This window comes from Sphingorhabdus sp. (genome assembly GCF_044338195.1).
GTDB lineage: Bacteria > Pseudomonadota > Alphaproteobacteria > Sphingomonadales > Sphingomonadaceae > Sphingorhabdus_B.
On sequence record NZ_JBIIMC010000004.1, the window covers coordinates 56,167 to 101,174 of the forward strand.

At 57.4% G+C, this 45,008-nt stretch carries 43 protein-coding genes and 1 tRNA gene (1 of these 44 running past the window's edge); 26 read left to right on the forward strand and 18 right to left on the reverse strand.

All coding sequences use genetic code 11. The features are described 5' to 3' along the window. The 4 genes in view from gpmA to ACIQZK_RS02295 are tightly spaced (at most 42 nt apart) and all read right to left on the reverse strand, a layout consistent with a single transcriptional unit that may run on beyond the window. On the reverse strand, window positions 1-474 hold the 5' portion of the coding sequence (gene gpmA, locus ACIQZK_RS02280) for a 2,3-diphosphoglycerate-dependent phosphoglycerate mutase (protein WP_397574726.1). The gene continues 210 nt to the left of window position 1, outside the view; the window shows 474 of its 684 coding nt (coding positions 1-474); it begins with the start codon at window positions 472-474; its stop codon lies beyond the left edge, outside the window. A 42-nt stretch (window positions 475-516) separates the two neighbouring features. Further along, window positions 517-972: a GNAT family N-acetyltransferase gene (locus tag ACIQZK_RS02285; protein ID WP_397574727.1), complete on the reverse strand. Its 456-nt coding sequence runs from the start codon at window positions 970-972 to the stop codon at window positions 517-519. Between the two features lie 9 nt (window positions 973-981). Then, window positions 982-2,118, reverse strand: a complete 1,137-nt coding sequence (locus ACIQZK_RS02290; RefSeq protein ID WP_397574728.1) for a M14-type cytosolic carboxypeptidase — start codon at window positions 2,116-2,118, stop codon at window positions 982-984. Between the two features lie 25 nt (window positions 2,119-2,143). Continuing rightward, the gene (locus ACIQZK_RS02295; protein ID WP_397574729.1) at window positions 2,144-2,737 is read right to left on the reverse strand and encodes a hypothetical protein; all 594 of its coding nucleotides are present in this window, start codon (window positions 2,735-2,737) and stop codon (window positions 2,144-2,146) included. A gap of 153 nt (window positions 2,738-2,890) precedes the next feature. On the opposite strand from ACIQZK_RS02295, the gene ykgO reads away from it, so the two are divergent. From ykgO to ACIQZK_RS02320, 5 genes are all read left to right on the forward strand, one after another. Then, window positions 2,891-3,016 (forward strand): type B 50S ribosomal protein L36, encoded by a 126-nt coding sequence (ykgO, locus tag ACIQZK_RS02300; protein WP_125229386.1) that lies wholly within the window; start codon window positions 2,891-2,893, stop codon window positions 3,014-3,016. Window positions 3,017-3,118: 102 nt separating this feature from the next. Further along, window positions 3,119-3,730 carry an HAD family hydrolase gene (locus tag ACIQZK_RS02305; protein WP_397574730.1) on the forward strand — a complete coding sequence of 204 codons (612 nt, stop codon included), beginning with the start codon at window positions 3,119-3,121 and terminating at the stop codon, window positions 3,728-3,730. Between the two features lie 156 nt (window positions 3,731-3,886). Further along, window positions 3,887-5,095, forward strand: a complete 1,209-nt coding sequence (gene sucC, locus ACIQZK_RS02310; RefSeq protein WP_397574731.1) for an ADP-forming succinate--CoA ligase subunit beta — start codon at window positions 3,887-3,889, stop codon at window positions 5,093-5,095. A 99-nt stretch (window positions 5,096-5,194) separates the two neighbouring features. Further along, entirely contained in the window at window positions 5,195-5,941 is a 747-nt protein-coding gene (locus tag ACIQZK_RS02315) for an electron transfer flavoprotein subunit beta/FixA family protein (RefSeq protein WP_395636618.1), read from the forward strand. After that, window positions 5,938-6,867 (forward strand): electron transfer flavoprotein subunit alpha/FixB family protein, encoded by a 930-nt coding sequence (locus tag ACIQZK_RS02320; protein ID WP_397574732.1) that lies wholly within the window; start codon window positions 5,938-5,940, stop codon window positions 6,865-6,867. Before ACIQZK_RS02315 ends, ACIQZK_RS02320 begins: the two co-directional genes overlap by 4 nt. A 76-nt stretch (window positions 6,868-6,943) precedes the next feature. Here ACIQZK_RS02320 and ACIQZK_RS02325 read toward each other — a convergent pair whose 3' ends face one another. After that, the gene (locus ACIQZK_RS02325; protein ID WP_397574733.1) at window positions 6,944-7,948 is read right to left on the reverse strand and encodes a histone deacetylase family protein; all 1,005 of its coding nucleotides are present in this window, start codon (window positions 7,946-7,948) and stop codon (window positions 6,944-6,946) included. Between the two features lie 192 nt (window positions 7,949-8,140). Here ACIQZK_RS02325 and ACIQZK_RS02330 point away from each other — a divergent pair, with 192 nt between their 5' ends. Together ACIQZK_RS02330 and ACIQZK_RS02335 are read left to right on the forward strand one after the other, a co-directional pair. After that, window positions 8,141-8,368: an AbrB/MazE/SpoVT family DNA-binding domain-containing protein gene (locus ACIQZK_RS02330; RefSeq protein ID WP_397574734.1), complete on the forward strand. Its 228-nt coding sequence runs from the start codon at window positions 8,141-8,143 to the stop codon at window positions 8,366-8,368. A 9-nt stretch (window positions 8,369-8,377) separates the two neighbouring features. After that, window positions 8,378-8,773: a type II toxin-antitoxin system death-on-curing family toxin gene (locus ACIQZK_RS02335; RefSeq protein WP_397574735.1), complete on the forward strand. Its 396-nt coding sequence runs from the start codon at window positions 8,378-8,380 to the stop codon at window positions 8,771-8,773. Window positions 8,774-8,782: 9 nt separating this feature from the next. Here ACIQZK_RS02335 and ACIQZK_RS02340 read toward each other — a convergent pair whose 3' ends face one another. Together ACIQZK_RS02340 and nhaA are read right to left on the reverse strand one after the other, a co-directional pair. Next, window positions 8,783-10,096 (reverse strand): hypothetical protein, encoded by a 1,314-nt coding sequence (locus ACIQZK_RS02340; protein WP_397574736.1) that lies wholly within the window; start codon window positions 10,094-10,096, stop codon window positions 8,783-8,785. After that, window positions 10,093-11,313 (reverse strand): Na+/H+ antiporter NhaA, encoded by a 1,221-nt coding sequence (gene nhaA, locus ACIQZK_RS02345; RefSeq protein WP_397574737.1) that lies wholly within the window; start codon window positions 11,311-11,313, stop codon window positions 10,093-10,095. Before nhaA ends, ACIQZK_RS02340 begins: the two co-directional genes overlap by 4 nt. A 124-nt stretch (window positions 11,314-11,437) precedes the next feature. Here nhaA and ACIQZK_RS02350 point away from each other — a divergent pair, with 124 nt between their 5' ends. The 8 genes from ACIQZK_RS02350 (at window position 11,438) to ACIQZK_RS02385 (ending at window position 18,817) form a co-directional block, all read left to right on the forward strand. After that, window positions 11,438-11,950, forward strand: coding sequence for a helix-turn-helix transcriptional regulator (locus ACIQZK_RS02350; protein ID WP_397574738.1), 513 nt, complete (start codon window positions 11,438-11,440; stop codon window positions 11,948-11,950). A 49-nt stretch (window positions 11,951-11,999) separates the two neighbouring features. Beyond that, window positions 12,000-12,338 (forward strand): hypothetical protein, encoded by a 339-nt coding sequence (locus tag ACIQZK_RS02355; RefSeq protein ID WP_397574739.1) that lies wholly within the window; start codon window positions 12,000-12,002, stop codon window positions 12,336-12,338. A 51-nt stretch (window positions 12,339-12,389) separates the two neighbouring features. Next, entirely contained in the window at window positions 12,390-12,818 is a 429-nt protein-coding gene (locus ACIQZK_RS02360) for a hypothetical protein (RefSeq protein WP_397574740.1), read from the forward strand. A gap of 73 nt (window positions 12,819-12,891) precedes the next feature. Beyond that, window positions 12,892-14,292, forward strand: a complete 1,401-nt coding sequence (locus ACIQZK_RS02365; RefSeq protein WP_397574741.1) for a glycosyl transferase family protein — start codon at window positions 12,892-12,894, stop codon at window positions 14,290-14,292. Between the two features lie 281 nt (window positions 14,293-14,573). Further along, window positions 14,574-15,323, forward strand: a complete 750-nt coding sequence (locus ACIQZK_RS02370; protein WP_397574742.1) for a hypothetical protein — start codon at window positions 14,574-14,576, stop codon at window positions 15,321-15,323. Window positions 15,324-15,374: 51 nt separating this feature from the next. Next, window positions 15,375-16,289 carry a sulfite exporter TauE/SafE family protein gene (locus ACIQZK_RS02375; protein ID WP_397574743.1) on the forward strand — a complete coding sequence of 305 codons (915 nt, stop codon included), beginning with the start codon at window positions 15,375-15,377 and terminating at the stop codon, window positions 16,287-16,289. Next, a complete protein-coding gene (locus ACIQZK_RS02380) occupies window positions 16,289-17,050 on the forward strand; it encodes a TIGR02186 family protein (protein ID WP_397574767.1) in 762 nt (253 codons plus the stop codon). Before ACIQZK_RS02375 ends, ACIQZK_RS02380 begins: the two co-directional genes overlap by 1 nt. 102 nt (window positions 17,051-17,152) lie before the next feature. Further along, window positions 17,153-18,817, forward strand: coding sequence for an ATP-binding protein (locus ACIQZK_RS02385; protein ID WP_397574744.1), 1,665 nt, complete (start codon window positions 17,153-17,155; stop codon window positions 18,815-18,817). 268 nt (window positions 18,818-19,085) lie between these two features. On the opposite strand, the gene metH is transcribed toward ACIQZK_RS02385, so the two are convergent. The 4 genes from metH to ACIQZK_RS02405 are packed head-to-tail and all read right to left on the reverse strand — an operon-like array spanning window position 19,086 to window position 24,689. Then, the gene (gene metH / locus ACIQZK_RS02390; protein WP_397574745.1) at window positions 19,086-21,704 is read right to left on the reverse strand and encodes a methionine synthase; all 2,619 of its coding nucleotides are present in this window, start codon (window positions 21,702-21,704) and stop codon (window positions 19,086-19,088) included. A gap of 23 nt (window positions 21,705-21,727) precedes the next feature. Next, window positions 21,728-22,774 carry a homocysteine S-methyltransferase family protein gene (locus ACIQZK_RS02395; RefSeq protein ID WP_397574746.1) on the reverse strand — a complete coding sequence of 349 codons (1,047 nt, stop codon included), beginning with the start codon at window positions 22,772-22,774 and terminating at the stop codon, window positions 21,728-21,730. Continuing rightward, window positions 22,771-23,712, reverse strand: a complete 942-nt coding sequence (gene metF / locus ACIQZK_RS02400; protein WP_397574747.1) for a methylenetetrahydrofolate reductase [NAD(P)H] — start codon at window positions 23,710-23,712, stop codon at window positions 22,771-22,773. The genes ACIQZK_RS02395 and metF overlap by 4 nt, the downstream gene beginning before the upstream one ends. Then, the gene (locus tag ACIQZK_RS02405; RefSeq protein ID WP_397574748.1) at window positions 23,709-24,689 is read right to left on the reverse strand and encodes an ArsR/SmtB family transcription factor; all 981 of its coding nucleotides are present in this window, start codon (window positions 24,687-24,689) and stop codon (window positions 23,709-23,711) included. The genes metF and ACIQZK_RS02405 overlap by 4 nt, the downstream gene beginning before the upstream one ends. Window positions 24,690-24,919: 230 nt before the next feature. Here ACIQZK_RS02405 and ACIQZK_RS02410 point away from each other — a divergent pair, with 230 nt between their 5' ends. After that, a complete protein-coding gene (locus tag ACIQZK_RS02410) occupies window positions 24,920-25,171 on the forward strand; it encodes a hypothetical protein (RefSeq protein WP_397574749.1) in 252 nt (83 codons plus the stop codon). 128 nt (window positions 25,172-25,299) lie between these two features. Here ACIQZK_RS02410 and bla read toward each other — a convergent pair whose 3' ends face one another. Both bla and queF read right to left on the reverse strand, forming a co-directional pair. Beyond that, on the reverse strand, window positions 25,300-26,409 hold the full coding sequence (gene bla, locus ACIQZK_RS02415) for a class A beta-lactamase (protein WP_397574750.1): 1,110 nt from the start codon (window positions 26,407-26,409) through the stop codon (window positions 25,300-25,302). Window positions 26,410-26,577: 168 nt separating this feature from the next. Next, window positions 26,578-27,036: a preQ(1) synthase gene (queF, locus tag ACIQZK_RS02420; protein WP_397574751.1), complete on the reverse strand. Its 459-nt coding sequence runs from the start codon at window positions 27,034-27,036 to the stop codon at window positions 26,578-26,580. A gap of 164 nt (window positions 27,037-27,200) precedes the next feature. Here queF and ACIQZK_RS02425 point away from each other — a divergent pair, with 164 nt between their 5' ends. The 3 genes from ACIQZK_RS02425 to metC all read left to right on the forward strand — a co-directional run bounded on the left by ACIQZK_RS02425 (window position 27,201) and on the right by metC (window position 30,811). Beyond that, window positions 27,201-28,724: a cryptochrome/photolyase family protein gene (locus tag ACIQZK_RS02425; protein ID WP_397574752.1), complete on the forward strand. Its 1,524-nt coding sequence runs from the start codon at window positions 27,201-27,203 to the stop codon at window positions 28,722-28,724. Window positions 28,725-28,787: 63 nt separating this feature from the next. After that, window positions 28,788-29,630: a 3-mercaptopyruvate sulfurtransferase gene (gene sseA / locus ACIQZK_RS02430; RefSeq protein ID WP_397574753.1), complete on the forward strand. Its 843-nt coding sequence runs from the start codon at window positions 28,788-28,790 to the stop codon at window positions 29,628-29,630. Further along, window positions 29,585-30,811 (forward strand): cystathionine beta-lyase, encoded by a 1,227-nt coding sequence (metC, locus tag ACIQZK_RS02435; protein ID WP_397574754.1) that lies wholly within the window; start codon window positions 29,585-29,587, stop codon window positions 30,809-30,811. Before sseA ends, metC begins: the two co-directional genes overlap by 46 nt. 3 nt (window positions 30,812-30,814) lie before the next feature. Here metC and ACIQZK_RS02440 read toward each other — a convergent pair whose 3' ends face one another. Continuing rightward, complete coding sequence (locus tag ACIQZK_RS02440; RefSeq protein ID WP_397574755.1) at window positions 30,815-31,684, reverse strand: 3-hydroxyacyl-CoA dehydrogenase NAD-binding domain-containing protein; 870 nt, start codon at window positions 31,682-31,684, stop codon at window positions 30,815-30,817. 222 nt (window positions 31,685-31,906) lie between these two features. Here ACIQZK_RS02440 and ACIQZK_RS02445 point away from each other — a divergent pair, with 222 nt between their 5' ends. Further along, on the forward strand, window positions 31,907-33,226 hold the full coding sequence (locus tag ACIQZK_RS02445) for a homoserine dehydrogenase (protein ID WP_395634788.1): 1,320 nt from the start codon (window positions 31,907-31,909) through the stop codon (window positions 33,224-33,226). A 164-nt stretch (window positions 33,227-33,390) separates the two neighbouring features. Beyond that, window positions 33,391-34,374 carry a class II fructose-bisphosphatase gene (gene glpX, locus ACIQZK_RS02450; protein WP_397574756.1) on the forward strand — a complete coding sequence of 328 codons (984 nt, stop codon included), beginning with the start codon at window positions 33,391-33,393 and terminating at the stop codon, window positions 34,372-34,374. A 40-nt stretch (window positions 34,375-34,414) separates the two neighbouring features. Here the strand turns inward: glpX and ACIQZK_RS02455 are convergent, their stop codons facing one another. Then, a complete protein-coding gene (locus ACIQZK_RS02455; RefSeq protein ID WP_397574757.1) occupies window positions 34,415-34,876 on the reverse strand; it encodes a flavodoxin family protein in 462 nt (153 codons plus the stop codon). 71 nt (window positions 34,877-34,947) lie between these two features. Between ACIQZK_RS02455 and recJ the strand changes: the two genes are divergently transcribed. The 4 genes from recJ to ACIQZK_RS02475 all read left to right on the forward strand — a co-directional run bounded on the left by recJ (window position 34,948) and on the right by ACIQZK_RS02475 (window position 39,305). After that, window positions 34,948-36,714: a single-stranded-DNA-specific exonuclease RecJ gene (recJ, locus tag ACIQZK_RS02460; protein ID WP_397574758.1), complete on the forward strand. Its 1,767-nt coding sequence runs from the start codon at window positions 34,948-34,950 to the stop codon at window positions 36,712-36,714. A 66-nt stretch (window positions 36,715-36,780) separates the two neighbouring features. Continuing rightward, a tRNA-Glu gene (locus ACIQZK_RS02465) sits at window positions 36,781-36,855 on the forward strand. A gap of 209 nt (window positions 36,856-37,064) precedes the next feature. Beyond that, the gene (locus tag ACIQZK_RS02470) at window positions 37,065-38,432 is read left to right on the forward strand and encodes a cytochrome P450 (RefSeq protein WP_397574759.1); all 1,368 of its coding nucleotides are present in this window, start codon (window positions 37,065-37,067) and stop codon (window positions 38,430-38,432) included. 75 nt (window positions 38,433-38,507) lie between these two features. After that, on the forward strand, window positions 38,508-39,305 hold the full coding sequence (locus ACIQZK_RS02475) for a hypothetical protein (RefSeq protein WP_397574760.1): 798 nt from the start codon (window positions 38,508-38,510) through the stop codon (window positions 39,303-39,305). A gap of 19 nt (window positions 39,306-39,324) precedes the next feature. On the opposite strand, the gene ACIQZK_RS02480 is transcribed toward ACIQZK_RS02475, so the two are convergent. The 3 genes from ACIQZK_RS02480 to ACIQZK_RS02490 all read right to left on the reverse strand — a co-directional run bounded on the left by ACIQZK_RS02480 (window position 39,325) and on the right by ACIQZK_RS02490 (window position 44,538). After that, a complete protein-coding gene (locus ACIQZK_RS02480) occupies window positions 39,325-41,160 on the reverse strand; it encodes a DUF885 domain-containing protein (RefSeq protein WP_397574761.1) in 1,836 nt (611 codons plus the stop codon). Window positions 41,161-41,278: 118 nt separating this feature from the next. Continuing rightward, window positions 41,279-43,966: a phosphoenolpyruvate carboxylase gene (ppc, locus tag ACIQZK_RS02485; protein ID WP_397574762.1), complete on the reverse strand. Its 2,688-nt coding sequence runs from the start codon at window positions 43,964-43,966 to the stop codon at window positions 41,279-41,281. Between the two features lie 65 nt (window positions 43,967-44,031). Beyond that, window positions 44,032-44,538 (reverse strand): hypothetical protein, encoded by a 507-nt coding sequence (locus tag ACIQZK_RS02490; protein WP_397574763.1) that lies wholly within the window; start codon window positions 44,536-44,538, stop codon window positions 44,032-44,034. Window positions 44,539-44,744: 206 nt separating this feature from the next. Here ACIQZK_RS02490 and rplU point away from each other — a divergent pair. Next, window positions 44,745-45,008, forward strand: a 264-nt coding sequence (gene rplU / locus ACIQZK_RS02495) for a 50S ribosomal protein L21 (protein ID WP_397574764.1), incomplete at its 3' end; no start/stop codon positions are given.

The following is a 45,008-nucleotide window of genomic DNA, read 5'->3' on the forward strand; positions in this document are numbered from 1 at the left end:
GGGCAGAACGCGCAGTATCGTATCCTTCAGGCTTTCGGACGCGGGAATTTTGATGCCCGCATAACGCGGATCAGACGACAGGTCATAAGGCGATCCCACCTCCAATGGCGGCGGCGGAATATCAAAACTCCGGCGCCAAATTTTGACCTGTTCGTCGCCATGCTTGGCCGCGGTCTCGGCCTTATCAAGGCCGGTCAGGCCGCCATAATGCCGTTCGTTCAATTGCCAGTTCTTGGTCACCGGAACCCAAAGCCGACCCATCGCCTCAAGCGCGAGGTTCAACGTCTTGATCGCGCGCGTCTGCACGCTGGTAAAGGCGACATCAGGGGCAATGCCCTTGACCTTCATCAATTCGCCCGCGGCCCACGCTTCGGCTGCGCCTTTTTCGGTCACATCAACATCCCACCAACCGGTGAACCGGTTTTCCAGATTCCATTGGGATTGTCCGTGGCGAATGAGGATAAGCTTGGGCATGGGAGTTCCTTCGTTGTTTGACCGCGCCCTAACGCAAGTTGCTCAAATCGCCAAGGTCATGAAACGGCTAAACGGGTCTTCGACATAATCGCCAAAGGGTGGGCAATATTCAAACCCATGCGCTTCATACAGCGCCAACGCCGGCGCGAAGTCTGCGCTCGATCCTGTCTCAAGGCTCAAACGGTGATACCCACGGTCGCGTGCTTGCGAAATGATATGCGTCAGCATTTTGGCACCGACACCTTTGCGCAGATGGTCGGCGTGCGTCCGCATCGATTTGACCTCACCATGTTCGGGCGTCAGCTCTTTCAACGCCCCGCATCCCGCAAGCGCGTCCCCGTCCCAGATCGACCAGAACGTGACATCGGGCGCATTCAGCCCGTCGAAATCGAGAAAATGACAGCTTTCCGGTGGCGAGCTTGCCAGCATCCCGGCGAAATGCGTTTCCAGCAAGGCGCGGATTTCGTTGCCGGAAAGATCATCCACGATGATGCGCATAAGGGCTGCCTACACCATCTCCGCCAGCGTCGCGAGGCACTCGCGGGCCAGCAGGCGGCAACGTTCGGGCGACCATCCCTGATAGGGATCATTGCCGTGCACCGTGTCTTTGTATGGCATTTCGAGCGTCATCGACACGCATCTATGCGACGGGCCAAAACGCTCGGCGAGCTGGTTTGTCGACATGGTCAAATTGGCCTTTCCCGGTCCCGCCTTGGTGTATCCCAACTCGGTCTGGAAATCGGGCGTGCGCGCGGCGAGGCGATTGATGAAATTATTGTACCGCGCACCTTGATCATCGGTCCATGACGGGATGCCTTCAAACCCGGCCATGAATGCAGCGGGAATGGCCTCATCCCCATGAACATCTATCGCCCAATGCACGCCGGTTTCATCCATGGCGTTGCGAATTCCCAGAACCTCTGGACTACGCTCCAAGCTTGGCTCGGCCCATTCGCGGTTCAGGTTTACGCCCGCAAAATTGGTACGCAAATGTCCGCGGCAGCTGCCGTCGGGATTACAATTGGGCACGATATGCAACCGGCATTTTTCCAGCAACACGCGGGTGTGCGGATCGCTCAGGTCGGTGAGCATATCCAGCGCACCTTCCATCCAATATTCAGCCTGCGTTTCGCCCGGATGCTGGCGCGCGTATAGCCAGACCTGAGTGTCGCCATCGCCCATCGACAGGCAATCAATGGGCTGCCCTTCAAGGCTGTGGCCCAAGCAACGGTAGGCAACGCCTTCGCATGTTGCGGCGTCGGCGACCAAATCATGGTGGCGTTCCATGCTAAACGGCGCGAAATAGGCGAACCAGACAATGTCGCTGGCGGGCGTGTAGCGAATGGTCAGAGTGCCGCCGTCCGCGGCTTTGTCATAAATGGTATCGGCGCGGCCCCAGTAATCGCGGTCTTCCGAAACGCAGGCGCGATAATCTGGCCAACCGCCGGGATAGGCGCTGCCTTCCAAGCCCGTAATGCGCAGTTCCAGTTCCTCACCCGCTGCACACGCAACGCGGAAGTGGAACCATTGCGCAAACTCCGAATCCTTATCTTTGCGGATGCCAAGGGTGGCGCTGTTGCCATCGATGGCGTGCACTAGGATGTTACCGCTGTCGAATGCAGCATTGATATCGGTGATCGGCATTTTTGGTTCGCTCTCGCAATGAAGTTTATGGAACGCGAATAGTCTCGCCAGACACGCCGGGGAAGTCCTTAAACAAAGCTTCCGCCAATTTAGAGGCCGCAATAGCGGGCTGCGCGGCAGGCGAGCCCGCTTTGGCAGATTGCACCGCCCTCCCTTCCCATATCACCAGCTGGTCACTGCGCCGGATGATGCGCACCGCCATACTGGTCTGCAATAATGCTGCCGAACCGCCACCAAGATTGATGCCAACGCCCAAGCCAATGCTCGACCCATAGCTGCCGGTTGATCCGCCGACGCCCACGGAAACCGGTGACCGGCGCTCCGGGTGTATCATAGTCGCGCCAAAGCGTATCTCGGCAACAACGTCGCTTATGCCCGCTTGATTGCCATAGCCGACCCGCTGCATTTCACGCGTCACCGCCGCAACATAAGGCGAAGCCGATAAAGATCGGTCCGCCGCCGATTCGCCCGCAAGCTCAACCACGAAACTGCCATTGCCATAAGGCACGCCTTCGGCCGCGCGGTTAAAGCGCGTGACCTCTACAGGGCCAGTGGGAGCGACACAGGCCGACAACAGTGAAAGCGCGAGAAGTGGCAAGATTCGTGGAGTTTTCATCATGGTCCCATCCTTAAGCACGTCATATATCATGGCAAGCTATGTATGGGGGCTGAATCGCATAATAGCGCCGAACGCGCTTGACTTTACGCCGGCCCACCCATAGGAGCGCGCCTTCAATTCAAGCTTTATGCATCAAAAAGACGGGTAAATCCGATGAAAGTCGTTAATTCTCTCAAGTCGCTCAAAGGCCGCCATCGTGACAACCGCGTGATTCGTCGTCGTGGCCGGACCTATGTCATCAACAAGACTCAGCCACGCTTTAAGGCGCGCCAGGGTTAATTGGCCGCTGCCTGCGCAACGCGGGCAGATGGTTTTATCAAAAGACCGCTCCGAATCTGATTCGCGGGCGGTTTTTTTGCGTCTGCACTCTAGGATTGACCCATGAGCAAGATCACCACTGTCGTGTTTGATGTCGGCAAAGTGCTGTTCGAATGGGATTTGCGGCATCTTTTTGCAAAGTTGATCGCCGACAAGGCGGAGCTGGAATATTTCGTCACGCATGTCGTCACGCCCGAATGGCATTTTCAGCATGATGCCGGCCGGCCCTTGGCAGAAATGACCGCTGAACGGACCGCGCTATATCCAAAATATAAAAACGAGATCGACGCCTACCGGACACGTTTTAACGAGACGATCCCCGGCCCTGTCACAGGATCGCTGGAAATCGTACGCGAACTGGCCGAGCGCGCCGTCCCGCTTTTTGCCATTACCAATTTTGGTGCGGAGTTTTGGGAGAGGTTCCGCCCGACCCAACCGATTTTTGATCATTTCGGAGATGTTGTCGTCTCGGGCGTCGAGAAAATGGTTAAGCCAGACCCCGATATCTATGCGCTGGCGCTGCGGCGCTTTGGGCTGAAGCCCGGCGAGGCGATATTCATCGATGACAATCACGACAATGTCGTCAGCGCCCGCGCCAATGGCTTTGCTGCGCATCATTTTACCGATGCAGAAAAGCTGCGCCGCGAATTGGTGGCACTTGATTTACTGGTTTAAGTTTTTGCACGAAGCGGCGCGGAGATTAGGACATATTCTCGGCGTCCTTGGCGCCTCGACATCAACCAAAAAACATCAGCGCAAGGCCTTCCATTCAGCGCCCGTCTGTGCTTAAGCGACCGGCGAAACTCTTTATTGTCGAGGATGTAATCTCCCATGAATATCCATGAATATCAGGCCAAAGAACTGCTTGCGAAATTTGGTGTGGCTTGTCCCGCTGGTATCGCGGCGCTCAGCGTTGAAGAAGCGGTTGCGGCTGCGAAGCAATTGCCTGGTCCGCTTTATGTCGTGAAGTCGCAAATCCACGCAGGCGGACGCGGTAAGGGCAAGTTCAAGGAATTGGGTCCCGATGCAAAGGGCGGTGTTCGCTTGGCCTTCAACTTGGACGAAGTTGAATCGCATGCGAAAGAAATGCTGGGCAACACGCTGGTGACCATCCAGACCGGAGCCGAAGGCAAGCAAGTCAACCGTCTGTACATCACCGATGGCGCCGACATTAAGCAGGAATTCTACCTCGCATTGTTGGTCGATCGCGCGACCAGCCGGATTGCTATCGTTGCCTCAACCGAAGGCGGCATGAACATTGAAGACGTGGCACATGACAGCCCCGAGAAGATTCACACCATCGTTGTTGATCCAGCAACCGGACTTCAGCCGCACCATGGCCGCAGCGTTGCAAAGGCGCTTGGCCTGACGGGTGATTTGGCAAAGCAAGCACAGACCGTGGTTACTGGCCTTTATGCCGCGTTCCTGGGCACCGATGCCGAACAGATTGAAATCAACCCGCTCGCTGTGTGCGAAGGCAAGAATGGCGACGAGCTGTTGGTGCTGGATGCCAAGGTTGCATTTGATGGCAATGCGATGTTCCGCCACAAGGATCTCGCCGAGCTGCGCGACCTGACCGAAGAAGATCCAGCTGAAGTCGAAGCATCCGAATATGACCTTGCGTATATCAAGCTCGACGGCAACATCGGCTGCATGGTCAACGGCGCTGGTCTTGCGATGGCGACGATGGACATCATCAAGCTGAACGGCGAATTCCCCGCGAACTTCTTGGACGTAGGTGGCGGCGCTTCGAAGGAAAAGGTGACGGCGGCATTCAAGATCATTCTGAAGGACCCTGCCGTAAAGGGCATTTTGGTCAACATCTTCGGCGGCATCATGAAATGCGACATCATCGCGGACGGCATCGTTGCTGCGGCAAAGGAAGTGAACCTGTCGGTGCCGCTCGTTGTCCGCCTCGAAGGCACCAATGTGCAGCAGGGCAAGGACATCCTCGCCAATAGCGGCCTGCCCATCGTATCGGCCAACGACCTTGGCGATGCAGCCGAGAAAATCGTCGCGGAAGTACGCAAGGCAGCTTAATGTATCGAACGCTTGACGTTCACGTTAACGTTAAGCATAGGCGCACCAGTTTAGGCGGGCATTCACTCGCCATTTGAGTCGGTATGGAAGGATGAGCAGATGAAGATCATCGTCCCCGTTAAGCGGGTCATCGATTATAATGTTAAGCCGCGGGTTAAGCCCGATGGTTCGGGTGTTGATTTGGCGAATGTCAAAATGAGCATGAACCCGTTTGACGAAATCGCAGTCGAAGAAGCGCTGCGTTTGCGTGAAAAGGGCGTTGCGACCGAAGTCATCGCGGTGTCGATCGGGCCGGACAAGGCACAAGAAACATTGCGCACGGCGCTCGCCATGGGTGCGGACCGCGCGATCCTCGTCGTTGCTGAAGATGTCGAGCCGCTCGCGGTTGCCAAGATCCTTGCAAAGGTCATGGACGAAGAACAGCCCGGCCTTGTCATTCTTGGCAAGCAAGCGATTGACGATGACTCGAACCAGACGGGCCAAATGCTCGCTGCGTTGACGGGTCGCCCGCAGGGCACCTTTGCCAACACGGTCAACGTGTCGGGTGATGCAGTGCATGTTGCGCGCGAAGTCGATGGCGGTCTGCAGACCGTGGCGTTGAAGATGCCAGCCATCATCACGACCGACCTGCGCTTGAACGAGCCACGTTATGCGTCGCTGCCGAACATCATGAAAGCAAAGTCCAAGCCACTCGCGCAGAAAACACCTGCCGATTATGGTGTGGACGTTAGCCCACGCCTCAAGACATTGAAGGTTGTTGAACCGCCTGTGCGTAGCGCCGGTATCAAGGTTGCCGACGTCGATGCGCTGGTTGCAAAGCTCAAGGAAATGGGAGTGGCCGCATGAAGACCCTCGTTTATGCCGAACATGACAATGCATCGCTGAAGGATGCTACCCTTGCCGTCGTCACCGCTGCATCGCAGATTGGCGAAGTGCATGTCCTCGTCGCGGGATCAGGCTGCGGCGCCGTTGCCGAACAGGCTGCAAAAATCGCTGGCGTGACCACTGTGCATGTGGCCGATGACGCAGCTTATGCGCAGCAGTTGGCAGAAAATGTTGCGCCTTTGGTGGCATCCTTGATGGCAACGCATGACGCGTTTTTGGCGCCTGCCACATCGAACGGCAAGAACATCGCACCGCGCGTTGCTGCCTTGCTGGATGTCATGCAAATCTCCGACATCCTCAGCGTTGAAAGCGCGGATACGTTCACGCGTCCCATCTATGCCGGTAACGCGATTGCGACTGTCCAGTCGTCCGATGCCAAGAAGGTCATCACCGTTCGCGGCACAGCCTTTGCCAAGGCTGAAGAAACCGGCGGTTCTGCTGCAATCCAAGCTGTCTCGGGCAGCGGCGATGCGGGCACGTCGACATTCATCTCGGCGGAAATCGCGAAGCAAGAACGCCCTGAACTGACATCGGCCAAGATCATCGTATCCGGCGGCCGCGCGCTCAAGGACTCGGCGACGTTCAGCGAAGTCATCTTGCCCCTCGCTGACAAGCTTGGCGCAGGCGTTGGCGCAAGCCGCGCTGCTGTCGATGCGGGTTACGTTCCCAATGACTATCAGGTCGGCCAGACCGGCAAGATCGTTGCCCCTGAAGTCTATATCGCGGTCGGCATCTCCGGCGCGATCCAGCATCTTGCTGGCATGAAGGACTCCAAGGTCATCATCGCCATCAACAAGGATGAAGACGCACCGATCTTCCAAGTTGCAGACATCGGCCTTGTTGGTGACCTGTTTACGGTCGTGCCTGAATTGGTCGGCAAGCTGTAAGCACGTTCACATTTGAGCTTTAAAAGGGGCGGTCAGAAATGGCCGCCCTTTTCTTTTGAGCAACCCAAACGCAGTTTCAAAATCCGCTTAAGAAGCTGGCGAGATTTTCGCCCAAATTGTCGACCGCATAGCCGCCCTCGGTCAGGACAACCGTCGGCAATCCGGTCGCGGCAATGTCCCTGGCCAGCGTGGCATAATCCGATGTCTTCAGCGCGAAATTGGCGATGGGGTCGCCTTCAAAGGTATCCGCGCCGAAGCTGACAATCAGGAGGCCGGGGTCGAACCGGGCAATGGCATACAGCGCAGTCGCTTGTGCCGCGCGGAAGGCGGTGAGCGTTGTTCCTTGCGGCAATGGCAGATTCAGCGTCGCCCCTTCCCCCGCGCCTTCGCCGACTTCATCGGCATGGCCCCAGTAAAAGGGGAAATCGGTCGCCGGATCCGCATGGACCGAAGCATAAAAGACATCGCCCCGGTCCCAGAAAATATCCTGCGTGCCGTTGCCATGATGATAATCAATGTCGAGAATGGCGACGCGCGCGATACCGGCGTCGCGCGCCGCTTGCGCCGCAACCGCCGCTTGGTTGATGAAGCAATATCCGCCAAGATAGTCGGCCCCTGCATGATGGCCGGGCGGACGGCACAAAGCCGTGGCGACGCGGTCGCCAGACAGCACAGCGTCCAGCGCCGACAGGGCCGACTGCGTGCTCCAATAGGCCGAGGTCCAGCTGTCGGCAGTGAGCGGCGTGGAGCTGTCCATGCTGTAGCGGCCGGCCAATGCGTCAATACGCGTCAAGTCCAACGCGCGCCGACGTACCACGGGCCATATATAGCCCATCACATCACCTGAGCGTCCGGCGGCAAGCCAACGGTCATGCGCAGTCTTCAGATATGCGATGTACCCTGCATCATGCACCGCCAATATCGGTGCCTCTCCATGGTCGGTGGGCCGTTGCGTGGCGGGCACGCCTGCACATAGCGCCTGTGCGCGCGCGGGCGTTTCGGCATAAGGGACGAACGCACCATTATGCAGCTCTTGAACCGGCGCATGGTCAAGCTGGCGGGGATCAAAAAACAGGCGCATCGTTCGGTCTATTCCAGGTTACATGATGCCGCCGCATAGCCCGACAACATGCACTTTGCGAGAGCTTGCGCGTTTCCTGCCACCGACATCAGCTTCATGACGACCTTCGGCACGGCCGACATGATTGTGCAATCGGTGAACGTCCATGTGCCGGGCTTGCAGCTGTAGCCCTATTTGTGTTATAACATACGTATGAACAAGCCAATCAAAGTTATAAAAGTCGGCAACAGCGCCGGTATGATTCTTCCCAAAGAGATACTCGCCAAGCTGCGGGTGTCGCTTGGCGACGAATTATATCTGACGGAAACCGCTAACGGCTTTCACCTGACCCCAAGCGACCCCGGCTTTGAGGCAAAGATGGCGTTGGCCGAAACGATCATGCGTGAGGACCGCGACATATTGCGCGTGTTGGCGCAGTAAGGGCCGCAATTGCCTCCGGCCATTCGAATTGAGCCCCATTGGCTCGACGCACGCGATGCGCTTGCCATTCATGACCGGCAGATTGCCGAGCATGGCGGGATTAGCGGCGTGCGCGATTCCAACTTGCTGGACTCGGCATTAGGACGACCCGTGAACCAGTGGAATTATGGCACGGACGATCCCGCTGCACTGGCTGCGGCTTATGCATATGGTGTTGCCCGCAACCATCCTTTTGCCGATGGCAACAAACGCACAGCATGGGTAATTGCGCGTTTGTTTTTGGCGCTCAACGGGCATGCACTGACATTCGATCCACAGGACGCGACACGCATTGTTTTGGCCCTGGCCGCGGGTGAATTATCGGAAGAAGAACTCACCACTTGGTTCCGCGATCATCTGGCCTAGGGTCAGGACCTAGCGCAACAAATCGGCGGGCTGTGTTGGCTCGCTGAGTATCTTTTCCATTCGGCGCCAGCGCTCGGCTTGGTCGGGATTGCCGCGCTCGATATAGCCACGGACAAGGTCTTTGCCCCAGCCATAGTTGATAACATAGCTGCGATAATGGTCGGTAAACGCCACCGATTGTTCAGCGCGCGCGGGCGACAAGAGCAGATATTTTTGCGTCAGTTCAAGTGCCTGCGCGCGGGATATTTCCCCGTCGAGATACATTTTCGCAATGGTCAGCCGCGCGCCGGACAGCATCTCGGTCATTTGCTGCATTTTCCAATAGGCATCGGCGGACTTCGGATCGAGGCCAGCGAGCGGATATAGAATGTCGCGTTCGAACGCTAAGCGCTCCTCGGCCGGAAAAGCCAGATCTATGCCATAATTTGCGCTGCCTTCGGAAAGGACGCTGGTCGGGCTGTAGAGCGGGTTGACCTCATATTCACTCCACCCTTTTGCACGCGCAAGCCTTTGTTCGACCATCAGGTTCAAAACATGGTGGCCGGGATAGCCTTCATGACAGCCCAGATCGACCGCGCGGCTGACACGGATCGGCAGGTCGGTGTTAATCTGGATCAGGCTTTTGTAATTGCCCTTATAATAATTGTAACCGGACCAGGTTTTCCCCGTCACAAATTCCATAACAAAGCTTTCGCCAACAGGGAGGGCAATGTGCTGCGCGGTGCGGCGTTTGCATTCGGCGATTGCGGCGTCGAAGACGGATTGCAGCCGCTCTTTGGGAATGGTGTACCGCTCGTTAAACGCATCAACCCGCGCGGCGAGTGGCCCCGTGCCGGGAATGAGCGTATCCAGCCTCCTTAATATAGCGTCATAATGTTCGAGCGTCATAAGCACAGGGACGGTTGCAAACTGGCCCTTCGCTTCATCATTAAACGCAAATTTGCGGCCCTGAAGCATCTGTAGTCTGGTATCTGCGGCCACGAGCATGCCCCGCAATGCCACGGCCCGGCGGCGGTCGGCATCATCCTTTATGGTCGGCAAGCTTGCATCAATGGCAGCCGTCAGCCTGCGGGCTTCAGCAATAAGTTCGGCGAGCGAACGCGGACTGGCTTTCGCCGCCGCCTGTAAGGATTCAGGGCCATAATAAGCGTCAACATATTCGGCCTCATGCGTTCCAGCCTCAAGCGTCAGGCGGACATAATCTTGCGAAATGCTGGTCAAAGACTGCGCCGGGGCCGCCGTGGCAGAATGGGCCGCCACGGGAAGGGAGGCGCAGGCCGAAGCCAGCAACGCGGCCGTGAGGATGGGATAGAAAGCCTTCATATTATGTCTCCCGATATGTGCTTTTGAGGCGCCGCAAAGCGCAAAATGAGATAGCCCGCCAGTGCGGAAACCACCGACCCCATCAAAACGCCAATTTTGACCGCGTCGGATTGTTCCGGCCCGACAAAAGCAAGGCCGCCGATAAACAGGCTCATCGTGAAACCAATCCCGCACAGCAACGCGACGCCATAGACGTGAACCCAGCTGGCGTCCTTTGGGCGGGCGGCAATTCCGAATGTTACGGAAAGCCAAACGCTTGCGAAAATGCCGATCTGTTTGCCCAGGAACAGCCCCATGGCGATGCCCAGCGGAAGCGGGGCAGCCAGTGCAGCAAGGCTTGTGCCCGCAAGCGAAACGCCCGCATTGGCAAAACCAAAGATAGGCACAATGAAAAATGCGACGGGCTTCACCAACGCATGCTCAAGCCGGTGCAGCGCGGAATCTTCGGCATCGGGCGCTGCTATTGTCCGGTGAAACGGAATGGCGAACGCAGCCATGACTCCGGCAATCGTGGCATGAACGCCAGACAGCAATGTCGCATACCACAACAACGCCGCAAGGATGAGGTAGAGCCACAGCACATGCACCCGAAAACGATTGAGCGCCATCATCGCCAGCCAGATGGCACCTGCTGCGGCCAAGGCCATGATGTTCAGTTCCGCGGTGTAGAACACAGCAATGATGGCGACCGCGCCCATATCATCGACAATCGCGACCGTGGTTAGAAACAATTTCAAAGACGCAGGGGCGCGGCTGCCCAATAAAGCCAGCACGCCTATGGCAAATGCAATATCGGTTGCAGCGGGTATCGCCCAGCCGCGATGCAGGTCCGGATCGCCGCCCGCCACGCCCAGATAGATCAGCGCCGGAACGACCATACCGGCCGCGGCCGAAATGATCGGAAGCCGCCTATCGTTCCATGTTGAAAGATGTCCATCGACAAATTCGCGCTTAATCTCCAACCCGACCAATAGGAAAAATATCGCCATCAGCCCGTCATTTATCCAGAGATGAACGGTCATCGGGCCAAGTTTTGGCGTCAACTCCGGCCCAATCACGGCGTGCACGAAATGGGCATAGCTATCGGCAAAAGGCGAATTGGCGACGATCAGCGCCAAAGCCGCAGCCGCCATCAGCAAAATGCCGCCGGCCGCTTCGCTGCCGAGGAACGCGCGTAATGCGGATTGGTTGGGTCGCTTTTGGGGCGTTTCAGTCATCGTCCAGCTATATGCCCGCCCGCATAATTGATAGCAAGCACAGCACAAAACATTGAGCAAATGCCTTGCCTTAGCGGTTTCGGTTGGTCTAGAAACTTCCAAAAGGGCATTAAATATGGCCAATATGGCGGGATTGAATCGAACTATTGAGGACACAGATACCGATCCGATGGCGGATGAATCGGTTGAGTTGACCGAAGGTCAAAAGGCGTGCCTGAGACTGGTCGACGACCACCTGACGTCCAAAGAAATCGGCCGTTCTCTGGGCATTTCACACTTCACCGTCGATCAAAGGTTGGACGCGGCGCGGCGCAAGTTGAATGCCGCAACGCGCAAGGATGCCGCAAAAATTTTTGCGGCTCTGGAGCAACGGACCATATCCGAGCCATTCGTATACGAAACGCAAGACCTTGAGCAGCAGCAATATACCGCTAGCCAGAAGGGGCTACCGAAACGGATGGGACGGGTCGTTGCGAAGATTGCCGCACACGTTTCTATTCCGCCCATCGGTGGCGAAAGACATGATTTATCCCCAAAGGATATCGTGGTTCAATCGCTGAATATTGCATTTTTCAGCACAGTGGCGTTTGCATTTGTTGTTGCTGTTTTGACGGGCACGTTTCGACTGTTTCAATAAACGTCCTTCGCTGGCTGAAGCTGAATTCAGATCTAGAGGGAGACAGTTTATGGTGAATTTCGAACTTGAGACCGCCCGCCAATTGGCATCTGACATCCGGTCGACCCACCAATCAATAGATAACGCGCTGGCGGACCTCGCCAGCCTTACTTTTTCTGTCATTGATGTGTGCCGAAATTCCGACGCACCACCGGCGCATACACAGGCTGCGATCGAAGGCGTGGCGAACGGGCTGACGATGATGGTCGATGCCCGCAAGGGCTTTGTCAACGCGCACCGCAAAATCGCCGTCGCCCAACGCGACAGCAATCTTCAGGAAATCAACTTCGGGTGCGTTGGCCCCGGCCCACTTACCCGGCCATCCGGTCTTCGGGTCGTAAACGGCTAATGTTGGGCCCCCTTGCCCGGATGCGGGCTATATTCTGAGGACGGGCAAGGGATGGATATTCTCCAGTCAGCTTTTATTTTCGCCCTTGTGCTGTGCGCGCTTTATGCGGGTATCAATGGCGGACGTACCGGCAGGGCGGGCGCGGCTATTTTCATCGTTGCGACCATATTGAGCGCCGCTGCCGCAACGATGAACCCAAGTTGGGCAACGACATCTTATGGACTGTTCGCCGTGGATGGGGGCTGCTTGCTTGCGCTCCTTGTTCTGGCGCTGAACAGTAACCGTTATTGGCCGATATGGGCGATGGGGTTTCAAACCGTGGCTGTCGCAACGCATATGGCAACGCTTTGGCTTCCGGACTTCGTCCCCAAATCCTATCAGGCATTGTTATCCTTTTGGGCGATACCAATCCTGTGGGTGATGGTCATGGGCACGCGCAAAGACCGCCAATATGAACAGGGCAAAGTCCAGATCGCCTGAGACAACGTCTTTCCGGAATACTGCATATCAAAACGGCGCGACATCGATCGTAGCTGGTTGAGGGGTCGCAATTGTGCCTAACTGGATTTTCCCAATCGTCGAAACAGCACAGCGCGAACTGTTACTGTTCAGTGCGATCTGGCTGTTGATTGGCGCCATGGACGATCTGTGCGTCGATGCCATTTGGGCGGTCAGGCGGCTGTACCGAAAAATTGCCTTTTATTGGCACAGGCCACCGATGAGGGTGGATGAACTGCCGGCCAAGTCGGGGCCAGGGCTGATTGCGGTTTTGATACCGGCATGGGGCGAGGCAGCGGTTATCGGCGCGATGCTGCGCAACTGCACACGCAGCTGGGCCGACAGCGGATGCGATCACCGGTTATATGTCGGCTGCTACCCAAATGACCCGCAAACCTCGGCGGCCGTCATTCGGGCCGCAAAGCACAACCCAGTTATCAGGCTCGTGCTCGTCAACCATAAGGGCCCAACCACCAAAGCCGATTGCCTCAACAGGCTGTGGAAGGCATTGGTCGCAGATGAAATCGCGGGCGGCAACAAAGCAAAGGCGATAGTCCTGCATGACGCCGAAGACGCCGTCCACACAGATGAGCTTCGGGTGTTCGATAGGCTGCTCGCCATTGGCGGCGCGGTGCAATTGCCAGTCATTCCCGTGCGGACAAAAAGTTCGCGATGGATCAGCGGGCATTATTGCGACGAATTTGCCGAAGCCCATGGCAAGAATATGGTGGTGCGCGAGGCGATTGGCGCGCGGCTGCCGCTTGCTGGCGTCGCCTGCGCGATTGAGCGCAACCTGATAGGTCGGTTGGCTGTTATGCACGGCGGTGATCCATTCGACCCCAACAGCCTGACCGAGGATTATGAGCTGGGCATGCGTATTGGGGCTGCTGGTGGACGGACCATCATGGCGCGGATTTTGGATAGCAATGGCAGGCTGATAGGGACCAGAGCCTGCTTTCCCGATACGCTGACGAGTTCGGTCCGCCAGAAAGCGCGCTGGCTGACGGGCATTGCCCTTGCCGGTTGGGACAGGTTGGGGTGGAACGGCAATCTCGCGCAGAAATGGATGTTGCTTCAGGATCGCCGGTCGATACTCGCCGCGATTGTCATGAGTGCAGCCTATGCCTGCATCTTGCTCACGGCGATTTTGACGGTGGCTGAAGCGCTGGGCGCGTACCAGCCAAAACCGTTCGCGCCGACGCTGATTATCCTTTTGTGGTGTAACGCGGCCTTCCTTTTCTGGCGGCTGTTTGTTCGGGCGGCCTTTGTTGCCGCATTATACGGTCCAAAAGAAGCACTGCTGTCGATCCCACGCAGCGTCATTACGAACATTATCGCGATCATGGCCGCGCAGCGCGCCTGTTCCGACTATGTGCGGCATTGTTTCGGGACACCGCTGCGTTGGGACAAAACCGCCCACCATATTGTCCCAGAACCATTGGTCCGGCGCGACTGATGCGCGGGCGCGCCTTGGCATCCATGGCTGTGCTATGTGTGGCATGGGTCACGGCCCGCATCGCCTTCACAACAATGGATATCAGGGCCGTAAGCCAGACCGGTCATGAAACATATCCACATTCAGTCCGCATGGGGTCCGTCCCGAAGCTGCCGAGCGCGCAAATAGTAACCCGGCAAAGTCCGAGACACGGCATTGCGGCCCCCGCGGTGCGGCACGCCCAAAATCTCCCCACAAAGATTGCTGTCCAGCCGGAGGGCGCCACCCCACTTTTCTTCAGTATGGACACCCACGCGCGGATGTCTCCTCCCGCATTCCTTTCGACTGGCCCCGATGTCGTCACCCCAATCGATGCGCCGCGTCCAAACGCGCAGGCTCCCCAAGGATTTGAGGTCTATGCCTATAGCTTTTGGCGGCGGGGCAGTTCCCCCGCTGGAACGCTTGGCAATGGGCAATATGGCGGCAGCCAAAGCGCCGTGATGGCCGCAATCCCCGTCCTGCGCTTCTCCGGCAACCCTGGCCTATCGCGCCTGTCCATCGCTGGTCGGGCTTCGGTTGCGCATGGCAGCGTGCGCGAAAGAGAATTGGCCGCAGGGGTGCGTTGGCGACCCGTTGCACGCATTCCGGTGCAGGTCATTGCCGAGCGCAGATTGCGCGAAAACCGACCCGACGCATTTGCGGCCTTGGTCGCTGGCGGGCAGTCTGACATAACATTACCACTTGGCTTTCGATTGGATGGCTATGGTCAGGCCGGCTTTGTTTCAGGGCAAGGCGGCGGCCCCTTTGCCGATGTGGCGGCGCAAGCACATCGATCCATCGCACAATCGCAACGGGCATCTTTTGCCATTGGCGCAGGCATATGGGCGGGTGGGCAAGACAATGTCATGCGCATGGATGTCGGCCCAAATATCCGCGCAAATGTGACCGCTGGCGGCGCGCTATTCCAACTGGACGCAAGCTGGCGTGTGCGGGTTGCGGGCAACGCGCGGCCGGGCAATGGGCCAGCGATGACATTGTCCACCAGTTTCTAAGCACCAGCCTTTATCCTGCCGCTAAATGCCGTTAGGGTCTGTCCGTCAAACATGGATATCTATCTTCCTATAGCCAATTTGTCGGTCAATGCGCTGGTCATCATCCTGCTGGGTGGCGGCGTCGGCGTGTTGTCTGGAATGTTTGGTGTGGGCGGCGGGTTCCTGACCACGCCATTGCTTATTTTCTATGGCATCCCGCCAGCCGTTGCCGCAGCGTCGGCATCCACGCAGGTAACGGGCGCAAGCGTATCGGGCGTTTTTGCGCATATGAAACGCGGCGGTGTCGATTTCCAAATGGGCGCTGTTCTCGTGTTCGGCGGCATTTTCGGCACAGCTGCGGGCGCTGCGATCTTTGAAATATTGGAAGCACTTGGCCAGATCGATACCGTCATCAACATATTATATGTCATCATGTTGGGCAGCATCGGCGGGATGATGGCGAAGGAAAGCCTGACTAGCGTCCGCGCGACCCGTGCAGGTAAACCGGTGCCAGCCGCAAAACGGCGGCACCACCCATTGGTCGCCAATTTGCCGATGCGTTGGCGTTTCTACCGGTCGGGGCTGTATATTTCGCCACTCGCACCGCTGATATTGGGTTTCATCACGGGCATTATGACCATGCTGTTGGGCGTAGGCGGCGGTTTCATCATGGTGCCCGCCATGCTCTATTTGCTTGGCATGGGCGCGCAGGTCGTCGTGGGCACATCTTTGTTCCAGATATTGTTCGTCACCATGGCATCCACCATGATGCACAGCCTGACCACCAAAGCGGTCGATATTGTGCTAGCGGTATTCTTGTTGATCGGCAGTGTCACAGGCGCGCAAATTGGCGCGCGTCTGGCGCAGCGGATGCGCCCTGAATATCTCCGCCTTTTTTTGGCCGCTATCGTGCTGCTCGTTGCCATCCGGATGGCGCTTGGCCTTGGCTGGCGTCCCGACGAAATCTACACGTTGCAAGCCCTGTGATACGCTTGATCGCCTTGTTCCTGTTTTTGCTGCCGGTCGCGGCGGGCGCCCAAAATGTGCCCAAGCTGGTGCCAGATGTGTCGCAGCGTGAAATCAATATTCAATCGGGTTTCACCGGCGCCGAAATGCTGCTGTTCGGCGCAATCATTTACCCGCGCGGCGTTGCACCGGAGGGTCAGGTGGACGTCGCCGTGGTCCTGCGCGGGCCAACGCGTCCAGTGACACTGCGTGAAAAGCAGAAGATTGCAGGCATCTGGATTAACGCCGACAGCACCGATTTCCGGTCCGTCCCCGCTTATTACGCAATCGCCTCATCCCGCCCGCTTAGCGAGATCGTCGATAGCAAGACCGCGGCCATTTACGAACTTGGCCTCGAAAGATTGCAATTGTCGCCCAGCGGTGAAGTCGATGCCGCAGAGCAAAAACGCTTTGTCGATGGCTTGGTCGATCTGAACCGCCGCAACGGTCTTTTCCGGCAGGAGGCAGGCACCGTCGAAATAACCGATCAGGTATTATACCGCGCACGGCTCAATATTCCATCGAGCGTCCCTGTTGGCACATATACCGCCGAAACATTGCTGATCCGCAATGGCCGCGTCATTGTGGCGGACGATAATGTGCAAGTGCGGATACGCAAAACCGGGTTTGAGCAACTGGTGACAGTCATGGCACAGGATTATGCCTTGTTTTATGGCGCGATGGCGGTGCTTGTATCATTGCTGCTTGGCTGGTTCGCCGGATATGTTTTCCAGCGCTTATAAACGGGCCTAACGGGGCCATTTCCACCCCATGGTAAATATATCTTTACCTTCTGTGCCTATGGCTGGCCGCTTCCTTACATCAAAGGCAGTATAGCGATGGATATGACAGGGCATCGGCCGTTTACGTCCGCAGAACCCAGTGCGCAGGGACAAGCCGAAGCGGCGGATGCGCTGCACCATATCGGCTTTGTTATGGACATTGCCGGATCCAGTTCTCAAATCACCCTCGATGCCAGCATATTGACCAAGCTGATGTCGCATGGCGATCCCAGCATTGCGATGGCCGGACAGGTGGGCAGCCAAATCAAGATTCGCATTGGCCATAGCTGGCTGCTCGCAAGTATCCGCACCCAGCGCATGCATGACCGCGACCATGGGGTCATTATGGCGCAGGTCGACTTTCTGGGCGAAGGCGACGAGGAGCGCCTGACCGGCAAGATTTCCAATTTCCGCCGCGGGGTCACGCGTTATCCGATCCCGGGAAGCGAAGTCTATGCGGTGTCGAGCGCGGACATGAATCAAGTCTATGCGACCGACGCCCGCGCACATGTTGAGATTGGCACCGTTGTCCCAACCCAGGATATTCGCGGCGCGCTATATGTCGACGCCATGCTCGGCAAGCATTTCGCGCTCGTGGGTTCAACGGGTACCGGCAAATCCACTTGCGCCGCTCTCATCGTACATAAAATCTGCGAGATCGCCCCTGACGGCCATATTGTCATGATCGATCCCCATGGCGAATATAGTGCGGCGTTCAAACAGAATGGCGCGTTGTTCGACGTGAACAATCTGGCTATGCCTTATTGGATGATGAACTTTGCAGAACATTGCGAAGTGTTCGTCACCTCCACCGGCGACGACCGGCAAATTGACTCAGACATTCTCGCCCGCTGCCTGTTGCAGGCACGGGCCAAAAACCGGATTGCCGAAACGATTGGCAAGCTGACGGTCGATGCGCCGATCCCCTATTTATTGTCTGACCTGACCAACATCCTCCAGAATGAAATGGGTAAGCTCGACAAGGCAACGTCGTCTGCGCCGTTCATGCGGTTGAAAAGCAAAATTGACGAGCTGAAAGCCGACCCGCGTTATAACTTCATGTTTTCAGGCCTGCTGGTCGGCGACACAATGGCCGATTTTGTCGGCAAGATTTTCCGTCTGCCATCACATGGCAAACCGATTTCGATTATCGATGTGTCCGGCGTCCCATCCGACATCACGTCGACCGTTGTCGCGGTGCTGTCACGTCTGGTGTTTGACTATGCCATCTGGTCGCGCAACGAACCGCAGCGGCCCATCCTGCTGGTGTGCGAAGAGGCGCATCGCTACATTCCGTCGGATCGGGTTTTCAAAAACAGCGCAGTGCGCTCCATCCTTGAACGCATTGCCAAGGAAGGCCGAAAATATGGTGTGTCGCTTGGCCTGATTACGCAGCGGCCGTCCGATTTGGCCGAAGGCGTGCTGTCGCAATGCGGCACGATCATTTCGATGCGATTGAACAATGAACGCGATCAGGCATTTGTCCGCGCCGCCATGCCCGAAGGTGCGCGCGGATTCCTGGATGCCGTCCCTGCCTTACGCAACCGCGAATGTATCATCTGCGGCGAAGGTGTCAGCATTCCCATCCGCGTGTCGCTCGACCATTTGGAAGCGGATAAACGCCCGGCATCAGAAGACCCGCTGTTCAGCGCGCTGTGGCGTGAAACAGGCGGCGAAGCCGAAATACTGGACCGCGTCGTGCGCAGGTGGCGTGCGCAGGGGCGGTGATCGCTGCTGCGATGGCTGGAAGCATCTCCAAGCTTGCAATGTAGGATTGCCTTTGAGAGTATCGATGCGCACACGCGAAAGCGCGCGCGGTTCTTTCTCAATGTTGAGACCAGCGGAAATTTCATCGAGCCGCGTTCACCATTAAAGCGACAAAGCAGACAGTAAAAACGCTGCGCGACGTTGCTTTTGTCGCCTTAGGGTCAGGACAAAGCGCGCTTTTCTTCATGGGCATTGGTCCGTAAAATCCAATATTGCCCTGAACTGCGCATCATGCGTTGAGGTTGGGCCTGAGATACTGCCGCGCCCGATCCAAATCGAGTGCGCGCCGTGCGGCATAGTCCGCAACCTGATCTTCGCCAATGCGCGCAACGCCGAAATATTCGGCTTGGGGGTGCCCGAAATAAAAGCCGCTGACCGCGGCGGTCGGCAACATGGCAAAGCTTTCGGTCAAGGTGATGCCGGTATTGTGGGTGGCATCCAGCAGGTCGAACAATATGGGCTTCAGGCTGTGATCCGGACATGCGGGGTAGCCCGGCGCGGGCCGGATGCCGCGATATTCCTCACGGTTCAGCGCCTCGATGGTGAACTGCTCGTCGGGCGCATAACCCCATAATGTTGTGCGGACATGCTCGTGCATCCGCTCGGCAAAAGCTTCGGCCAGACGGTCGGCGAGCGCTTTCAACATGATGTCGGAATAATCATCGATATTGGCTTTGAACTGCGCCAAATGCGCCCCGATGCCATGGCCAGTGGTCACCGCAAAGCCGCCAATCCAGTCGCCATCGCGGCTGATGAAGTCAGCCAGACACATGTTCGCCCTGCCTTCGCGCTTGGCGATTTGCTGCCGCAGGAACGGCAGGCGGACATGGGCTTCGGTCTTTTCGCAATAGACGACAACATCATCACCATCGCGCCAGCATGGCCACAGGCCCGCAACGCCCTTTGCGCGGAGCCATTTTTCACTGATGATTTTATCGAGCATCGCATTGGCATCGGCAAACAGGCTGGTTGCACTTTCGCCAACGACTTCGTCCGTCAAAATATCGGGGTAATTGCCATGCAATTCCCATGCACGGAAAAATGGCGTCCAATCGATATAGTTGCGCAGATCGGCAAGGTCCCAATCATCATAGACATGCACGCCAGCCTTTAATGGCGCAGCAGGCTTTAGCGCCTCGTCAATCTCGAACCCATTGGCGCGGGCTTCATCCAACGAAGCCAGTGGCTTTGCGGTCTTGCCCGCACGGGCATCGCGGATGTGGCTATATTCGGCGCGGGTGTCAGCGACGAACTTTTCGGCCATAGTATCGCTGACCAATGTGCCCGCAACACCGACAGCGCGTGATGCATCGAGCACATGAATGACGGGGCCCGAATAGACAGGCTCGATCCGCAACGCCGTATGCGTTTTGGACGTGGTCGCGCCGCCGATCATCAACGGCATCGTCATGCCCGCCTTCTGCATTTCTTCAGCGACGGTGACCATCTCGTCCAGCGAAGGCGTAATGAGGCCGGACAGCCCGATCATGTCGGCATCATGTTCGACCGCCGCCTTCAATATGTCTTGCCACGGGACCATCACGCCCAGATCGACAATCTCAAATCCATTACACTGCAGCACAACGCCAACGATATTCTTGCCGATGTCATGGACGTCGCCCTTGACGGTGGCCATGATGATCTTGCCCTTGCCCTTTGCGCCGACTTCTTTCTCGGCCTCGATATAGGGGAACAAATGCGCGACCGCTTTTTTCATGACGCGCGCCGATTTCACGACCTGCGGCAGGAACATTTTGCCCGACCCGAACAGGTCGCCAACGACGTTCATGCCGTCCATCAACGGGCCTTCGATAACTTCGATTGGTCGGCCGCCAGCCGCCTTGATCGCCTGCCGCGCTTCTTCGGTGTCGTCGATAATATGCGCATCAATGCCTTTGACCAAGGCATGCTCAAGCCGCTTTTTAACGTCCCAGCCGCGCCACTCGGCCTCGGCCTTTTCCTGCGCCACATCCGTACCGCGATATTTCTCGGCCAATGTGATGAGGCGCTCGGTGGCATCGGGATCGCGGTTGAGGATCACATCTTCGCACGCCACCCGAAGTTCCGGATCAATATCGTCATAGATATCCAACTGCCCTGCGTTAACGATCGCCATGTCCAAGCCGGCGGGGATTGCGTGATATAAGAATATCGAGTGCATCGCGCGGCGCACAGGCTCGTTACCGCGGAAGGAAAAGGACAGGTTCGAAAGGCCACCCGAATAATGGGCATGCGGGCACAATACGCGCAATTCCTTCAGCGCCTCGATAAAGTCGACGCCATAATTGTTATGCTCTTCAATCCCCGTTGCCACCGCAAAAATGTTGGGATCGAAAATGATATCTTCGGGCGGAAAACCAATGCCGACCAGCAAGTCATAAGCGCGCTTGCAAATTTCGACCTTGCGCTCTTTGGTGTCCGCCTGCCCAGTCTCGTCGAACGCCATGACCACAACGGCGGCGCCATAGGCCATGCACAGCCGCGCCTGATGCAAAAAGGCGTCTTCGCCTTCTTTCATCGAAATCGAATTCACGATGGGCTTGCCCGAAACGCATTTCAGCCCCGCCTCAATGACGCTCCATTTGGAGCTGTCAATCATCAACGGTACGCGCGCAATGTCCGGTTCGGCAGCGATGCGCTTGATGAACGTGGTCATCGCCTCATGCGCGTCGAGCAGGCCTTCATCCATATTGATGTCGATAATCTGCGCGCCATTTTCGACCTGGTCGCGCGCGACTTCGACAGCGGCTTCATAATCGCCGGAAAGAATGAGCTTCTTGAACTTGGCACTGCCGGTGACGTTCGTGCGTTCACCGATGTTAACGAAACGGGAGGAGGAGGATGTCATATTGATGTTCAGCTTTAAGGAGTTCAGGCGGCCATGATAAAGGGTTCGAGGCCAGCGAGCCGCGTGACGACGGGTGGCTGCGGGATATTGCGCGGGGCGCGGCCCTCAACTGCCTTGGCAATCGCAGCGATATGCGCAGGCGTCGTACCGCAACAACCGCCGACAATGTTGACCAGCCCATCGTCAAGCCATTGGCCGATCAGCTGCGCTGTCGTTTCGGGCAGTTCGTCATATTCGGCTAGGTCATTGGGCAGGCCTGCATTGGGATAGGCCATGACAAGCGCATCGGCTTGCTTTGCCAAAGCCGCCAAATGCGGACGCAACAGATCGGCCCCGAACGAGCAATTCAACCCGATGGTAAGTGGTTTGACATGGCGGATCGCAGCCCAAAATGCCTCAACCGTATGTCCCGACAGATTGCGACCGGCCATATCGGTGATTGTCATCGATATCATCAAGGGCACGTCCCGGCCCGATGCCAGCGCCGCTTCCTGCGCCGCCATGCCTGCGCATTTGGCGTTCAGCGTGTCGAAAATCGTTTCAATCAGCAGGAAATCCACGCCGCCTTCGATAAGCGCGTCGCATTGTTCGCGATAGACGCCTTTGAGATAATCAAAGTCGATTTCGCGATAGCCGGGGTCGTTGACGTCTGGCGACAATGACAATGTCTTGTTCGTTGGGCCAATTGAGCCTGCAACAAAGCGCCGCTTGCCGTCTTCGGCCTCTGCGGCGTCACAACAGGCGCGCGCGAGTTTTGCCGAATCGATGTTCAATTGCTCGACCAAATGTTCGCAGCCATAATCAGCCATGCTGATCTTCGTGGCGCTGAACGTGTTGGTTTCGATCATGTCCGCGCCAGCGCTCAGATAAGCGCTGTGGATGGCGCCAACCACGTCAGGCCGCGTGATGGACAACAGATCGTTATTACCCTTTTGATCGTGGGTCAGTTGCAATGAGCCGCGATAGTCAGCCTCGGATAATTTATACCCCTGAATGGCCGTCCCATAACCGCCGTCGAAGACCAAAATTTGCTTGGCCGCTCTTGCAACAAATGCCTCACGCGGGGTCATGCCGCTTGCTCCTGCGCAGCGCCAGAGGGCCGTTTTCCAAGCAAATGGCAAATGGCATAAGACAGCTCGGCCCGGTTGAGCGTGTAGAAATGGAAATCACGCACACCACCCGCATATAATCTGCGGCACATTTCGGCTGCGATGGTGGCTGCGACAAGTTGCCGGGCAGGCGGATGGTCATCCAACCCTTCAAACAAATGCCCCATCCACGCAGGAATCGCAGTGCCGGTCATGGCGGACATGCGTGTGATTGCCGCAAAATTTGAAACCGGCATGATACCCGGCACGATTTCGGCATCGATACCCGCGGCGGCCACAGCATCACGAAAACGGAAGAATGTTTCAGGTTCAAAGAAAAATTGTGTAATTGCCCGGCTCGCGCCGGAATCCAGCTTGCGCTTCAGAAAGTCGATATCGCTTGCAGCGGACAAAGCTTCCGGATGAGTTTCGGGATAGGCACTGACCGATATTTCGAACGGATGGAGCTTGCGTAGCCCTTCGACCAATTCGGCAGCGCTGGCATAGCCGTCGGGATGCGGGACAAATTTACCGTCCGATCCTGGTGCATCTCCGCGCAGCGCAACGATATGCCGGACACCTGCCTCCCAATAGGCATTGGCCACGTCGGCAATTTCGCCCTTTGATGCTTCAACGCACGTCAGATGGGCCGCGGCTGGAATATTGGTTTCGCGCGCAATGCGGGCGACGGTGTTGTGTGTCCGTTCACGCGTTGTACCGCCGGCACCATAAGTGACCGATACAAAGCGCGGCGCGAGCGGGGCAAGCGTGATAACCGAATCCCAAAGCTGCTCTTCCATCCTTTCGGTTTTGGGCGGGAAGAATTCAAAGCTGATTTCGCAATCACCGGCAAGGCCAGCAAAAAGGGGCGCGGCCAGCGCCCGGCTGGCTTCCTGCATCTGGTCGAACGGGAGAATCATGCAACAATCCTTATATTATCTTTTGGACGCGGGGTCGCGAACGACAGCTTTTGCCCCATCCACACTTTTACAATGAGCGCGCCAGACTCAAGTGCGACCTGATGCACCATCTGCAGGCCATGTGCCGAGAACGCATTCCGCATAAATTCGTCCGTAAAGCCAAGCCGGGCATGGGCATGCACGGTGCGGAGTTCTTCATGGTCATGGGCCGCGAAATCGACAATCACGAGCCGCCCGTCGTCCGCGACTGCACGGATGGCTTCGGCGATGACGGCCTCGGGGTCTTGGGCGTAATGCAGCACTTGGTGGAAAATGACGGTGTCAAACTCACCATCGCCCACGGGGAGCATGTTGAAGTCGCCCAATTTAATTTCAATCTTGCTCGCGATATCGGCACTGAAATTCGCTATCTTTGCCCGGGCAAGCCGCAACATTTCGGGGCTATTGTCCAAAGCGACAAAGTGGCTTGCGCTCTCCGCGAACAATTCCACAATGCGGCCGGTCCCCGTGCCCACATCCAATACACGGCCGAGCGGCGCGCTATGCAAAATCTGCGCAATCTTCGCCTCAACTTCTGAATCAGCAACATGCAGCGATCGCAGGAAATCCCATTCTTCTGCATGTGCCGCAAAATAGGCTGCGGCCATATGTGTCCGCGCATTGCGGACCTCGTCCAGACGTGCCAGATCCTTTTGAAATGCCTTCGCCTGCGTAACATCCGCTTCTTTCAGCAACGACGTCAGGCGTCCGTCCTCCAAAACAGCGCCCGGTCGCAGGAAAACCCAACTTCCCTCTTTGCGTCGCTCCAATAATCCAGCTTCGTCCAATATACGGATATGGCGGGAAACGCGGGGCTGGCTTTGGTCCAATATCTGCACCAGCTCGCCCACCGACAGTTCAAGCCGAAGCACGAGAAATACGATTCGAAGCCGGGTCGGGTCGGCCAGAGCGCGCATGATGGTGAGCAAATTGATCATCTTGGCACCATATAAAGAAATCTTTATATCAAGTCAATCCGCTCAAATCTCCCGCATTTTCTACCGTTCTGGTAGAGTTAAGTGCAATTTTGAGGCTTATCAGCTTGCCGGAATAAAAAAGCGCATTGCCACCGAATTGTGAACGGGCTAGAGGGCTGTCCGCAGACATTACTGCATTCGTTGTGGTGTGCCTGTCAGGTTTTCATAAGTTTTGCTAGGGGGTTTCCCATATGAAGAAAATTGCTGTATCTCTCGTTCTTGCCGCTTCGCTCGGTTTGGCTGCTTGCTCAGGTGCTGAAGAAGCAACCACAGAAGCAACTGAAGCAACCGCTGAAGCTCCTGCTGAAGCTGCTGTAGAAGGCGCTGAAGCTGCTCCTGCTGCTGACGCTGCTGCTCCTGCTGCAGACGCTGCTGCTGCACCTGCTGCAGACGCTGCTGCTGCTGCACCTGCTGCAGACGCTGCGAAAGAAGCTGCGAAGTAATATTCGCGCTTTTTAGCGAAAGCTTTTGATAAGGGCTGTTCTGCTTGCGGGACGGCCCTTTTCTTTGTCCGTCATAGACAAATTGGATGCCGCGCGCGGCGCTCAACCCCAAACATCGCAATAAGGCGTCAGTTCTGGTGGTGTGAAGCCACGGTACGCGATACAAATTGCATGAACGTCATCCGTTGCGGAATAGACGCCGTCGTGCTGCCCATCATCACAGCGATAGCGTAACGCGTGCCATCTGGCGCTGTCATGATCCCGATATCATTATATCCCGTGGACACCGGCGGCAAAATCTGCCCCGTTCCGGTCTTGTGCAAAAAGCTCCAACCCGCAGGCACGCCCGCCTTCAACCGGTTAGGGCCGCTTGACGTCCGCGACATGATATCGAGCATGAGGCGCGTTGACGACGCCGACAGCAGCTCGCCTTTGGCAAGCTTGGCGAGAGCGCGGACAATGGCTTGCGGGCTTGCCCCGTCGATGGGATCATTCAGATAGCGGTCAAGCGCCGCCTTGCGGGTCGCCAACGGCACGGCATCACGCGCAGCATAAAAGCGCCGACCAATTGCATATTCCTGTTTCCAGTCAAGACCGGCAATGCCGCTTTGCAAAGCGCGTTCGCCCGGCCCAAAGCGGATCGCACCCAAATTCTTGCGTGCGATAAAACCGGTTACCGCTTGCGGGCCGCCTACGGTACGCAGCAGCGAGTCATTGGCGGTATTGTCACTGGCGCGAATGGACGTCTCCAACAGATTAAGAATCGAAACCTCAATACTGCCATTGGCGATCACCTGATCACGGATTGGCTGATGAAAAACCGCCAGATCATCCCGTGTGATCCTTACATTCTGGTCCAGGCGAAGCTTTCCTTGATCGACCATGTCCAACACGGTCAGCGCAACCCAGGTTTTGGAAACGCTTTGTTGGGGGAACAATTCATCCATCCTGTGGCCGAAAACCCATTCGCCACCATCCACGCGCATAATGGCAACACCCGTCCGACCCGGGAACAAGCGCCATTGATCTTGGATCAGATTTTCAAGACCGGCAGGCGGCCGCCCAATTGCGGGACGTACGGGCGCCACAACAACTGGCGCTGGGGCTATTGCTGCTGGCGGAGCAGGTCCCCGAGGCACTGGCGCGGACACGCAGCCTGATAAAACGGACAACAGCGCCAAAGCGGCAAGGCCTGCTTGGCCAGCCTTATGCGCGCGCTTGGTGGTCTTCGAAAACATTTGAGCCATACAGCTGCAATAGAGGCCTCGCGGTCGTTCTGTCACCGACAAAGGCAATTTTTGCGACCAATGATTCGATGGCGTCGACGAGAAGAGTCCTGATCAACAGGCAGGATCGTTCGGCAAGTCCGTCGTGCGGGGAATCTTGGGCAGACTGTTTCGATAGAATCAACCACGACCCCGGTACGGGGCAACGCCCTGATCCGGAAGCCACAGGCCCATGGGCGGCTCCCCCGATTGCCAGAACACATCGATGGGGATCCCGCCGCGCGGATACCAATATCCGCCGATACGGAGCCAATGCGGCTTCATTTCGGTAAAAAGTCGTTGTCCAATACCAACGGTGCAATCTTCATGGAAGGCGGCATGGTTGCGGAACGAACCCAAGAAAAGCTTCAGCGACTTTGATTCAACAATGCTTTTGTCTGGCGCATAATCGATGACGAGATGCGCAAAATCGGGTTGCGCGGTGACGGGGCATAAAGACGTAAACTCAGGCACGGCAAAGCGGGCGAGATACAGCGTATCGGGGCGCGGATTGGGGACATAATCCAGCTCGGCCTCTTCAGGCGTTTGGGGAAGTGCGCTTTGCGCACCCAGATACATCGGCTTTAGTTCGTCAGTCATAGCTGCGCATTTAGCCGTTTCACCACGGGAAGCAAACGGGTCATGTCTGTTCGCACAGATATTCACTTCCAGTGCATGCAAAAGCGCATTGGGCTGGGACAACGCGCGCTTTTTCCTGAAAACCTGTATCGTGCCCCGGACATGGCCTCGCTAACGATCCGATCATGACGACATTGATTCCGGTACTCGGCGACCAACTGAGCCATGCGCTTTCGTCATTGGCGGGAAAGAACAAAAGCGCCTGCGTCATTTTGATGGCCGAACTCGATGAAGAAACGTCCTATGTGCCGCACCACAAATCCAAAATGGCATTCATATTGTCGGCGATGCGGCACCATGCCGAAGATCTGCGTTCAGCCGGATGGACCGTCGACTATGTGAAGCTGACCGACCCTGAAAACAGCGGCAGTTTTACCGGCGAACTCGCCCGCGCATTGGAACGCCATAGCGCATCCGCAATCTGCGTCACCGAAGCTGGCGAGTGGCGGGTGAAGGCCATGCTCGATAGCTGGGCCGACCGCTTTGATGTTCCGGTGGAGATACGCAGCGACGACCGCTTCTTGTGTGGCCATTCCGAATTCGAAAGCTGGGCCAAGGATCGCAAGCAGCTGCGCATGGAGTATTTCTATCGCGACATGCGGCGTAAATCGAAATTGCTGATGGATGGCGATGCACCCGTCGGCGGGCAGTGGAATTTTGACGCAGAAAATCGCAAGCCGGCCAAGCGCGATCTGGCGATGCCACAACCGCTGCATTTCGCGCCGGATGATATCACGCGGGATGTTATTCATATGGTCGAAGAGAAATTCGCCACCAATATGGGCCAGACCGCGAAATTCGGTTTTGCGGTCACGCGCGCCGACGCGCTGAAACAGCAAGCCCATTTCCTGAAACATGCTCTGCCGTCCTTTGGGGATTATCAGGACGCAATGCTCACCGGCGAGCCATTTTTATGGCATTCGATTTTGTCGCCTTACATCAACACCGGATTGCTTGATCCGCTGGAATTGTGCCGTGCGGTCGAAGAGCAATATCACGCCGGAAAAGTGCCGATCAACGCTGCCGAAGGTTTCATTCGTCAGGTCATTGGTTGGCGCGAATATGTCCGCGGCATTTATTGGCATGCTGGACCTGAATATGTGGAAAGCAATGCGCTTGGCGCCGAACGACCGCTGCCGGAATTCTATTGGACCGGCAAAACCGACATGCATTGCCTGTCGCAAACAGTCGATCAGACAATCGCATATTCCTACGCCCATCATATCCAGCGGCTAATGATTACCGGCAATTTCGCCCTGCTGGCGGGTATAAACCCGGTCGACGTGCATAGATGGTATCTCGCCGTTTATGCCGACGCTTATGAATGGGTCGAATTGCCCAACAGCCTTGGCATGAGCCAGTTTGCAGACGGCGGCATGCTCGCGTCAAAACCTTATGCGGCCAGCGGTGCCTACATCAACCGCATGTCGGATTATTGTTCCAGCTGCCGTTATGATGTGAAACAAAAAACCGGGCCCAAGGCATGTCCGTTCAATGCGCTCTATTGGGAATTTATGGCGCGCAACGAAGAAAAGCTGCGTAAGAACCCGCGCATGGCGATGCCATATAAAAACTGGGACCGGATGGCGCAGGCCGATAAAGTTGCGCTTCGTCGTCAGGCACAGCAATTTCTCGAAACGCTTGGCTAGTTTGGAAAAGCGGCTTATCTTGCAGCGCACAAGAATCAAAAAGTAGCGGGCAAGGACAAAAACATGGAATTGGTAGTAAGCACCGAATGGTTGGCGAACGAAATCGGCGCGTCTGATTTGCGCGTGGTCGATGCCACCTGGTTCATGCCCGATGCTGGTCGCAATGCGCAGGCCGAATATGAAGGTGGCCATATCCCCGGCGCTGTTTTCATGGACTTGCAAGAACTCGCCGACGCAAACAGCAGCCTGCCCAATACATTGCCGCCGCCAGAGAAATTTGCCAGCCGCATGCAATCGCTGGGCCTGGGCGACGGCAGCCGCATCGTTGTCTACGACGACAGCCCGTTCAAATCGGCAACGCGCGCATATTGGATGCTGACCTTGTTTGGCGCACATGATGTCGCGATACTCGATGGTGGCATTGCAAAATGGAAAGCCGAAGGACGCGCGCTCGAAACCGGCAAGCCTGCGGTGCGCCACCGCCACTTCACTGTCTGGAAAGACGAAAAGGCCGTGCGCAACAAAGCAGACATGCTCGCCAATCTGCACAGCAAGGAAGCCGATGTCGTGGATGCCCGTGGCGCAGGACGGTTTACCGGTGAAGAAGCTGAACCGCGGCCTGACATGGCTTCGGGCCACATCCCCGGCAGCCGCAACTTGCCCTTTGGCAATCTTTTTAACGCAGACGGCACGTGGAAGCGCGGCGATGCGTTGACCCAAGCCTTCACCGATGCGGGTGTTGATTTGAATAAGCCCATGATCACAACCTGCGGCTCTGGAATGACCGCAGCTGTTGTTCTGTTCGGTGCGCGCCTGACGGGCAAATCGGACGTTGCCTTATATGATGGCAGCTGGTCCGAATGGGGCTTGGACAAGGACACCCCCAAGGCGCAGGGTGCGGCTTGAGTTCCCAAAAACCTAAAAAGCCAGCCACGAAAACAGTTACTGCAGGGCGCAAGGCTTCGCTCACGGGCCCCGTCGTGAACGTACCTGTTTGGCGCGCCAGCACACATTTATATGAAAATGTCGCTGAGCTGGAGGCGGGCAAAGGGCGCAACGAAGACGGCCGCTTTTTCTACGGCCGCCGTGGTTCACCGACGCAATGGTCCCTCTCCGACGCGCTGACCGAAATGGAGCCTGGTGCGCATGGGACCATGCTGTACCCGTCTGGTGTTGCCGCAATTGCCTGTGCGCTGCTGTCGGTGCTGAAGGCGGGCGACGTCTTGCTGATGACCGATAATGTTTATGACCCTAGCCGGTCTTTGGCCGACGGGTTTCTGAAGCGCTTTGGGATTGAGACACGGTATTTTGACCCACGCACCACCGATTATGACGCACTATTTTGTGATCGCACGCGGGCCATATTGCTGGAATCACCCGGCAGCCTGACATTTGAAATGCAGGATATTCCTGCGATTTGCGCCGCTGCGAAAAAACGCAATGTCGTCACCCTTCTCGATAACACATGGGCCACATCCTATTTCCATACCGCGCTCGACAAGGGCATCGATATGGCGATTTTGTCGTGCACCAAATATATTGTCGGCCATAGCGATGTGATGATGGGCAGTGTGACCACACACGATAAGCTATGGACGAAATTGCGCCACACCGCGCAGCAACTTGGCCAGACCGTTTCACCCGACGATGCCTATCTGGCGAGCCGCGGCCTGCGGACATTGTCAGTGCGGATGAAGGCGCATGAGACGTCTGCATTACATATTGCGCAATGGCTAAAGTCGCAGGCGGATGTCGACGCCGTTTTCCATCCCGCTTTGCCCGATTGCCCCGGGCACGACATTTGGAAACGCGACTTTACCGGATCATCAGGACTGTTTTCATTCATCCACACCGGTGACGCAGCAACAGCAGCGGCCTTTGTCGACGCGCTGGAACTGTTCGGCATTGGCTATAGCTGGGGCGGGTTTGAAAGCCTTGCGTTGCCCGTGCAGCCCGAAAAATACAGGTCAGTCGTGGCGTGGGATAAGCCCGGCACACTGATCCGCCTGCAAATCGGGCTTGAGGACACAGATGATCTTATCGCCGACCTTGGCCAAGCATTTGAAGTGGCCCGAAGCCCACGCTAGATATTAGCGTGTCGGCTGCGGGACTTCGCCCGAATAATCGTAAAAGCCACGTTTCGTTTTGCGTCCGAACCAGCCGGCCTCAACATATTTTTGCAGCAATGGTGCTGGCCGGAATTTCGGATCGCCTGTCGATTGAAACAGCACATTTGTGATTTCAAGGCAGGTGTCGAGGCCAATGAAATCAGCCAGTGTCAGTGGCCCCATCGGGTGGTTGAGGCCCAATTGGCACGCCGTGTCGATATCGCGCATAGTGGCAACGCCTTCACCCAGCGCGAAACATGCTTCGTTGATCATCGGCATCAGCACGCGATTGACGATGAAGCCGGGCGCGTCATTTGCAAACACCAATTGCTTGCCCAATGCTTCTCCATATTGGCGCACGACGTCGACAGTGGCATCGGTCGTCGCCAATCCGCGGATGATTTCAATCAGGCCCATGACAGGAACGGGGTTGAAGAAATGCACGCCAATGAAACGCTGTGGGTCGGGTGATGATTGCGCCAGCCGCGTGATGGGGATGGAGGACGTATTGGACGCCAATACAGCCTGATGCCCAAGTACCGCGCCCACCGATTCAAAAATCTTGCGCTTGATGTCTTCCCGCTCGGTCGCGGCTTCGATGATCAGCCCAGCATCGGCCATCGGTTCATAGCTGGCAACTGGTTCTATGCGTGACAACAGCGCCTCTGCCTCGGCAGCCGCCATTTTCTCTTTTGCGACCAGACGGCTGAGTGCCTTGGCGATGCCAGCCTTGCCTTCTTCGGCCTTTGCCAGATCAAGGTCCGACAAATAGACATGATAGCCAGCGCCAGCGCTGACCTGTGCGATGCCCGCACCCATTTGACCTGCTCCGATAACGCCGACTGCACGCATTTGCCGCTCCCTGTAAAACCAATCTGTGGCCCCTAGCGAATGATGGGTGAAAGGGCTAGCTTACTCCCACCAAAAAGGCGTTGGCGCGCGTCGCTGTGCTGTTTTCGCAGGGGCGGCAGTTTGTCGGGCCGTCACTTTGCAGCAAGCCGGGGCTGGCAATTGAACGCAAATCCGCTTAAGCGCGGCGCAAATACGCATTCTTTCGGCAGGAAATTAAAACCTATGTCCACCCCCTCTCGTATCGCCCCGCTTAAGGTGGGTCTGGCTGGTCTTGGGACAGTAGGAACCGGCGTCATCCGCCTTCTGCAAGAAAATAGCGCCTTGATCGCGCGCCGGGCGGGCCGCGAGATCCAGATTGTTGCCATCACCGCGCGCGACCGGACCAAGGACCGGGGCGTTGATCTGTCCGGCTATCGCTGGGTCGACGACATGGGCGAGCTGGCCACCGCAGACGATGTCGATGTCGTCGTTGAACTTGTCGGCGGGGCTGATGGCCCAGCGCTTACATTGGCGCGCGAAGCGCTGACAAACGGACGTGCTTTGGTGACCGCCAACAAAGCCATGGTCGCCCATCACGGCGCTGAGCTTGCGGCTCTGGCCGAAAGCAAGCAGGCCGCGCTCAAATTTGAAGCTGCCGTCGCCGGCGGCATTCCGGTAATTCAGGGCTTGCGCGACGGTGCCGCCGCCAACCGGATCGATCGCGTATATGGCATATTGAACGGGACCTGCAATTTCATCTTGTCGACGATGGAGCGTGACGGCCTCGACTTTGCGCAGGTGCTTTCCGACGCACAGGCAAAGGGCTTTGCCGAATCCGATCCTTCGTTCGATATCGACGGCATTGACGCCGCGCATAAGCTTTCCATTCTCGCCTCGCTCAGCTTTGGTTCTGTCATTGATTTTGGCGGCGTCGAAGCGCGCGGTGTTCGCAAAATACTCGCGGCTGACATCGCCCAAGCAAAGACGCTTGGTTATCGCATCCGCCTTATCGGACTTGCAGAAATCGACGGCGACAATGGCGCAGCCAATATTTTCCAGCGTGTTGAACCCTGCCTTGTCCCGCTCAGCCATCCGCTGGCGCATGTCATCGGCGCCACCAACGCTGTCGTGGCTGAAGGCAACTTCTCCGGACGCCTTTTATTCCAAGGTGCGGGCGCAGGGGACAAGCCAACGGCATCCGCCGTTGTTGCCGACCTTGTCGACATTGCGCGTAAGGAAACTGGCCCCGCATTCTCGATGCCGTCGGCAGAGCTCGAAAAATTACCACGCGCAGCATCGGCACACCGGGTGAGCAAATCCTATTTGCGTATGGTGGTCGCTGACCGCGTCGGTGTTCTTGCCGAGATTACAGCGGCTATGCGCGACGCAGGGCTTTCGATTGAAAGTCTGATCCAGACCGAAGCTGGTGACGATGGAACGGCCTTAGTAGCGATGGTCACCCATGCTGGCCCAGAGCAAGCGGTCAATGATACGCTTCAGGCACTCAAGCACTCCGACAACTTGCTTGGCGAGCCAATGGTCATGCACATTTTGGGTGCATAAGCTTATGGGGGCAGCGGGCCCCATCACCACGTGCGCAACAAAAACGGCGACAACTCATCTCGACATTTGGCGCTACCTTCCCTATCGAAACCGAACTCCCAAAATGCCATTCCATTTCGGGTACAGACTGCGCACCCTGACGTTCAAATAGCTAGGAAAATACGATGACTGCAGCAAGCCAAATCCTCGACCGCGTGCTTGTCTTGGAAATGGTCCGCGTGACCGAAGCCGCGGCGATTGCTGCAGCCAAGCTTATCGGACGTGGCGATGAAAAAGCAGCAGATGCAGCCGCCGTCGAAGCCATGCGCGCGGCGCTCAACGAATTATATATGGATGGCACGGTGGTCATCGGCGAAGGCGAACGCGACGAAGCGCCCATGCTGTTTATCGGCGAAAAGGTTGGCTCCGCCATCGGCACTGGCCCGCGCATCGACATTGCACTTGATCCGCTTGAGGGCACAACAATTACGGCAAAGGCAGGCCCGAACGCACTGGCCGTTTTGGCCGTGGCGGAAGAAGGCAATCTGCTCAACGCACCCGATGTATACATGGACAAGATTGCTGTTGGCCCGGGTTACTCGCCCAATATCGTTAATTTGGACAAAACGGTTGCTGAAAATGTGAACGCAGTTGCCAAGGAAAAGGGTGTAGCTCCGGGCGACCTCATCGTTTGCGTACTCGACCGCCCGCGTCATGAAAAGCTGATCGCCGAGCTGCGGGCGCTTGGTTGTGGCGTAATGCTGATCCCAGATGGCGACGTTGCCGGTGTCATCGCAACAACCAATCCCGATACCACCGTCGACATCTATATGGGCAGCGGCGGTGCGCCAGAAGGTGTGCTGGCGGCAGCGGCCCTGCGCTGTGTCGGCGGTCAGTTCAAAGGCCGCCTGCTGTTCCGCAACGACGATGAACGGTCGCGCGCGCGCAAATGGGGCATCGAAGATCTCGACAAGATTTACGATCTGGAAGAGCTGGCAAAAGGTGACTGCATTTTTGCAGCGACCGGTGTCACCGACGGTTCGTTGCTCGCTGGCGTCAAAACGTTACGCGATGGCCGGGTCACCACAGAAACCGTTGTGATGCGCGCATCATCAGGCACAGTGCGCTGGGTCAAGAGCGAGCATCGCAAGGCTGGGCATTTCGGCTGAACCAACTGACCCATTGGTCGGCCAAATTCGCCAAGGGTGATCAGTAAATACCCATCAGCAGTCCCGTGGCGATTTGTTCGCCGAGGTCTGCTGCCACCAATTGATCGGCGTCGTTTATAGTCTTCGGTGCCAAAATGGCTTCCGATGTCTGGGCATGGGTGCAGACGATCCGGCTTTCCGCAATCTGCCGCAAGCGCCATCCTGTCGCTATGCGCTCGGCCTGCGCCACAGCATTGCGCCCGTCCGATCCCGCACATACGATCATCGCATAAGGCCGCCCGTTCAGCGTGCCGAGGCATGGGTAATAACAACGGTCAAAAAAGCTTTTCATGCCGCCGCTGATCGCCGCGAGATTTTCGGGGAACGCGAACAGATATCCGTCCGCCGCCATGACCTGTGCAGCGCCGACATCATCGGCGTTGAGCATTTCGACATTGACACCCTGCGCACGGCAGGCGCCGTCATAGGCAGCGCGGGCCAAAGCCTCTGACCCGCCCGTCATACTATGCCAGATTATCAACAATTGCCGCATCGACGCTTGCTAGCACCGCTGGTGCGCCATAGGGAAGTAGGATGAAGCCCGTACTCGATATTAACAGTTCCGTTCTTGAACAAGCTTGGCATTGGCGCGGCGGTGGCACCGATGGCCGCGATCCGGATTTTCAGCCGGACGATCTGGTGACCCAGTTGCTCATGGCGCGCGGCGTCGACCGCGACGATATCGAACGGCACCGCAACCCGACCATTCGCAACTTCATGCCTGACCCATCGATATTCCAAGACATGGAACATGCGGCGCTGCGCTTGGCGCAAGCGGTTCAGGCGGGCGAACAAATCACCGTCTATGGGGACTATGACGTCGATGGCGCGACCAGTGCGGCGTTGCTCATCCGCCTGCTGCGTATGCTGGGGCTTGATGCCGGTTATTATATCCCCGACCGGTTGATGGAGGGCTATGGCCCATCAGGCGAAGCTCTTGTGCGCATTGGCGAAAGCGGCAGCCGCCTGATCGTAACCGTCGATTGCGGCGCGATGGCATATGACGCGCTTGCGCAAGCCAAGGCGGCTGGACTTGAGGTCATTGTCGTCGACCATCACAAATGCGCCTCAGAGCTTCCTCAGGCCTTTGCGCTCGTAAACCCGAACCGTTTGGACGAAACCGACGACGCGGCCGCCCACGGGCATCTGGCGGCGGTTGGCGTGGCATTCTTGTTGGGCGCGGCGCTCATCCGCACGCTGCGCACGCGTGGCCATTTTGCAACCCGCGCAGAACCCAAGATCATGGACTTGCTCGATTTGGTCGCGCTGGGCACCGTGGCGGACGTGGCGCAGCTCAGGGGGCTAAACCGCGCGTTTGTCGCACAAGGGTTAAAGGTGATGGCCGCACGCCGCAATATTGGCCTGTCGGCGCTCATTCAGGCGAGCCGCCTGACCCGCGCACCTATTTGCTCAGACCTTGGCTTTGCCTTGGGCCCACGCATCAACGCCGGCGGCCGTGTGGGCAAGTCGGACCTTGGCGTGCGTCTGCTCACCACCGAGGACGCGGCGGAGGCACAAGAGATCGCGCTTGAGCTCGATCGGCTCAACGAAGAACGGCGCGCGATTGAATCAGTGGTTCAGGAACAGGCCGAGGCTATGTTGGCCGGGCAACACAACCGCGCAGTGGCGTTGCTGTCGGGCGAAGGCTGGCACCCCGGCGTAATTGGCATCGTCGCGGGCCGGATTAAGGAAAAAACCGGAAAGCCCTCTATCGTCATTGCCGTGGACGAACATGGCGTCGGCAAAGGGTCGGGCCGATCAATTGCGGGCGTCGATTTGGGCGCCGCGATTATATCTGCGCGTGAGGCTGGCTTGCTTGAGGCCGGCGGCGGCCATGCCATGGCGGCAGGGCTGACCGTGTCGCATGACAAAATTGATGCGCTGGCCGATTGGTTGGACGCGCGGCTGTCCGTCGACGTCAGTAACGCATCGGGATCAAAGGCGCTTTTGATCGACGCCATCGTCGCGCCGCGCGGCCTAAACCCGATTTTTGTCGATGCGATGGAATCCGCTGGCCCCTATGGCATGGGCTGGCCGGGCCCGCGCATCGTCACGGGGCCGCTGCGCATCATCAAGTGTGATATTGTCGGCAAAGACCATGTCCGCGCGATCGTGGCGGGCGACGACGGACAGTCGTTCAAAGCCATGGCCTTCCGCCAGGGCGAGACTGTGTTGGGCCAGACAATGCTGCACGCAGATCGCGGGCGACGCTACTGGTTTGCGGGCCGCGCGAAGATCGACGATTGGGGCGCAACGCCAAAAGCGGAGCTCCACGTCGACGACATCGCATTCGCCGACTGAAATTGCGCGAACTTGGCCTTGACGAGTGCATAACGAATCCGTAAAGGCGCGGCTCGCCAAGCGATTGGCCCCTTCGTCTAGCGGTTAGGACGCGGCCCTTTCACGGCTGAAACACGGGTTCGATTCCCGTAGGGGTCACCAACTTTTTGCACGCAGCGAGCGGTGCAGGCTTGGTCTTCCGAACATATGAAAAGTTAGTGTGACGCCGTTATTCGTGCGTGCGCGTTAGACGCTAAAAGGCCAATTAACATGAAGTATTCAGTTAATACGACGCGCCCATGTCCCACTTGCGCCATACTGACATCCATGGCAGTAAACATTAACCGCGCAATTAAACAGGAATGAAGCCCATGGCCCTTGCCCATAGCGAAGCTGCGAACCCGCATTGGGTGCCGCGCAAAAAGATTGACGAGCTTGCGCATATTCCTGGTGAAAATGGCCTGCCTATTGTCGGCACGACATTCCGCGTGCTGCGCGATCCACCAGCTTATGGTGCGCGCATGGTCAAAACCTATGGCAAGGTTTTCCGCACCAACGCCTTTGGCAATCCGACGATTTCTTTGGTTGGCGCCGAGGCGAATGAATTAATGTTATTCGACCGGGAGAAGCTTTTCTCGTCTGAGCAAGGCTGGGGCCCGGTACTAAACTTGCTCTTCCCCCGCGGCCTGATGCTGATGGATTTTGACCATCACCGCATGGACCGTCGCGCGCTGGGCATCGCGTTTAAGCCAGGCCCAATGCGTGCCTACACCCAAGATATGAACCGCATTTTTGCCGAACAGTTAAAGAACTGGCGCGGTGACATGCTGTTCTATCCTGCGATCAAGCAACTGACGCTTGATGTTGCGGCGAGCAGCTTTTTGGGCATCCCGCTGGGGCCAGAGGCCGACAAGATTAACAAGGCCTTCGTCGACATGGTGCAGGCCTCGGTTGCACCGATCCGTGCGCCCATTCCCTTTACCTCAATGGGCAAAGGCGTTGCCGGTCGCAAATATCTCATCGACTATTTCGGACCACAAATTGCCGAGCGCCGCCGCAATGAAAACCGGCAGGATATGTTCAGCCAGTTTTGCCGGTCAAAACGCGAAGACGGCGAATATATGTCGGACGGCGAATTGATCGACCACATGAACTTCCTGATGATGGCGGCACATGACACCATCACGTCGTCGGTCACGTCGATGATCTGGTATCTCGCCAAACATCCCGAGTGGCAGCAAAAACTGCGCGAGGAGTGCCTCGCCATCGCGCCAGCCGGTGCGGACATCGCCTTTGCTGATCTCGATAAGTTCGAACTCACCGAATATGCGTTTAAAGAAGCGCTGCGGATGATTTCGCCGGTGCCATCGATTCCGCGCCGCGCGCTCAAAGACTTCGAATTTATGGGCTATCACATTCCCAAGGGCACATCGGTCAGCATCAGCCCGTCTTATGTGCACATGATGCCCGAATATTGGGAGAACCCCGAAACGTTCGATCCCATGCGCTTTACGCCCGACAAGGTGAAGGCGCGGCACAAATATGCGTGGGTGCCCTTTGGTGGCGGCGCGCACATGTGTCTTGGCCTGCATTTCGCCTATATGCAGATGAAGCTGTTCACACATCACTTGCTGACATCGGTTCGCGTCGAGATTGCTGACGGCTATGCGCCCGATTGGCAGGCTTGGCCAATCCCCAAGCCAAAGGATGGATTGAAGGTCCGCTTCGTTCCGCTGTAGTCTGCGACACGCAACGCACCATTAAATTCGCGCATTGCAAGCTCTGCCTGATACCGTAAAGGTCGCCGGGCTAGCATGGCCTATTCAGAACAGACAGATTGGACCACTGAACCGCGGTGGGATTTGGTCCGACGACGGGGCCTTGGTGTGGTTATCGCGCTCTTGCTCGAGGCGATCATCATTCTTGCGATATTGAGCCTCAGCATGCGGTCTGGCGGGCCAGCGGCGGGGACGCGGGGGTTAAGCACATTTTCTTTGGAGGCTGAATCGGACTCGGCATCATCGGCCGACAAGAACGAAACCAAGACGCCGGTGACCAAAGAGCAGCAACAGACCATCACGCCGCCGCTCCCGCTACCATTATTGCCGCCGGTAAATCCCGTGAAGGTCCCGCCGCCCAGCCCGGACTTTATCAAAGTGAGCAAGTCTGAATTTGACGCCATGGACCTGTCGAAATTTCCGGCCAGCGGCGGCAGCGGGTCGGGTGAGGGCAAAGGAAACGGACAGGGCACCAACGGCATGATGGGCCCGGGGCTCGGGCCCGGCGGTGCGCAGCTTTACCCCGTGGCATGGCTACGCGAACCCTATGACAGCGAACTCGCGCCCTATCTCGCTGCTATCAAGCGGATCCCCCCCGGCGCATCGGCCGACATCGCCTGCCGCATGGCGGAGCGTAACCGCGTCGAAAACTGCCAGATTATCGGCGAAACCCCGCGCGGCACCGGCCTCGCCAAAGCGCTTCGCCTCGCCGCGTGGCAGTTCCTCATAAAACCCCCGCGCATAGACAATAAACCGCAACTCGGCGTCTGGGTGCGGATACATTTTGGTTTCAAAGCGCGGGCAATTGACCAAGGGACAGCGCCGTCAGACTAGGCGCTGTCCTCTTATTTGCTTACTTGCGCGATGCGATCCACGCGTCGACTTGCTCCTCAAGCACATCCAATGGCACCGGCCCTGATTTCAGCACGGTGTCGTGGAACCCGCGAATGTCGAATTTCTTGCCGAGTGCCTTTTGCGCCTTGTCACGCAGCTCGCTGATTTTCAGGCGGCCAACCATGTACGCCGTCGCCTGACCGGGGTAGATGATATAGCGTTCGATGGCTTTCACGATGCCGCCGGGGGCGTCTGCAGAGTTATCCTCGACATATTTGATCGCCTTATCACGCGTCCAGCGTTTGTGGTGCAAGCCGCTATCGACCACGAGCCGGATGGCGCGGTGGAGTTCCAATTGCAGCCGGCCAAAATCGCGCGCCGGATCCGTGTAGAGCCCCATATCCTTGGCGAGCTTTTCCGAATAGAGGCCCCAGCCCTCGGAATAAGCCGTCACGCCGCCAAATTGGCGGAAGGCAGGCACGTCTTTTAATTCGGTTTGGATCGCCAGCTGCAAATGGTGGCCGGGGGCGCCTTCGTGGTAGAACAATGCCTCAACCTCGGTCAGTGGCATGTCCGCCATTTTATAAAGGTTGGCGTAATAAGTGCCGGGACGCGAACCATCGGGCGCGGGGCGCTGGTAAAACGCCTTGCCTGCCGATTTCTCCCGGAATGCCTCCACTCGCTTCACAACCAACGGGGCCTTGGGCAATATTCCGAACCATTTGGGGAGCAATGGTGTGACCGCGTCCTGCGCTTTTTGCGTTTCGGACAAATAAAGCGCGCGGCCCTCTTCGGTTTCGGGCGCGTAGAATTTGGGTTCCGTCCGCATATAATTGAAGAAAGCCTGAAGGTCGCCCTTCACGCCCATCTTCTTTTGGACGACACCCATTTCTTTATGGATGCGCGCAACCTGCGCGAGACCGAGATTGTGAATCTGGTCTGGCGTCATGTTGGTCGTGGTGTAGTTCGCCAAACGCTCGGCATAATAGCCCGCGCCGTCGGGGAAGCGCCAGACGCCGTCGTCGGTGCCGGCGACTTTCTCCTGCGCGGTCATTTCGGCGATCAAAGCCTCATAAGCAGGCTTTACAGCGTTGGTGAGCGCCTGCGCCGCGTCCGCAATCAAGATATCCTTTTCGATCTGCGTGATCTTCAGCTTGCCGACCTTCGCCTTGAAATCGGCAAATAATGGCGCATCAGGGCCGCCATCAAAGGGCGCCCCGGTGATGACGTTGCGCGAATCGGCGATGACATAAGGGTAGACCCATTTGGGTGGCATGATGCCTTTTGCGGCGCGCGTTTTGGCTTGGCCTACAGCCTCCGTCATTGCGGGGCCAATGCCATAGAGCCGGTTCACATAGGCGCGGGCGTCGGACTTGGTGTCGATGCGGTGGATGTTGATGAGAAAGGCGGGAATCTGGCTCTGCGCGCCGTTCATCTGATCGAAGATATAGCCATAATCATTATATTTGTACGCGCCTTCACTGCGCGCTGCGCGCTTTTCAAACAGGCGGTAGGAGAGCTGGTTTTCTGGTGACAGCTTGGCCGGGTCAAAGCGCGCGCGCATTTCTTTCAACGCCGAACGTTCGGCTTCATAATTGCGGGCTTCGGCGGCGTCGGAACCATCGTCCCATTTTCCATAATCACTGTCCCTGATGCCGCGATAGGATTTGCCGAGCGGCGATCGCGCAAGTTGCTGCGCATCATATTCTTCGAAAAACGCCATGATCGCTGCGTTCTGGTCAACCTCGGCGGCGGCTGCGGGTGCGGGTGCAGCGGTGGTCTGCGCAATGGCCGGTGTGGCCATATAGACCAGCGCCACAGCAACGGCAGAAAGGGCGGTTTGGGTTATGCGCATCGAAACTCTCCTGATTTATCTATGACAGCGTCATATCAGGCAGGTGCGGCAGGGGAAGCGGCTATTTTACAGCTTGTCGAACAAGTAGTGGTTTTGGTCGAAGTGATCTAACGGTTGCCTAGCCGCTATTGCGCAAGGCGGTCGCGATGGCGTTAATTGTCAATTGAATGCCCTCGCCAATGCGTGCGTCGGCTTCACCGGCGCGGTGGCGTTTCATAAGTTCGATTTGGAGTAGGTTAAGCGGCTCAATATAGGGCAGGCGCAGGCGGATGGAATTGTTCAGCGCCGGGTTGGCCTCAAGCAGGTGGTTTTGGCCTGTAGCATCCAGAAGGCTGTCGCGTGACGCGTGCCAGCCACCCTTGATACGGCCAAACAGATCATGCGCAAGCGCCTGATCCTCGACCAAGCCAGCATAATGCGCCGCGATGCCCATGTCCGATTTGGCCAAAACCATTTCCATATTGGCGAGGATGGTCTGAAAATAGGACCACTCACCCGCCATCGCACGCAGAAGGCCTTTGTCCGCAAAGCCGGCCAATGCCTGCCCAGTGCCATACCAGCCGGGCAGCATGACGCGCGCCTGCGCCCATGAGAACACCCAAGGGATCGCGCGCAAATCTTCAATGGCGTCGGATGCGGTGCGGCTTGAGGGCCGCGATCCGATTTTCAGCGTCGCAATCTCGTTAATGGGCGTCATCTGGCGGAAAAATGTGCGGAAGCCTGGGGTGTCATACACCAACCCGCGATAGTGATGGAAGGCGCTGGCCGAGAGTTCAGCCATCGCCGCCTTGAACCGCGCAACGTCGGCGCCGGCAATCGGGTCGCTCGACAGCGTGGCGAGCATTGTCGCCGACGCGATGGTTTCCAGACTGGTGACGGCATTGTCGACCGTGCCATATTTGGCGGCGATCACCTCGCCCTGTTCGGTAATGCGGATGCGGCCCTGCACGGTGCCCTGCGGCTGTGCGAGAATTGCACCAAAGGCGGAGCCGCCACCCCTGCCCACCGCGCCGCCGCGCCCGTGGAACAGCTGCATCGCGACGCCCGCCTCGGCAAACACATTCGCCAAGGCGCTCGATGCCTCATATAATTCCCACGTGGATGTCAGGTAGCCGCCGTCTTTGTTCGAATCCGAATAGCCAATCATCACTTCCTGATGCCCGCGCGCCTTGGCCAGCGCCTGCATCATTGGAATTTGGAAAAAGGCGCGCATGGTTTCGGGCGCGGCCTGAAGGTCGGCGATGGTTTCAAACAAGGGCACGGACATGATGGTGGCGCTTGGCTGGCCATCATCATCGATGCGATACAGCCCCGCCTGTTTCAGCATGACGTAAACTTCGAGCATGTCGGAGACGCTTGTCGTCTTGCTGATATTATAGGTCGTTATGGCTGCGTCACCGAAATCAGCCTGTGCCTTGGCCGCCGCGCGGACGATGGCGAGCTCCTTTGCCGTCTCGGCGCTATAGTGGGTCCACTCGCCTGCCAGCGGACGATTGTGCGACAGTTCGGCGACGAGCAGTGCGACCCGTGCAGCTTCATCCAGCGCAAGATAATCGGGCGTCACGCGGGCGACACGAAACAGTTCAGCGACGACGCGTTCATGCACATCGCTGTTCTGCCGCAGATCCAGCGTCGCCAGATGGAAACCGAATATCTCCACCGAGCGGATGAGCCGCGCCAATGCACCCCCGCTCGACAGCGCGCCATCGCCGTCGCTGGCGAGGCCCGACGCCACGGTGACAAGGTCCCGGCGCAATTCGTCGGGGCCGCCATAGGGCTGTCCTGAGAGGCTCGACGGGCGCGGCGGTTGATCGCCAACCAGTTTGATATGTGTCGCTGCCAGACGCGCGTAGATGCCCGACAGCGCCCGCCGGTAGGGCTCATCCGCGCGGCTTGGGGCAGTGTCGCCGCTTTTCTCGGCCAATGCCTGCACGGGCTCGGGCGTATCGCTCATCAGTGACGAGATCGAAATTTCCGCGCCAAGTTTATGGATCAGTTCAAGATAATGCCGAATGGCCGTGCCGCCGTTACGCGCAGTGGCATAGCGCAGCGTTTCCGCATCGACGAAGGGATTGCCATCACGGTCGCCACCAATCCAGGTACCGAGACGTACAAAACCCGGCGGACGACCGCCAAGCGCCTTTTCCCAACCGGCGTAAAGCTTTGGCAGCGCCGTCAGAAAGACATCCTGCATCGTCGCGCGGGCATTTTCGATCTCATCGGCGACAAACAGCTTTTCGCGGCGCAATGGACGCGTCTGCCACAGAAGCGCAATCTGACGATAAATGGCTGCGTCTAGGTCATCGCCATCTTCAGTCACCGTCTGCCCCTGATCGCGCAGCTCCATCAGCTTTGCGATCCGGTTTTTGTGGTCGATGATGCTCTTGCGCCGCACTTCCGTGGGGTGCGCGGTGAGTACAGGCACGATCAGGCTGTGGCCAAGCATCTCGCGGATGTCAGTTAGGGCGACCCCCTCCGCCATAAGCCGCGCGCAAGCTTCGGCGACCGTCGCGCCATCCTCATGCGCAAGGCCCTGCCGATCCTCCGCCAGATTGGCGAGTAGCGAAAACAGCATGAACCCGCGGACAAAGTTCAGCGTGTCATCAAGGCTGAGCGCACCAAGACCGCTGTCGCTCGCTTCGGCACCTTCAACTTTGCGAAAACGATCAACGCTCGTCGACCGTATATATTCGGTCTGCCGGAATAATTTTTCTCCGCCATAAGCGCGAATGACGTCCCCCAGCATCTTGCCGAGAAACCGGATATCCGGATTTTGCGAAATAGCTTGCGTGTTTTGACCGTTCATTGCCCAGTTTGTGCACATGGGCCGCGCATAGGCAAGCAAATGCGCTTAGGCGCGGCAGGGAATAGCTATTCCCCGATCAGGCGGGAAAGCCGGCGGATTTCATCATTTTGCGCAGCGACATCATCAACCACCGGTTTTTGCGCATCGGTCAGCAGTGCCGCCAGCCCCGAATCACCCGCATTGGCATCCGCAATCAAACCATCGAACGCGCGCACGACCGCGACCGAATCATCACGTATTTTATCGAGCCGCGACAATATAACATGCACATTAACCCAGCCTTCAGTGCCGGGGGCGCTTCCCGCTGCACGTGCGGCCACAGAGCGGACAGCATCAAGGCGTTCGAGATAGGCCGCGTGCGCGATCTGGTGCCGCGCAAGCAACGCATCGACCTGCGCCTTGAGCTCCACGGGCATGGAAACCGGCGCTGATGGCGGTGTTATGGGCGCGGTTATGGCGTCATTGTTCTCGTACGCGCGCCGCTCAAGCGAGGGAAACTGACCGTCGATACTGCCGCATGATGCGAGCAGAATGAGGGGCATCAGGCGAAGCATTGGCTTGATAATCGACATATGGGGTGTCTAAACCTGCGGCCACGCCCATGCAAGGGCCGCGCAATAGCGCTTACTGGCGGGCAAAAGGCGTTGACAGGATGAAATCCTTGGACTAGCTGCGCCCCTTCTTGCGTGACCTCCCAAGATTCGTCTTTTGGAGTAACGCGTTTGAGCAACCGCGCTTCAAAAGGGCGCTAAGCTGTAGAAACGGATGAGTTATAGCCATGTTCGCAATCGTGCGCACAGGCGGCAAGCAGTATCGCGTAGCCGCCGGAGACAAAATCGCAGTTGAAAAACTGTCTGGTGAAGCGGGTGACAAGATCTCGCTTGGCGACGTTCTGTTGGCCGGTGACGGCGACAAAGTGCAGGACGTAAACGGCCTGACCGTTTCTGCCGAAATCATTGCGCAAGAGCGCGGCGAAAAGGTGATCGTTTTCAAAAAGCGTCGTCGCCACAATTATCGTCGTAAGCAGGGCCATCGTCAGTCA

Excerpts from the sequence above, each read along its gene's own strand:
- ykgO (WP_125229386.1), top strand. The coding sequence starts at position 2,891 with ATGAAAGTCGTTAATTCTCTCAAGTCGCTCAAAGGCCGCCATCGTGAC.
- metF (WP_397574747.1), bottom strand. The coding sequence starts at position 23,712 with ATGATTCTCCCGTTCGACCAGATGCAGGAAGCCAGCCGGGCGCTGGCC.
- ACIQZK_RS02455 (WP_397574757.1), bottom strand. The coding sequence starts at position 34,876 with ATGACGGGCGGGTCAGAGGCTTTGGCCCGCGCTGCCTATGACGGCGCC.
- ACIQZK_RS02285 (WP_397574727.1), bottom strand. The coding sequence starts at position 972 with ATGCGCATCATCGTGGATGATCTTTCCGGCAACGAAATCCGCGCCTTG.
- ACIQZK_RS02305 (WP_397574730.1), top strand. The coding sequence starts at position 3,119 with ATGAGCAAGATCACCACTGTCGTGTTTGATGTCGGCAAAGTGCTGTTC.
- ACIQZK_RS02330 (WP_397574734.1), top strand. The coding sequence starts at position 8,141 with ATGAACAAGCCAATCAAAGTTATAAAAGTCGGCAACAGCGCCGGTATG.
- nhaA (WP_397574737.1), bottom strand. The coding sequence starts at position 11,313 with ATGACTGAAACGCCCCAAAAGCGACCCAACCAATCCGCATTACGCGCG.
- bla (WP_397574750.1), bottom strand. The coding sequence starts at position 26,409 with ATGTTTTCGAAGACCACCAAGCGCGCGCATAAGGCTGGCCAAGCAGGC.
- ACIQZK_RS02350 (WP_397574738.1), top strand. The coding sequence starts at position 11,438 with ATGGCGGGATTGAATCGAACTATTGAGGACACAGATACCGATCCGATG.
- ACIQZK_RS02395 (WP_397574746.1), bottom strand. The coding sequence starts at position 22,774 with ATGACCCCGCGTGAGGCATTTGTTGCAAGAGCGGCCAAGCAAATTTTG.
- ACIQZK_RS02470 (WP_397574759.1), top strand. The coding sequence starts at position 37,065 with ATGGCCCTTGCCCATAGCGAAGCTGCGAACCCGCATTGGGTGCCGCGC.
- ACIQZK_RS02355 (WP_397574739.1), top strand. The coding sequence starts at position 12,000 with ATGGTGAATTTCGAACTTGAGACCGCCCGCCAATTGGCATCTGACATC.
- ACIQZK_RS02360 (WP_397574740.1), top strand. The coding sequence starts at position 12,390 with ATGGATATTCTCCAGTCAGCTTTTATTTTCGCCCTTGTGCTGTGCGCG.
- sseA (WP_397574753.1), top strand. The coding sequence starts at position 28,788 with ATGGAATTGGTAGTAAGCACCGAATGGTTGGCGAACGAAATCGGCGCG.
- ACIQZK_RS02405 (WP_397574748.1), bottom strand. The coding sequence starts at position 24,689 with ATGATCAATTTGCTCACCATCATGCGCGCTCTGGCCGACCCGACCCGG.
- recJ (WP_397574758.1), top strand. The coding sequence starts at position 34,948 with ATGAAGCCCGTACTCGATATTAACAGTTCCGTTCTTGAACAAGCTTGG.
- metH (WP_397574745.1), bottom strand. The coding sequence starts at position 21,704 with ATGACATCCTCCTCCTCCCGTTTCGTTAACATCGGTGAACGCACGAAC.
- ACIQZK_RS02295 (WP_397574729.1), bottom strand. The coding sequence starts at position 2,737 with ATGATGAAAACTCCACGAATCTTGCCACTTCTCGCGCTTTCACTGTTG.
- ACIQZK_RS02490 (WP_397574763.1), bottom strand. The coding sequence starts at position 44,538 with ATGTCGATTATCAAGCCAATGCTTCGCCTGATGCCCCTCATTCTGCTC.
- queF (WP_397574751.1), bottom strand. The coding sequence starts at position 27,036 with ATGACTGACGAACTAAAGCCGATGTATCTGGGTGCGCAAAGCGCACTT.
- ACIQZK_RS02315 (WP_395636618.1), top strand. The coding sequence starts at position 5,195 with ATGAAGATCATCGTCCCCGTTAAGCGGGTCATCGATTATAATGTTAAG.
- ACIQZK_RS02320 (WP_397574732.1), top strand. The coding sequence starts at position 5,938 with ATGAAGACCCTCGTTTATGCCGAACATGACAATGCATCGCTGAAGGAT.
- ACIQZK_RS02340 (WP_397574736.1), bottom strand. The coding sequence starts at position 10,096 with ATGAAGGCTTTCTATCCCATCCTCACGGCCGCGTTGCTGGCTTCGGCC.
- ACIQZK_RS02410 (WP_397574749.1), top strand. The coding sequence starts at position 24,920 with ATGAAGAAAATTGCTGTATCTCTCGTTCTTGCCGCTTCGCTCGGTTTG.
- ACIQZK_RS02445 (WP_395634788.1), top strand. The coding sequence starts at position 31,907 with ATGTCCACCCCCTCTCGTATCGCCCCGCTTAAGGTGGGTCTGGCTGGT.
- glpX (WP_397574756.1), top strand. The coding sequence starts at position 33,391 with ATGACTGCAGCAAGCCAAATCCTCGACCGCGTGCTTGTCTTGGAAATG.
- ACIQZK_RS02325 (WP_397574733.1), bottom strand. The coding sequence starts at position 7,948 with ATGCGCCTGTTTTTTGATCCCCGCCAGCTTGACCATGCGCCGGTTCAA.
- ACIQZK_RS02290 (WP_397574728.1), bottom strand. The coding sequence starts at position 2,118 with ATGCCGATCACCGATATCAATGCTGCATTCGACAGCGGTAACATCCTA.
- metC (WP_397574754.1), top strand. The coding sequence starts at position 29,585 with ATGGGGCTTGGACAAGGACACCCCCAAGGCGCAGGGTGCGGCTTGAGT.
- ACIQZK_RS02370 (WP_397574742.1), top strand. The coding sequence starts at position 14,574 with ATGGACACCCACGCGCGGATGTCTCCTCCCGCATTCCTTTCGACTGGC.
- sucC (WP_397574731.1), top strand. The coding sequence starts at position 3,887 with ATGAATATCCATGAATATCAGGCCAAAGAACTGCTTGCGAAATTTGGT.
- ACIQZK_RS02385 (WP_397574744.1), top strand. The coding sequence starts at position 17,153 with ATGACAGGGCATCGGCCGTTTACGTCCGCAGAACCCAGTGCGCAGGGA.
- ACIQZK_RS02480 (WP_397574761.1), bottom strand. The coding sequence starts at position 41,160 with ATGCGCATAACCCAAACCGCCCTTTCTGCCGTTGCTGTGGCGCTGGTC.
- ACIQZK_RS02375 (WP_397574743.1), top strand. The coding sequence starts at position 15,375 with ATGGATATCTATCTTCCTATAGCCAATTTGTCGGTCAATGCGCTGGTC.
- ACIQZK_RS02425 (WP_397574752.1), top strand. The coding sequence starts at position 27,201 with ATGACGACATTGATTCCGGTACTCGGCGACCAACTGAGCCATGCGCTT.
- ppc (WP_397574762.1), bottom strand. The coding sequence starts at position 43,966 with ATGAACGGTCAAAACACGCAAGCTATTTCGCAAAATCCGGATATCCGG.
- ACIQZK_RS02440 (WP_397574755.1), bottom strand. The coding sequence starts at position 31,684 with ATGCGTGCAGTCGGCGTTATCGGAGCAGGTCAAATGGGTGCGGGCATC.
- ACIQZK_RS02475 (WP_397574760.1), top strand. The coding sequence starts at position 38,508 with ATGGCCTATTCAGAACAGACAGATTGGACCACTGAACCGCGGTGGGAT.